Genomic DNA, 57671 nt, shown 5'->3' with positions numbered 1-57671 from the left:
GCCTAACTGGCCAGTCCTCGGCGATGTCAATCAAGTAACACTTGGGACGGTCTTTATTTCCTCTGCGGCACAATATGTTCAGGGAGGAAGTCTCTCATTGCCGCTCTCGTTTCAGTCAGGCATCATGAGAGGCCGCTTCAGCCCTCATGACGGACAATTGTATGTCTCGGGGCTGCGTGGGTGGGTAAGTACCGCCGTCCAAGACGGCTGCTTACAGCGCGTACGCTATACCGGAAAGAGTTTTCCCTATCCAAATGGAGTGAGAACACTAGCAAATGGCCTGGCAATTTCCTTTGCCATTTCATTGGAAAAAGAGGAAGCCGAGAACCCGGGAAACTACCAACTGCAAAAGTGGAATTACAAGTATTCAGGGAATTACGGCTCTCCCGAATATAAGGTTTCGGATCCACGTTTTGAAGGAAGAGATGAAGTAGAGATCCTCTCTGCATCCCTTCTAGACGATCAGACGGTCTTTCTGGAGATAGCCGATGTCCAACCCGCAATGCAGTTTTCCGTGGGATATGCATTGCGCGGGACTGATGGACAAGCATTGCGCAATGTCTATTATCATACAATCAACTCAGTGCCAGATGTTCGACTTGATCCAGCACATCTGACTCGTTCTGTGCGCGCCAACCAGTTGGCCGTCGATGAAATCAAACAGCTCCAGCCAGGCTTATTGTGGCGATTTGCCCAAAGCAATGGTGAACGAGATGGGCACGATGCCCGAAGTGACCGCGGAGCCGCTTTGTACGTTCCGGAGGGAGCGTGTGTAACTCCATTTCTGCAACCTGGCCCGTTTCAAGCGGTTGCAGAAGGATATCTTCGTGTACGGCTTCCCGGTGTCTATCATTTTTCACTCGTCGGACAAGGCTCCGCTAGAATTAGTCTCAATCATAAGGAGGCCCTATCCGCCGAGGGAGTGGACCTCTCGAAGACTTCGCCTCAGGCAGTGGCATTGAAGGGTGGCTATAACCATTTGAAATTAGAATATGACGCCCCAAATTCAGGAGACGCATCTGTTCGGCTTCTCTGGTCGAGCGACGACTTTGCAAGGGAACTTGTCCCCCCCGACTCTCTTCTGCATCCCTCGCAGGACAAGGCACTCGTGGCAAGTCAGCAGCTACGTGCCGGGAGAACTTTGTTTGCGGAGTTGAGGTGCTTCCGTTGCCATTCCAAGACATACAGTACCAAGGTTGGGGATCATTCAATGCCCGAGCTTGCGATCGATGCGCCGAATCTGACAACCATCGGCGACCGCCTACGGCCTGAGTGGATCGCTCGTTGGCTGTTAGACCCTGCCAGCCAGCAATCCAATGCCAGGATGCCGCGAATGTTTGGAACAAGTAGAACGGATCGGCAACAGGCGCTGGACGTAGCCACCTATCTGGCATCTAAGACCTCAAGCGATGAAATCGAGCTCAATTCCTTTGAAGCTAAGTTGAATGCGGATTCGCTCATTGAAGCTGGGGAAATCGTGTTTACAGATTTGGGGTGTCTTATTTGCCACTGCCTAACTACGGACGATGAGCCAGAAGAATTCGCTCGGATGTCATTGGCCTCAGTACAACAAAAATATCGAAAAGGAGCCTTGGCATCGTTCCTCAAGAAGCCGCACCAACATTATGTGTCTAGCCGGATGCCAGACTTCCAACTCAGCGATGAAGAGGTTGCAGCGCTTGTTGCATTCCTAGAGGACGCGACGACAGATACGATAAACTCCTTTCCTGTCGGAGGAAACGCTGCGCGAGGCCGACAAATCTTTGCAAGTAAAGGGTGCGGAGCCTGTCACCAGCTAGAGGACCCACGACTATCGCCATTTCCCAAAGCACCTGAGATTCGGCGTAGACCTTCATCGCGTGGGTGTCTCGACCATGAATTGAATTCCGAGCATAACGGACCCGTCTATGTGTTGACTAGTGATGAGCGAGATTCTTTGCGGGTTTTTCTCCAGCAGGATCGAGAATCTCTAACACGCTATTCTTCGATTGAAACATCTGAACGGCTCATAAAGCGTTATGACTGTCTCGCCTGTCACGATCGTGATAGTTTTCAAAGCAATCGGGGAATCATCATGGCAGAAGAAGGTCGCGGTCTAGCACCCGAATCGATACCTAGCCTGACATGGACGGGTGAGAAACTGCTGGCCCCTTGGACCGCCAAGTTTCTTGCTGGCCAACGTGATCGCTCCCTGCGACCTTGGTTGAGAACTCGCATGCCTTGCGTTCCACAGTTTGCCGACGTGTTGGCAGAAGGTTTTGCGCATCAACATGGAATCCCTACCACATCACCTAAAAAGCCGAACTACGACGCCAAACTGGCGGAAATAGGGCGACAACTAACACTCCAGACAGCACTCGATTGCCGCCAATGCCATGGTATTGGCAAACTCAATCCGCGTGGCGACGATCACACCAAGCTAGCGCCGGGAATCAACTTCACAACCGTCCGAGAGCGGCTGCATCAAGATTATTATATGCGGTTTGTGCTGAATCCTCCCCGTTTCGATTTTTCGACAAAGATGCCTCAACTGGCAAGAGATGGGAGGACCACAGCCGCAATCCGTTTCTATGACGGGGACGCCGAGAAACAATTCCACGCTGTCTGGCACTACTTACAACACTACAACAAACACGCAAATTCAGCAGACTCTCAGGAGTACAATCGAACAGACTACAACACTTTAAGGAGCGAATGATGGATATCTCACGATTTTCACGAACACTAACTTGGTTTGTGGTGACTCTGTTTGCAGTAGGTTTGATACACAGCTTTAGCAATGCATCACCCGCAGAAAACGAAAAATCTATCAATTTCTCACCTGAGAATCTTGTCGCTTGGTGTATCGTGCCATTCGATGCGAAGCACCGTAGTCCAGCGGAACGTGCCGCTATGTTGAATCGACTTGGTCTCAATCGTGTTGCCTACGACTGGCGAGCAGAACACGTCCCGACTTTCGAGAAAGAAATACTTGAGTATAAGAAACATGGCATTGATTTCTTCGCTTTTTGGGATTGGCATCCTGAGATGGTAGAGCTTGTCAAGAAGCATGGCATCCACCCGCAATTCTGGGTGATGATGCCAAACCCTGAAACAGGAACCCAAGAAGAAAAAGTGGAAGCAGCAGCCAAACAGCTTATGCCCAAAGTAAACGAGGCCCGACAATTGGGATGCCAGCTTGGACTATACAATCATGGAGGTTGGGCCGGCGAACCGCTGAACTTGGTGGCCGTATGTCGTTGGCTCCGCGATCACGCAGATGCCAAGCATGTGGGCATCGTTTACAACTTTCATCATGCGCATGAACATATCGACGATTTCGCTGATGTATTTGCCTCGCTCAAGTCGTACTTGCTCTGCCTGAACCTCAATGGCATGAATCGTGATGCTAATCCAAAGATACTTCCAATTGGTCAAGGAGAGTTCGAGAAAGAAATGATTGAGATCGTTCAGCACACCGGCTATGACGGTCCGATCGGGATACTCGATCACAGGGAAGATACCGATTCGGAAGTTAGCCTTCGTGAGAATCTCGACGGACTGGCCCGATTGCAGAACGAAATTGAATAGGACCTGTCACTACGACATAAACTGCCGTTATGGGGTCAGTTCGGGAAGGAGAGCGAGGTCTTCCTGGCTCAGATCCACACGGGCACCAGATGGATGAATCTCTACGTGAGCACTCCACAAGATCGCGTTGACGATCATGCGGCGGAAATCAACTCTTTGGAAGTTTTCATAAAAGTGACCTAGCGTCGTTGCAAACGAACGTCCACCGTCGGGGCGATCGTACGCCCAGCCGACAACGACTGGTTTCTCATTGGAAGTAGCCTGCAATAGCGGTGTCGCCTCGTCAGTAATAGTGGGATTCAGATAAAACTCGTCGTGAATCCAGTACTCCTTCCAACCGCGAGATATTGGATGATCCGGCTGGAGTTGCACCAGGGCAGACTCCCCCAATTCTAGGCCCACATTGCTAATCCATGTCCCACCCAGGTAGCTGAGCCACTTCGGACCGAGCCGATCAAAATCCTCCTGCTTCACGGACGAGGCCCAATGGATAGTCACCAGACCGACACCCGCATTGATAAGAACGTCAACTTGGTTGCGCTGCGGACCGTCTAGCAGCAGCTCGGCTGCCGGGCTGGAATAGACAACTATCGCATCGACGCGTTCTAACATCTTCTCATTCTTGGGCCACGAGTCTGAAACAACGCTCTCTATCTTTCCATTGAGTGCCAGGCACTTTGCTAGCACCTCATTCGTGTGCATATACATATGTGTGCCATAGGGATGATCGGGCTCTTGACCAACGAGCAACACCTTGGTTTGTGCATGGGCAATGGAAATTACGAGCATAGAACAGACGCAAAAGATAGCCACCCGTTTCTGTATCATGATTTTCTTTTCTTTCTGGTAAAATGAATAAATAGCTAACGTACACAAGCCCTAGATGTTTAGAAGTTCCAAATCAAAGACCTTTGCAATAAGGCGAATATTTTCGATGTGATTGCCGACCAGCAACAAGTAGTGATGTGATGCAACTGAATCCATGAGCCGGCGTCCATCATTCACTTTGATCACGCCACCATTTAAACAGTCAGAACCGGGGAATTGAGCATATCCTTTCAATTGTCCTTCTGACACGGTCAGCTTGTCCATCAAGGGATGGAGCTTGGCGAGAGTAACATCTCCAGTGGGAATCCTCGCATCAATAGCCGAAGCGTTGTCGTCCACAATAGCAAGTACCTTCTTATCCAGCTTCCACTCCGTAGCAAACGACTGGGGAATAACTCCCATGTAACCACAGTGGGCTACCAAGACATGGTTCTCTGGCTCGGAATCCACTTCTGGAAAAGCATCGATCCGTTCGTGCTTCAGGGCTGCATCGCCAAGCAGAAATGGATAGAGATTGGTCATCAAGATAGGCGCATCGAGAGACTTGTGCAGCAGATATTTGGTGACCATTGACATGGTATCGGCCTCACATCCCCAGATAAGTCCCGTCTCTTGATAGAGTAGATTCCAAGCGAGGCAAGGAGTCGTATCAGAAAAATGAGACTCGTTTAGGCAGTTAATTCCAGCGGCACCAAATGCGTTGTCTTCCACCAATCGTCGCTTCAGTGCCATGTATAGCTTCACTGCACTGCGGTAACCTTGTTCACCAAGATCGAGATGAGGAACAGTGAACTGCCGGCCCACTTCATTGGCCTCGTCGTTAGAAATCGCTTTGGCCTCTGCCCCAAGTTCGCGGAAGCTACGCTTTACGATCTCAATGCCAAATTTTGACATCAATCGCTGAGTACATTCTTCTTCCCACCAATAAAATCGCTTAAAGATACTCGCCTGCTGTCCCTCACCTGGATCATCCTGAAAAACCAAAAACTTGGTTTCCCGTAACGCACGCTTGACTCCTAGAGCCTTCAACACTTGCTCTGTTTGCTGCTGGCTATAAGGAGCAATAGATTGGACACCATTGGATCTGAGGTACTCGACAATCTCCCAATCCCACATCGCCAAAGTGCCAAATTCACTCGTAACGATAAGAATTGGTAGTGTGATCGACTTGAAAGCGGCAAGCTGCTGGAATGCTTGACCAAGTATTTGCGGAAAGATGACAGCTTCTGCCTCGGGCAGCGCTGTCCCTAATGACACTGGTTCAAGCAAATCTACTTGCTCCCCAAACAGCCTGCCGATGGCGGTTAATTGCGAGTCAAAATTTTCGTCTCGACCAGGATCGAAGTACAGTGGTACAACTCGGGCTTTCATCTCTATTACTTCCAGTACAGCGTGCGAATTGTCAACATGGGTTCGATTCCCCCTCAAGCACGTTCCAATTCGAAGTATTTCGATCGAACTGGCAAGATACTAGCGAGCGTTCCAGGCCCCTACGGTTAGATCCTCTGGATTACTCACGACGATCTCCTTGGACTCACCAGCTTCCAGCCAAAAATAATTATCGCTTACCGTGAAAGTATCCAGGTGCCCTGGGTGCAATACATGGGCTCCGATGGCTGGGACATCGCCTGAATTTGTGACCGTAGCTACATTTCCTGCAACTTTCATCTCCAGCCTAGTCGGGGCGAGTTTCAACATACTATCCGGTTCTGCTTCAAATTGAGACCAATAGTAGTTTCGATGGGCAAGAGTTCCATCCTTGATCAACTCGACTACGAACAACAAGGGCGAAGTGTCCGTTTGTTCTGCTTGAAGAGTAAACTTGCCTACGGATACAACTCGTTCGTCAGCCTGTTGTCCGCTATATTCTTGCTCTTTAATTATCTGCAGTCGTTGGTCATAGGCACGAACCAGAACTTGCCACGTTGTCCCTGCTAGTTCTTCTACGTCGTCGACGACGTAGACCGGCATCTCGATGGCCTTCCCCTTCGTTTGAAAACTTGGCAAACTAACAGTTGCCATCAAGGGAGCCATTGCATCCTGCACAATGTAATAGGCAATCTTTGGGGCACCATACCAATCCACCGTAGCCCATGAGGCAGCCGGATAATTGTCGTTCAACTTATAGTGAAGTACCCCAGTTGATTCGGGCCAGTTTGCTCTGTTTAGCTCTATCGTGCTCCTCAATACGGTCGCTTGGGCAAGCTGGGACCCGAAGATGAATTCCTCCATCGTATCGCCATCGACGAAGTATTGTGAGAACTGCTGCAATCGTTCTAGGCCCCCCTTAGTGTTGAAAACGGGCGTATGTAAAGCAAAAGTGCCATCTGGCGTAGGAGGCCATGCTTTCTGTTCCTCCTCAGGGAGGTATCGCATAACGGAATCATAGTTGGGTACACTATTCATGCCGAATTCGCCAATGAACATTTGCTTATAAGTCAGATTGTGATCCATGGGTTTGGCACCCCAATCGCTGGTGTAATCGTGCGCACTTCCTCCCCAAGGTTCTCCCCGATGAAAAGGGCGCGTTCCGTCGAGTTCATGGGCATAACGTCCCATCATATCAATGGCCTTCCCAAAGGGCTTGTCGGATTCGTTTCCGCCACCCCACATGGCAAGCGAGGGGTGATTTCGCAAGCGTAAAGTGTTCCGTGCTACCGTATCTTCGAGTACATCATACGGCTGTGAGTTGTGGCTATTCCAGGCTGTGGGCCATTCCTGCATGACCATGATTCCATAGCGATCACACAAATCATAAAAGGCATCCGTTTCGGGCATACCACTTCCCCAAGCCCGGAGCATCTGGACATGCTGGTCCTGCGCCAGACTAATCAAACGCTCGTAGCGGGCGCGCGAGAAGTCCAAAAGTGGATCCATAGTACACCAGCCTGTACCTTTCACAAACGTAGGACGACCATTAATGATGAATGTCCAATTGTAATGATCTTTGTTGGCCTCACCATTAGCTGGCCCCATCTCTATCGTGCGGATTCCGAACACAATCGAATCAGAGTCAATCTCCGGGTCTGGGCCTTTGGGTACAAACGTGATTTCCAAGCGGTATAGATTCGCTTTGCCCAAATCGACGGGCCACCACAAATGCGGATTGGGAATTTTCAAGCCTGCATGAAAGGACTCGTCTGACTTCACGGAAGAAAAGTCGTACTCAAAGTAATAAGATTCTCCTGAGAAATTCTCAGGCCGGATGCAGCCTTGGAGCTTTCCAGACCATCCAGCCTCTGGACCCTTAAAATCTGCTGAGATTTCTATGGTTCCTTCACTGGCATCAACCGTTCTGACAAAGGGAGTCGTCATTCTTACTCTCGGTTGCCGAACGATCCGAACGGGTTGCCAGATTCCTAGAGAAGGGATACTACAGTAATGCCAACCCCACACATTGTTGAAAGTGACCGTCTGTGCCCAGCCAACATTCATGTTTTCAAAAAACGAATTGAGTGGTCCTGGGCCTGGTAAGTGTGGCGCTGGATCGATTCGCACGATGAGCGAGTTCTCATCCTCAAGCAAGTTTGTGATGTCAAAGTCTGGGCCTCCAAACATCCCCTCGTGCGAACCAAGTTCACGCCCATTGAGCCAAACGGTACACTTGATCCCCACGCCAGCGAAATGCAGCTCTGCGGAACCTTTTCCCGGAGGTCGATCAAATGTTCGCTTGAACCACCATGTCTTATGGCTTTGTTTCCGTGCGATAGGTTCATTTTTCCGTGTGTACGGATCCGGAATCTTATTGGCTTTTAGCAAGCCACCATGTACACTCCCTGGTACCTCTACTGGTATCGAATCTTTCCAGGCTCCATTGAGTCTCTGTTCAGAGTTTCCTCCTTCAGCCATCTCCCATTCACCATCGAGCGACATCACGGGTGCCCCATGAGGAATATCGACTGAGCCAGGAAGCAAATCCAAGTTCTCTGCTTCCGAATCCCAAGGAGATGGGCCGGGCTGAAACTCGAAGGCATCTCGCTCATCGAGACTCTTAAACTCCGGAGGATTCATAATGGGATTATCGAAACTTGAGTAATCTAACGCCAACGAATCCTTATCCAACTCGTCAAAGTGCCACAACCCTATCGTGTCATTATCTGCCTCAAATGGTTTGGTGGGCACAGTAGAAATGTCTCGTAACACAGAGGAAAGACGCACTTCATCGATTCGGCCATTGCAACCAAGACTATGATCCCGCGCGATGGCGTGACCAATCATCAGCGCACCAGGGATGATCTCTTTCCGATCATTGCGAATCACAGACTGCTGGAGTACTAATTTTGCGTCAACAAACAGTACTACCTCATGTCCATCAAACGTCATGACCACATAATGCCAATTACCATCAGTGACAACATGATCAGAACGAAGATCGTGCGGTGTGTAACCTGAGAGTAGAGCGCATAGTTTCCCCGTTCCTGCTGCCGTGTAGAGTTCCCAATGAGTAGCCGATTCTTTCATTTCATTGGCTATCAAGATATTATAGTTACTCTTGTCATCAACCTTCGCCCATAGCTCAATTGTAAGTGGTGGCACCTTATAAGCCTCATGCTCCTCCACGGTCTGTGTCATCATTCGCGGCCGAGTTGCATTTCCAAATCGCCCTTGCTCAAGCTTACCAATAGGTGATGCTGCACCCGTAGGCGTTATCGTCAGGGGGAGCATGAGGAGGGCATAAGCCAGAGAGAGAGGGGCAAAATAGCTCCGACGAAGGGGGATAAGTTTCGTATGCATCGGATATTCTCCTAGTGATAAACGATATGCAAAGGTGGAAATCTCGTTGCTCGGACTTGAGAAGAGCTCTCTAGAGCTAAGAGATACACAGTAGAACACAATAATATCAGTATGTAACTTTAATCTATTGTACTGTCATTGCATAGTCATTTACTAAGGTGTTTTTTGGAGTATACTGCTAGAATAGTGATTCCTCTTAGGTTTAATTCAGAGTGATAGGACCGTAACTCAAGACAGTGCTATTAGAATAGAGGAGGAAGAATGGTAAATTCAGCAATCGAATATCGTGTGTTGACTCTTTTCCTAGGGATTGCAAGTTTGACCTTTCAGGCTAGCTTGGCTCAACAACCCAGCCTACTGTCTGAGGAGAGTATTGTTGAGCTTCAGCATGGATCCCAGGTATTACGTCTGGAAGCGACCGACGATCTAGAGCATCGACTCATGGTGCTGGTACAGCAAGGTGACATAAGAAAGGTTGTGTTTGACGGGACAAAGTCCCTCATACAAGGGGTAAACTTTAATCTCTCACCTACTTGGGTACGTATTGAACAAGATAAACCCGATTGCAAATCCGTACTAATTGGTGGTCATCAATCAACAGCGGACTATGATTGGACTCTTAGAATCGAAGCAAAAACAGGTATCGAGCCTGTCCGTTTTGATTTGGTCTGCCATTTCAAAAAGCCGATACAACTACAAGGTCTAGAGCCCGCATTTTTATTTACGACGCCCGCTCGGCCAGATACGTGGATTGAGCTTAGCCAAGGGCCGGGCAACATCTACCAAGGCGATCCAGAACTAGGTGGGGGCAACACTTTCCCAGCAGCCTACCTCTGGATGGACGGCATTGGGACCGCAATATTTCTAGATGGCGGTTCCATCCAATGGCCCGTATCAAGTGGCTTTTTTAGATTTCTGGATTACCGCGTACAAACGGTCCTAGGAGAAAAATCTTTCAGCCTTGGCTTCAAGCCAATCAAACACAATTATCCAAGCCTGGAACCGGGTGACCTGGAGTTGAGTTTCTACCTCTATGCCAACCCTAGTGAAATGCCTTTGGATCGCCTAGAGGCCCTGGATCGACTTATCTCCATATGCACACCACTCCATCCAGACCGTGCAAAGCAACCAAAAGCTCCGGCTACAGATGGACCGGCGAATTGGAAAGACCTTGCATCAGGAGTAGCACGTGATCTCTCAAACCACACTATTTGTTGGGGAGAATATGATCTCCAAGAGGTACAAAACACAAGCAATTCATCTTTATTAGATGACTCCCCCGTTAAATCAATGCCAGTTAGCCCGGCATACGCGGTGAATTCCGCTTGTATCGAAAGCCTCAACATACAAGGAACAACTACGGCTTGGGATTTTTCCACTTGCAATAACTATTTGTCCGGCTGGATCGGATGGTTGCAACTCCATCCGAATCGAGAGCAACAGGATCTAGTACTCAACAAAGCACAGGCATTGCCTCTATTTTTCGACCCTGAGACTCAGATGATTCGTCACGGCGTCCGCCGAGCAAATCGTGTAGGACCATGGGGTATGTGTTGGCAGAACTTCATGTTTCACCTTGAAATGCTGCGAGTCCATCGCATGACTCCCTCCGCAGATTTTGATCCGGCAGTTGGAGGCAGTTGTCTAATGAGTCTTCCAGCTTTGATCGAACTTGCCCATCACGAGGATTATGTCTTCCCGCAGTGGTTTGATCCTAAACAGCGAACCGCCACAGATCAAAAAGACTTACCAGAACTTGGAATGGTGAAAGAGCCTTGGCAGTTGGGGACCTATGCATGGATCATGTGTCGCGCCCATGAAATCACAGGCGATGATATATACTTGCAAGAGGCCAAGGCCGGTGTGGAAACTCTATTCACCAGTATGCAGTTTACTGTTAATAACGAGAGGTATGATATCACCTATGACGATCCAGCGGACTTTCCAGTCACTGAGATATTCGGGAACTCTTGGGGAGCGCCCGCTTCCCTATATGTTTTTAACGCGACCGGTGATCCGCGGTTTGAAAAATGGGCCAGGGATTTCCGTAATGTTCTGTTACGAATGACCTACTGGTACGAGAGCAAGCTTCAATCAAACCCAAGAGACATTGCCCTCCAAAATCTGGCATTGTTTCGCAATCATGGAGGTGCGCACACAGGCTCACCTTGGGAAACAAGTGAGGCGTATCTTGCCCTTACTGAATATCTACGCTTATCTTGTGAACCAGATGAATTGATCCTCAAACTCTTGAATATTTACCGAACAACGGGCTTTTCTTATTTTCCCGTTCTTTGTGACGAGTTTCTCTTGCCTTGTGCTCGTTTTTGTGAAAGTCCAGCAAAGTTCTTGCCAGTGGAAGATTTTTATATGCTCGAACATGGAAACTATGGACTCATGGGACGATCCATCTATATGGCTGGTGCAGCGTTCTGGAATCATTTATTGTTTGAAGCATTTGCAGATATAGATGATTCCGAAGTCCTCGTCTTGAACTTGAATTGCATCGAAGGGTTTCATCAATCGATTCAGGGAAAAATCCAAGAATTCCTCATTTACAATCCCACTCGCCAAGACCGAAAGGTCAAAATTCACTTCCGTCGAATTACCCCTGGGCAATACAACCTTAAGAGAAGTACGATCGACGGACTTATCGGAGAGCAGGAATACTCAGCTGCCAAACTTGAAGCAGGAATAGACATTGATTTATCTTCTTCCAATCCGCAACGAATTACTGTTGAAGCTGTAGGAGACGACGGAAAAGATTGTTTCAAAGACACTGAAGCTCGCAATTTACTAGCAACTGTCTATGCCAAAATTCAGAATGTAGTAAGAGATCAAGGACTGAATGCCAATCTGAACGATATAAATGCCCAATTAAGTGATGCTTCTATGAAGTTTCGTTCTGGAGAAGTGTTATTAGCAAACAAGCAGTGCCATGATATATTAGTTAAGCTAGAGGCGATGGTCCCGAAAGCTGCATCGGACGCACCCTAAGACTGGAGACATCGATTAAGTGGCGAATCCAAGAAACAATCTACTGTTCAAGCCTACAGAACGTCTATTTCTCGACGAACGTTCGCCTGTACCCCTGTATCATCAGTTGGAGATGATTATTCTTGACCGGATAGTGAAGCAAAAGGCTTCAGGGAGAATGCTCCCCCCCGAAAAGGACATTATAGAAATATTCAATGTCAGTCGCGCCACAGTGAAGAAGTCTCTCGATAATCTTGCAAGCAAGGGGGTAATCGAACGAAAACGGGCCGTTGGAACCACAGTGATCCGACATCATATTACCGAAGATCTAGGGCGTTTGAAAAGCTATACAGAAGAGATGGAAGAGCAAGGATTGAGTGTTGAAACACAAGTCCTGGAAGTTGGAACACATATTCCTGACGAAGCTGTCCGACAAAGGCTTCAACTTAAGGAAGGAGAAGAAACCCTCTTCATACGCAGATTGCGAGGAACCAATGAGTTTTTCCCTGTTGTCTTGTTGCAATCTGAAATACCTACGAGCTATGGGATCGACCCAAATGACGATTTTGAAAATTCTCTCTACGCCCTATTGGAAGGCAAGTATCAAATTCAAATTGAGTGGGCAGAAGAAGAAATATACACTGGCTCTGCTTCCAAAGCAGAAGCGAAACTTCTAAACCTGAAGAGCGACAAAGAAGTGCTGGTCATGAACAGGCTTTCCTATGCCCGCGATTCATCTCCCCTGGAATCAGTTAGAGCAGTTTATAGACCAGATCAATATCGCTTTTCAATCCAATTGAGGCGTTAACTCAAATTGCTAGAGCGCATAAATACGGTTCATCTGCCTGAAGCGTACTTAGAGTTGTGGATAGCAAGGATTTTGTGTATGAAGAATTCTTGGTCGAAAAAGCCTTAGGCTTATCCTTTGATCGTTTTGGTCTTGTTTTTGGTTCCTTCCGGTGGTCCGGGAGCAACTGTCAATTGTTGTGTTTTGAGGAATTTTCTAAGCGGCAGATTCCTGCATGATTCCGTCTTTGAAGGACCGTCCTTCGATGACGAGTGTGATCTTCTCGTAGCTGCGTAGTCGTCTCCATTTCTTCTCGGCCTTGCGGTCACTGGATTTTGAATCCGATTTCAAGTTGTGGGAAGCAAATTGGAAACATGCTAAGTTTGCGTTGGAAGTGGTTGCTCTCGCAGAAGTTGGACTCGTTTTAACGTTGCAAGTACATTGTAATGCGTTTGGGCTTACATTGGCAATATTGCCCCCAATTTGCCCCCAGTTTTCGACTACAATTTGTCATCTCGTCGAACCTAACAGATATTTAGATTGCCGCCAATCCAGTGGTGCAAGTAGATTGTCACTTTCCAATTACTGTTTGAGCAACCAAGAGTTTTTCCATGACTGGCTGGTTTTCGCCTTTTCTCTTCTATCTGGCAAGGTGTACAGAAAATGAATTGCACAGGCAGATCGAATTCCTGAAAGCAGAGAATGAGATGCTCCGCAAGCGTGTTCCTAAACAACGGATCTTTCTCAAGCGCGTGGAGAAAGAACGGCTGCTGAAACTGGGGACTGCCATTAGTCCTGGAGCCAACAAGCTCATTTCGATTGTTCATCCGAGAACTTTTCAGAGATGGGTACGGGAGAAACACTCCGGTAAACCTGCGAAAAAGTTGGGGAGGCCACGAAAGTCTGTATCCGTCCGTGAGATAGTGATACGGCTGGCCCGCGAGACTGGTTGGGGATATCGTCGGATTTTGGGAGAATTGAAGAAGCTGCGAATGCACTCGGTTTCTCGATCGACCATTAAGAAAATCCTCCAGGAAGAGGGAATCAATCCGAGTCCCCAACGGGGTAGTGGTACCTAGGATGAGTTCCTCAACTTCCACGTCGATACGCTTTGGCAAGCCGTTTTCTTAGCAAAATGATTTGGACACCAACTGGCCTGCGGCAGGCATTTGTCTTAGCATTCATCCATGTTGATAGTCGACGAGTGATCTCTTCGCCCTGTAGTTTCAAACAGGACGCCAAGTGGTTGGTTAGCCAAGCTCACGCGTTCATCGAGCAGGTCCGAGAAGCTGATCTGAGGATGGAGTATCTCGTTCGAGATCGTGATGGCATGTACGTTCAAGAATTCGATCAGGTTTTCCAAGATATTGGCTGCCGAGTGATGCAAACCGCTCCGCAGGCGCCCAATCAAAACGCTTTTATCGAGCGATGGATGAAGTCGATAAAATTCGAGACTTTGAACTATTTCTCGGTCTTCGGTAAGAAGCACCTCGACTACCTCGTCTCTTCTTACCTTGAGTACTACAACGAAGTTCGCCCTCACCATGCCTTGGACAACCGGCCTCTCACCGGGGTATGGCCTGAGATCGACAATCCTCTCACTGCAGGTGAAAAGATTGGCTGTCATGAAACACTTGGTGGCTTGTTACGACACTATGAACGTGTCGCTGCTTGAGAAGGTGCTCTCTTCACAAGGCAAATGTCGATTACCTGTTGATCGCCATTCGTGGCTGCGCGGTTGGTCAGAATTCATTCGTGTTGGTTGGTTGAAGGCAACCATCGTTCTCTCAAGGTGACAATTGTGTGGGCTCAATTTGTGATGTATCTCCTGTTACTCTTTCACTTTTCTAGTGACGCGACTTTTTACATCCTACGGGTCAGCACCTGTTCGTCGCTCTTCGGGGGCACAATTCACATGGCCGCACATCGCCTGATCGATCGTCGCTGAACGGAACGGGAGCGATGGTTGCGATCCGTACGCTCCCACTCCCCCTGCCAGCCAGATATCGGTCGTATCGTTGGCTCGGATGGCCGGTGTGACAAGACTCTTCTCGAAGATGCGTTTTTCGATGCTCAAACGAGCGCTCGTATTGACGCTCATCAGCATGATATCGACGAGTCCCTGGTCAACGATCTCACAGATCGTTCCGTGGAATTCCGCAAGTGGACGATATTCCGTCTCGCCATTCGAAGGATTGCGACGACGGCCAGGCGCGGCGATTCCAAATGCCATATCCGCATCCTTGGCATCCGCCAGAATAAAATCCTTGCAGGATCGGTCTTCTAAGATGCGAGAGAGTTTCTCATCGAGGGGTTTTTTATCATAAAACGGCAGTGAGAGGAATGATGCGAGAGAGAGGCATATTCATAGCTCCAGTAAGAATCCTTAGCATCTTGAAAATGTTGGAGAACGACTTGGCTCCGGATTAGTACAAGACCGCTGCTGGAGACTTGCTAGCAAGTTCGCTATCTCGGCCGTAACTTCTTCGACTGTGCCCATGCTAGAGACTTCCAGGAGTTTGCCTTTCTCTCGATAGTATTCCAAGAGAGGCGCAGTGAAGCCATCGAAATGTCTCAATCGTTCTCGAACGATCTCTTCGGTGTCGTCCGTGCGGAGTTCACGTTGGCGTCTGTGAAAGATTCGCTTCACCACTTCTTCAGAGTCAATTGAAAAAGAGAGGCAACAATCCAGGGCAGTGTCTCTTTGTTCGAGGAAGCGTTCCAAGTTTTCGGCTTGAGGGAGTGTTCTGGGAAATCCATCCAAGACGAACCCTTTTTGGCAATCACGTTTCTAGGTGCGGCCGTCAGGCCGTCCTACTCGACGCAAGGTGACCGACGAAGTCGGTCCATCCCTTACGGTTTCAGGGTGCGAATCTAGAAGATCCCCTTACCGTGAAACGGTTGCTTGTCCCCAGTACGTAACGGCTATCGCCGCCGACGTACGCATTTCGGCATCGACCCTCTCGAAGCTGACCGGCAAGCCCTCACGGGCCTTTCATAGTTGAGCTATTCGTCGCTAGCTTCCGCTAGACGCCGGGCGCGTCACCGCCCGATTCCGCTTGTCGCCAAGTCGGAAACTCCCCACGCCGGCCGAGGTCATACAGTCTCCCGCTGGAGGTCCGTGTCCCCTGGGTGGATTACGCCTTCCTGTAACTGGAATGGCATCACCAACTTTGAAATTGACAGCTTGCGATAGAACTCCATCGCAAGGTTTTCCGCATCGCCCCCCTTCGGAGCGAAAAGAGAATAGGTCTATAGGATAGAGATCCAGGATTACTCTCTTGTTGTGTGAACTGCAATACAAAAGCAGTTCGGTCCGAAAGGATTACTCTGGAAAGCCTCCTTCGAACCGGACAAGCACGTTTCCGCGCATCCGGCTCTACCGGCAAGCGATCGTGACGGGCGGTAAACTCCGTCCCCTTTCGCATGGCTGGCGGCCATGCTCCTCGGGCGATCACTCCCAAACGGATGGAATTGTCAAAGCGTTTTACGATCATCGACAGTCGAAGGGCCTATCCTGTGCCCTCCTGAATGAAATCTATAACATGGTTTGGAATAAGAAATCAATGAAAAGATCGATTACAACACGGAACCTCTTGGCATGACCCAGCCAGCCGACGTCGTCGGTTAATTCGCAGACGCACCTGCTTTGACCTCCAGGAAACGGCGGACATACTCCTGACGAATCCGCCGTGACTGAAGGAGGGGCGTTCCATTAGATCGCTCCTCCTGCACGATGCGACGTTCGAAGTCTGAACCAAATCCGATCTCCAGTGCCGTTGTTTCACCGGCCAAGAGTTCGTCTTCCTGTTGACTTGCGAGCCAGGACTTGAATTGATCATTCGTCGATTCTATCGTCACAGCGGACTTTCTACTTTGCTTCGGCAGGCGTGGCTCAATGCGTTTGCGAAAGAAGATCATGGCTGTGCCCTTTTCGGTTCCATACCACATCTCTTGGAGATAGTCACAATCGCACAGCCATTTGGCGGCCCGATCCAGGACGCGGGCCATTTGACTTGGGCTGTAAGTCGGACAGAGTCCCAGCGTACCCACAGCCAGCCGGCGCAGATCAAATTTGGCGACGGGATTGTGATGAAACCGTTTGTCAAGGATGCGAAACAGCCGAAGGGGGACTTCGCGCCGACGCCCTTGGCCGATTCTGCGAAACAGTTCCATGTTGAGAGTCTTGATAAATCCGTCCTGAAAACTCTTCCAAATGACTTCGGTCCATACGAAGGAACAGAGTCGCTGCTCAGCGGAGCCGCTAACGGCACGTGCCCGGTCGAGCCGGTCCCGAGAGCAGAGGTTGACCTCTTCAATCAAATGGAAGGTTTTGGATTTCCATTCCTGCTCTCCTTTGTCCCACCAGGCGTTCTTGAACTTGAGCGTCGTGCCGGCAATTCGATCAAAAGACTCCTCCAGCCGACGATAGGCTCTGCCATCGGGTGGCCAGCCGATTGATTTGCACAGATAGTAGCGACTGAAATCAACTGTACGGGACCGATAGCCCGTTTCGTGCGTCAATAACTTCATTCCCACGAGGACTTGATCGTCAATCGGTCGTGGCAGTCCAAAAGCGTCCGAACCGGTAATCAGCATTTTTCGCACGACCGGTCGTTTGAGCATGCGGTCAAACGTTTCATGCTCTACTTCCATCGTTTTGACACGGGTGTTACTGATGGGGCCGAACGGAAACTCGACGAGATTCATCTCATCCTTTCCGAAAAGCGGTATTACCTTATCTTCAATCTGCTTGCTTCTAATTCGTATCACTTTCCTCCTCGATTATTCTCGAAAAAAGTCCATAAACGTTCTTTATGTTCATTTAGTTCATAAGTCCGCTCCTGCCAACTTCCTGAATTCACTCACGAAATGACCACCGAACTTGTCTGGCGACACGACAGTTCTTGTCTGAGAACACGTGACAAAATGTCTCAGGACACGTGAGAACCTTGTCTCGCAACACGAGTAATGCTTGTCCGGCGACACATGAGCCTGTCCGGCAACACGTTACAATTTCGAGCGAGATCTTCGATACTACTCAAGTTACATACATCGAGTACGTCTCATCGAGCAAGCTATTATCTGTGTGGGAATTGTGACTCCGACTTAGGAGCAATCAAGCTTACGAACGATGAACTGGCAAAACGAGATCTTCTGCCAGCGCCCACGTTCGTGCCGAGGCGAAAAAGAGATACCTCACGATAACGGTTAAACGGCTTTGCGATGAAGGCACCCATGGTTCGTTCCATCGCGGGAGCGACCGCACGTACGTTCGCGCGGTCGCACGACCGGACGGGTAAACGCCCAAAAAACCTCTTGTGAGATCCGACATAAATGTGCCAGGGTGGGATCTATGAACATTACCTTCGCACATTCTAAGGGTGGAGTCACCAAATCGGCACTCGCCAGCAATTTATGTGTCTGGCTGCATCGAAAGGGGCATGAGGTAGCCGCCATCGATCTGGATGCCGGGGCCTATGGCAATAAATCCCTAACGACGAGCGTGGGACAGGCAGTCCCAGAAATCCCCATCTATCAACCAGCAGACTCCAAGGAACTACGAGTCTTGCTACCAAAACTGGCAGAACAATTTCAGTTTACGGTGGCCGATGCACCCGGAGGATTCCAGAGTACAGCACAAACCAATATCGAACTACTCAAGCACAGCGATTTTGTACTCATTCCAGTGAAACCCGAGTTCGATGCCATTGAGCCGCTCTCTGTTGTCCAGCAGATTATTGAAGAAGCCCGGCTCGAGAATCCACTTCTTGAAGCACGGGTCATCATCAATTGTCTGGATGGTCGAACCAAGACTGGCCGTGACCCACAAAGCATTGTCGAACTGATTCATGCGATTTGTCCTAAATTGCAGCTAATGAATCAGAAGGTTCGCATCGATAGTTCGGCTTTTCAAACTGCCAGGATTAATGGTTCCGTGGTCGTTGAGGGGGGAAGGTCACACGCTCATGAAGACTTGAATGCACTCTTTGCCGAGCTCTTGACGGACATGGTCGTCACCATTGGCGGGCACAGTCAACGGCTGGAACAAGCTGGCAACAGCTAAATGAGAAGAATATGAAACAAAAGCGATCGATCAATGAGGCACTCATGGCTGCCAAAGAGTTGCGAAAGAATCTCGTTCCTCTTGAGACAATGCCCCTGTCAGACGCCGAAACGGACTTGAAAGTAGTTCAACCGGCTCTACGGCTAGAAAAAGTAAAACAACTCCCCGATAAAACTGTTCTTCTCACTGAGAATGTTAGCCCGCCTACTATTCTAGCCACGAATCTGAAACCGATCTGGGTACGGCACACTGTTGGGCTCCGCGATACGACGAGCCTTAATTTACGAGACGCCGCCGATGGCCAGAAACGTAAAGAACGGCGTGGACAGCTGGAATTGGGCGAGCCAGCCAACGAACAAGAAATTGCCGACCTGGGCATCAATTTGGCGCTCAAGCAGCTGGGATTCCTCAGTTCAGAATGACATAATTCTGCTTAGGTTTATGCTTTGGACACCAGAGTCTTCAGCCGCTTGGCGTAATTGAAGTAGGTTGCTCGGCAGCCACCTCCCTGGGCCTTGAAACTTTGGGCCCTTGATTCTTGGGTCGAATAGGAATCGTCCACCAACAATTCTAAGGCTAGGCGAGTTCGATGGCTCCCTGCCGATTCAGGAACCACCCGCGTCCAATCGAGCCCGGCTTTTTTAAAGCTCCCGAGCCCGGTAGTAGAGTCGCATTGATGGGGCAGGGATTTGATCGAGTCGCTCACCAACAAAATCGTAGATTTCCGATTCATCAAACCATTCTCCGGCCTTACGATGGACTTCTAATGCGGTTGGCTGAAACACCAGTACTTGGCCGCGAGGGGCCTCTTCGGAATCTACGAACGAAAGCACTATCGAGGATTCTTGCTGCAATTCTGGGGGTTGGGCGAATTTGCTTTCTTAGCTTCAACTACATGGCCTCTATACACAGGGGAAGAGAGTAGAGCGGACCCACTCGCCGTGCCTCGTCGCTCAAATCAACCAGTTGCCCTTGCTGTCGAGCCTTCTCCAAATCCTGCCTCATGCTTCGTTCCGTGCCAACAAACATCTCCCTCTGACGCCACGCAGTTTTCTAGGTAAGTCCGATTCTTTACTTGATAAGGAGGCCACTAATTCTAGATCGTCTTCTGTCTTATTGTCGATCAAGCAATGAATACAAGAGTTGGTTCGATAACCCAACTATATCCCAACAGTTTAATAGAATACAATTACCTGAGTACCTTTCTTTATGGCCACTTATTTATGGCCACTTATAGTTTAACAAACACATTTTCCCGAAGCTGAGATGCAATGAGATATTCGTGGCAACTTGCAGTTTGCTTGCTTCTATCTTGGAGCTTTGTGATACCTGTTCAGGTGGAGATGGTAAGTGCCGAGGAAACTGAAGAACGGAACATCTTCGAAGTACTATTAAGATCTGAGTGGACATGTGCTTTTTTCGATTCAAGCTGTGATGATTGGAAACTACGATGGTTTCTCGATGGTGAGAAGGCAGAGGTCACCAACGATGTCGAGGGGATCACAATTGATGCTACCGATGGTTATGCGGTTCTGTGGACGAAGGCGAGCTTCGAGGGAGACCTTCGCATCGAGTATGATTTTAAACGTATTGATTCCCACAATATTGGAGTGAATATCGTCTATATTCAGGCCACTGGTGATGGTCAAAACGGTCATGCAGTTGATATTTCCAAGTGGTCTGATCGGAGAACTAAGGCTGCGATGAGCGATTATTTTCTCAACATGAATACTTACCATATTAGCTACGCTGCTTACCCAAACGACTATATCCGCGGGCGCCGCTACCTTCCATTAAAGAATGAGGGACTTAAAGGAACAGAACTATCTGGCGAAATCGAAGGGACAAGAGTTTTCGAAAATCACGAATGGATCCATATCACCATTATTAAACGGTACAAGGATTTGTTCATCGAATTTCGACACCCGTCAAAGGTGCTACTATGCCATTTTGTGAACCAAGATAAACCTGGGATTGACCAGGGGCATGTTGGGTTGCGGCTGATGCCAGGACGCATCTCGCGATTCAAGAACTTCCGTATCAGTAAATCATCGAATTAGCGGTTTATGCTCTGCAGCTGATCCTACTCGTTTGTTTAGATCATTCTGTTTGCGGGGATAGCGTTTTCTAAGTGTTGACATTTGTTGTGGACAATCATAGCTCAGCAAAACAAATGACATCAAAACCGTACCCAATCCGTTCCTCCATAAAACGAGGCTGGGAGTTTGGGACCTATCGAAGAGATAAACAATTTAGAGGGAGAAAGCATAGCAAAAAGGCCCGGGTGAAACACCCGAGCCTTAAAACCAAGCTCTTGCAAGATCGAATCAGGTTAGGATCGACGATGTCGATTCATGCCGACTGCTAACACAGAACCGAGTGCAAGCAAGCAGAAAGTCGATCCTTCTGGAACGGTTGTGACCTCGATGCTATTTACACGGATTCGTGCTCGCGCTGTCGAGGCAGCCGCCAACTGGCCCTCGAAGAAGAAACCAACTTCTTCAATATCATTTAGGGCGGAATTGGGAATATTGTATGTCAGCCCAGTACCAGTCATCAAGCTAGTCGAACCAGCTGTAGAGGCCGTCATGGCGGCCCAATCGGCGCCGGTGTACGAAAGGATATGGCCATCGAGGTCTTCACCAGACAAATTGTCATCACTCACATACCACGTCCCACCACTCTTCACAGCCAAGCGAGTGGTAGCGGTGTCGCTTGTGCGCTGGTCGAATATATCGATAACCATGCTGCTGATTGTATCTCCTGGGCTAACACCACCGGCTAGAAAATCCGCGGCCTGAATGGAGAGAATCCCAGCAATTGCATTCGCACCAGGTACTGCGTTGACAGTACCATTGATTCCAAACCAGATTTGCCCAATAAGGCCAGCATTGTTCCCATCTCCTCTGATCAGGTCGCCGGCAGTATCAAGACCTGAAAGAGCGGTTTCACCTTTAGTCTGAATGATACCGTAGAGAGGCTTGTTCGAGTATACAGCGCCGCCACCGGCAGCAATGGTAGCGTCCATAATTGCTGAACCGGGATTCCAGTTTTGGATAAAACCACTAGGGTTGCTGGCGGCGCCAATCACAAAGTGTGAATCGGTTGCCAAAGGATCATTTAATGGGGCGTTTGCAGTGTAGTTCGCTTTGTCCCAATCAACAATCAAACCAGCACTGGCGGGCAGTACGAGCCCCAGGCTGAGCAAAACTGCTGCTGCAAAGCGCATTCCCAGAGTTATTGTTCTCATAGTCTTCTTCATTAGATCTTCCCTCGTTAAAAAGTGTAACAATCGTAAGAACGTGTCTTCAGATTGCTTGGCTAGAAACACCGCCTTCTCAACCCGTTCTCCAATCTCAGGTCAAGCAGTATGGAACCTAAACGGTAGAAGGATACGAGTAAATCAGCGATGTCACGAACTGAAAAACGAAAAGTTAAGTAATCCGACAGCAGCTGGTGCGACGGATATAACCGACGTCAACCGCTCTGCCTCTCTGAAAGGAGCAGAAGCGGAGCTACGACCCAGGCAAGTCAATCGTTAACGCTGGTGGCTAGCGATGCGACTAGAGCGGCCGATACATTTTTGGTCTAATTAGTTTCCTCCAATCAGTTTCTCTAAGTTGCTAAGCAAAACAAAGTACATACGAAAATCAACGTCTCGAATCGGCGAAATCGCCAGGATGCTCACAGGTGAAAGGCCTAGGCATCACGCCACGGTTGCTGTTACCTTTCTCCCCAGACGGACAAGCCCAATTGGACGTAGCTTCGCTTCGCAGGGGCAACGCCACAGAGCTACGAGGCATACCGTGGCGATTAGTAGCGTCCCCATTTATGTATTGTTGCCAAGGGAGCAAAATTTACCGAAAAAAGCAAAAAAGGGTTCGAAACACGTATCCGTACATTAGCAGTAACGGAAAACAACTATTTATTTTGATTATTCAGGGATTTTAGAGGCGAAAGATAGTGTTCATCTGTATCGTAATAAATCCCTGCTCAGGCTTTATAAGGTGCCGTGCCTTGCGCCTTTGCGATCTTTGCCTGCGCCCCAAAGTGGTACCACACGCAATGAGATTAGGGGTTGGTTTACTCTGCTGTAGTTTTGGAGTGATAGGGTGTCCCACGGATGTGCAGAACAGGGCAATTTCATATCGGGAAGGCGATTTATTGAAACATTGAATATCCGAATATCCAAGAGTTCTTTCGATCATCCAAATCTAACGACTAACCGATTCTCCAATTCTGAGCACTACCCACTGCGTTTCAAATCACCTAAGCCATTCAGGCGGTCCGCCTGTCTCTGACCACTCTTGAATCGTTTGCTCGAGGGAATCACCCTTCCACGAAACCATCCCCGCAGGCAGTACTTCGGTCTTTGGCAGCCAACGGCGATGTTCTTCGATTATCTCTTCGTATTGTTGATCACCCGCCAGATTGTAGTGCTCCGCCGAATCGTTACTATGGTCGTACAACTCCTCACCGCCGTCGCGATAAAGGGTGTATCTCCATCGCTGACTGCGAACCGAGTGATTTTTGTAGTGCCAGGTCATTACCGCGGGTTGGTTCCAAGGAAGCTCGGGGTTGTTAATCAGTGGCACAAGGCTGACACCCTCGACACCTTTTACTTGAGGCAATTTACATAGTTCAACTAGTGTGGAATACAGATCTATTAAGCTTACTGTTCGGGGGCAAGTGCGACCGTTGGAAGTTGTATCCGGCAAGCGAATTGCTAACGGGATGCGTGTCGCTTCTTCCCACAGACACTGCTTCCGCCAATGTCTCTTTTCGCCTAGGCTCTGCCCGTGATCTGAACAGAATACGACCAGCGTGTTATCGGCGTGGGGTGAATTCTCAAGAGCTGAAAGCACCTTGCCAACCTGGTCGTCAACAAAAGAGACACAGGCCAAGTACGCCAGGACGAGTTCACGCCTGAAGTCGGGGCCGATATCAACAACATTCTGGTCATCGCCACCAGGTAGCATTCCAAGGGCCATCGCTTTGCCGTAAACAGGGATATCTTGCATTTCGTCATTAGGGACCTCGGGTAGTTCGAGAAAGGCTTCCCTGTAAAGTTCAAAATACTTATTGGGTGCAGTAAAGGGAACGTGTGGCCGACGGAAACCGACAGCAAAGAAGAACGGTTGGTCAAACGTCCGTTGCAACTGTTCTGAAGCCCAGCCCGCCAGCTCTTCGTCAGGCATGACGCCGCGTGGGATATCGATAGAATCGAGTGCTCCCCAACACAACGATTGCCCGCGTACTCTTTTGCCATAGTGCTGATATATCTGGCCGCCGTCACGGGGAAACGGATAGAAGTAATCACCACCATAGCCATGTCCAAACTCTCGGAATTCTTGTGGCAAGTTATAAACTGGCTTAGTTTCGTTCCACAACTCATCACGTGCAAAGTCCGCAACGCCATTGTGATAGATCTTACCACCTGCCAATGTGAAGTAGCCGTTATTGCGAAAATGCACCGGCAAGGGTGGCACCTTGCCAAGCACCTGCCGATACGTATCGCGAATAGTCTTGGTATTGTCGTACCATCCGGTCGTCGAAGGGCGCAAGCCACTGAGCATAGAATTTCGCGAGGCGGCACATACCGGCGCATTACAGTGGGCGTTGGAAAAGCATACACTTTCAGAAAGTAGTCGATCCAAATTCGGTGTGATAGCCTGTCGGTGACCGCCCATCTCCCCGATCCAATCATTCAAATCATCGACAATAATAAGCAAGACATTTGGCCGCTCGATAGTAGTATGCTGTGGCGGTTCCGTCGGAGGGACGAGACTCTGTGCAGGAGCCGCAGCTATCTGTGATAGATTGAGACAAAGTACCGCCAAAGCCAAACGATACAAGAGGCTTGGGAGCTCACTTTGAATTCTGAGAAGTCTTGCCATAGTTGCTGTGCCATAGGGGAACGCTAAGCTCCGACTCCCAACTTTTCAGTTTACCCAAAAGTCGTGTTACGACTTCAGGATACTCTGACGAGACGTCATTCTCTTCACCAACGTCGGTTGCCAAGTTATATAGCTGGGGGGTTGCGTGAGGAGAATTCCTCAAGATGATTAGCTTCCAATCTTGATCGCGAATGGCAATGGGACCGTCAGGGCCGTTTCTTCGCCAGTACAAAGTGCGGTCTGATAGTTTCGCATTCGAGTCCCTTAGCAAGGGGAGCAGGCTAAGGCCATCTAGCTTCCACGCAGGATCAACCGATTCCCCGGTCAATTCGATAAGGGTCGGCAGAATGTCAAGCGTAATTACCGGCTGATCGACCACGGAACCGGGTTGGATGACACCCGGAAAACGCATAGCCCAAGGTACTCGAATACCACCCTCGTCAAGGTGCCCCTTGTACCCCTTCAAGGGGAAATTGTTAGCTCCTGTCTTGTCTGGTCCTGGTCCGCCATTATCGTTCGTGAAGATAACCAAAGTATCGTCTTCTAATCCACACTTCTCAAGAGTTGATAGAATTTTACCGACGTTGTCATCCAGGGCAGCGATCAGGGCCGCATATTTTCGGCGATGGGCATTTTGAATGTGGCTAACGCGCTTCTCGTCAGCAGCACCCTTGCGCGGCTCGAGTGGGCCATGCGGCGCCGTAAAGGAAACAAACAGAAAAAAAGGCTCCTCCTTATGGCTCTCAATGTATTCGCATGCGGCGTCTCCGAGTCGGTCTGTGATATAGCCTTCCTCGGGAGTTGCGATGTCGTTGCGGAGAATCACGCGATCCATTGTTGGATCATCGTACGGATAGTAGCTGCGCGAGCCTTGTAAGAGACCGTAAAAATACTCGAAACCACGTTGGTTTGGTTGATACTCCTCTGGATATCCAAGATGCCATTTTCCTATTAGACACGTGTGATAACCAATCTGTCGGAGACGCTCTGCCCCAAAAGTTTCAAAAAGTGGTAGCCCCCCTGGAAACAAGGGTGGTAGATTTGCGTCATGTCCAAATCGTTGTTGGTAACGGCCGGTCATCAATCCAGCACGTGAGGGAGAACAAACGCACGCAGTAACATAGGCTTGCGTAAACCGTGCTCCGGCAGCTGCAATACTGTCGATATGCGGGGTCATTTTAGCCATGTCAGGCTTTACATCAGGCTGAAACCCGAAGTCGGCATAGCCTCCGTCGTCAGCAAAAAGGATCAGGATATTAGGTTTTTCATTGCCAAGACTGTTGCTAGGACTGATAAAAGAAATCCCGAGCAAGTAAAATGCAACTAAATACTTTGATGCCATGATAAGTCCCTTGATTTGTTGAGGCATTGCCGTGACTCAACCAATGGTTCGTTTGCCTGAAGCCGCTTGAGATTGGTTCTTGACGTTTTGCATCTGGAGATAGGGCGGGCAGTCGAGTCTCTTCCCATCAGGAAATTGAAGAAAATCGTGATTGGCTCTTCCGCAAAAAGGAACGCTTTAAAGAGCTCACCTTATGAACCAGGAATTTGATTTCTTCGGTAATTTGTAGTCAGTACGAAAATCCACCCGGCGGCTCTTCTCGACTAACGGTACCCATGGCTTCATAAACAAATCCATCGATGTCTGGCTGAATGGAAGTGACGCTGCCATCGCAACGCGCGAAGTTGATGCCCCCACCTGTGTGAAAGCTGCCAAATGCTCGTTTACAGTCGAATATCGCACCGGCACCTCCCAGCGCCTTTTCACACGCAGCGTAATCCGCGATACGTAATGCACTATCGGGAGACATTAGACTCAAGTTAAAGTTTCTAAATGAAATTCCCCAAGCTGGTCGCCTAAAATCCAAGTTGCTTCCATCGCTCGTTAACGTCATGTATTCGCCAGCGAGCATAGTATTCGTAGTACCATCGGTAATACGCGCAAAAGTTTCGGCTTTCACCTTGCCATCCACATCAACAGCGTGAAGTGGCCCCCTGAGATCAAACGCGTTTCCTTTTGTGAAAGTATCCCACCTACCAGAGTCCCACCAAATGATTGTGCCATTCACTATACCCGGTATCCCTGCAACACCTTTGTAGGATCCTGGCGCATATTTGAAGCCTCCTCCAGCTCCACCTGTAAAAGTTTCCCGCAGCTCGCCTGCTGTCATATCAGAAGGACAGATATATGCGGCGACAAACGTCTGCAAGACGTCTTGATTATTAATGTCAAAGGGTCCGCCATTTTCCGGTATGTATCTGTCGTAAATATTTTTCTGCTCGAGATATGGCAGGATTTCGACCGCCCAACTAGTTTGAGAGTTCCCCTCGTCTCCTCTATTCGTGTCTTTAGTCAAGACCCCCGGTGGCAACGACCCATGTGAATCATAATAGTTATGGCATGCCAGTCCTATTTGCTTGAGGTTATTAACGCATTGCATACGCCGTGCGGCCTCCCGGGCAGCTTGAACGGCCGGCAACAGTAAGGCCACCAAAACGCCGATAATAGCAATCACTACCAGCAGCTCTACAAGAGTGAAAGCTTTGCGGGAAGTTGTTTGACCTCTGCTCGTAAAGCAGAGAGTTTCGGAATTGAGCTTCATTTGGTTTAACATCCTTATGGCTAAAATCATAACCCGTAGCGAATCTTATTGAATGCCAGAACTGGACGAGACTGCCCCGTCCCGCCCAGCCTCTAACGTCCAACGAAATGCAGATATTATATATACAAGACTTAAAGTTTATCTCTTGCTTCGACCCGAAACAAAAGTGCAAAGCAGGGCACTACAAGCCAGGAGCAGGCATGTACCAGGCTCAGGTACGGCACTTGCAGATACCAAAGGGCCGGCACCATATTGAGATTGCCATAAGCCTATTAACGAAGGATCCGTACGCTGGATCTCGAGGAAATCCGCTCCATCGACATCGCCATCGTGGTCGACATCAGCCGAGGGACCGGATGTGACCGCTTCGTAATTGGCTAACACTTCGGCTGGGGTCAAAACCTGATCGAAGTAGTAACGGACGATTGCGATATCCCCGTCGAGGGCTTCCCTATTGGGGTCCGTAGCTGCCCCCCCCCCCGTGAGCGGTCCTAGTTCAGCCCTTTCGGCGGCCATCGGTTGATTGGAGACCCCAATCTCGCCAACGCCCCAGGCATTGCCGCCAGACCATCGATCGATCGACACAGGTGTAGCGGAGGTATCAGCAATGAAACCCCCATCAACATACAATGAGATATAATCGTCCCCGACAGCAGATCTCGTATCGAAATCTACGTTGTGATAAATACCTACTACCTGATGCCAACCGGCGGTAGTCAGTGTGGTACTCAACCCGATATTGTTGGAGTCGTTGGCATTGCCATTGACATAGAAAGAAAGAGAATCGTTTACCAAGCTAAAGTAGGCACCTCTGCTTCCTCCACCCCACTCGGCGATTACCTGATCTCCACCAGTCAAGCTATTATTCTTGAACCAGATCTCGAACGTGCCTTCAGTGTCCCTCGGGGCCACAGGATCGCCAGGTGCCAGAAACCAGCCAACTGGATTGTCTGTATCACCTGGCCCGTCTTGAGCACCTACATGGCGGGCACGTCCTGATCCACCTTTACTGTAACTCCCTGTAATCCCTGGAAACGCAGAATCACTGACCGTGCTGAAGCTTTGGGTTTGGTTAAAGAAGACATATTCACGAGGAATGGAAAGATTACCGGGATCTTCAACCGAGGCCAAGAACGGCATAGTATCGATGTTCGGATACCACAAATCAGTGCCATCAACGGGGTTGAGTGCAGCATTAAACTCGAGATCTGCGCCAGGAGTTACCTGGCCCTGAGCGGCTGAAAAACCCAGCACTAAGCAAGCACTAGTACATGTGAACCAAAAAACACTTGCTCGCAGAATGCGATTTTGCGTAATAGATGAGTATGACATTTGTCACTTTCCTTTGAAATATAAACCAGTGAGCGAGAAGGCAGAGTCGGTAGACAAGTAACATCTACTTTGCGTGGCGGTTAATCAAAATTTGAGGTCGAAAAGAAATTCAAAAAAAGTCACTTTATAGGCCAACAGCTGCCACATGGGCCGAAGGCTAGGCATGCTGCTTCATCTCATGCGTCAATGTGCTGGCCAGCATGTACCAATAGCCTCATATAAGTATTGTAGTTGCCAGCGGATACTTACCGAAAATCTTCAGAAAATTCCCGTTAGAGTCTTATTGATACCTATTCCAAGAGGTTGGGCATTGGATGAAGCGTTCAGCAGCCTATTTCAATGTGGGGCTCCAGAGGTCGGCGATTTTAATAGGCAGAAGCGGATCAATGAAACATACTAAAAGAATTATTGGTAAGTCTAGCAATGGCAAACAATTACATACAGCAGAATCTCACGACTTGCGATCTCGTAGCCGAAGATTATATTGCTGGCTAGGTAGATGAGGAGACTTTTACCTCTGTATTTTAACTTGCGAATGCTCAATACTTATGCATAGAGCCACCGACTTTCGAAGCTCAGGAGATATTGCCATTCACTGCCACAAGACTTTTACACTTACTTGAACTCCCATGCCACTTATGATTCTAGGCAGACTGACGGCGATTTTGTTCACAGCGTATTTTTTCAAAAGTAGCGTGTTCGAATACTCTCAATTCTGTGTCATTCTCAAATACTCCCTAAAGAAAGTGCCGAACTCAAGTGAACGTTAAAATACACACTCCGATTGTTATCGCTTTCCTCATAGTTGTTAGCGGTTGTAGCGAGGATCGATTCACCATCGTACCAGTATCGGGACTGGTTACTTTAAATGGTGAGCCTCTAGAGGATGCATACGTTACTTTTGATCCCCGTTCTAGTAGCGAAGATGGAATTGCTGGGCCAGGTTCCTTTGGACGGACTGACTTGCAAGGGCGCTATGAACTAACGACTTTTGATGACCGTAAGGGTGCCGTACAAGCTTCTCACAGAGTTGCTATCCGCACGATGATTGCAGAGGAAGACTCCAATGAACGCGTGAAGATAGTGCGCAAAGAATTGCTTCCCGATGAATATCATCGGCGCTCAATTCTGACATTTCAAGTGCCACAGGGCGGCACTGATCAAGCTAACTTCGAATTAACAAGCACAAAAAAGAAACGATAACACAGAAATAGCTTGTTACTTTACTTGGCTTAAGTTTCGATGTGTGTTGTCTCGAAGAAAATCTCTGATTAACGATTGTCGCGAGGGAGTACGCCCGAAGTTTAATCAACTGGCCGAAGAGATGTAAATGGAACCCTGAGCGTTTCTGGGCTGCTTGCTGTCTAAAGTTTAATTTTCATGAAGCTTCCATGCAGTGGAATAGATGACCTGGCTTACCTTGTCTGGAGTCTTATCATCAAGTTTCGCAATACGGAGGATCTCCGTTTCAAAAAGAGTTGATTCATTATCTTGCTATAGTGCGAAATACACACCCAACCCTAACTCTCGCTGTTTAGTGACAATATTGAGATCACCAAGAAATACATCGAACCACTGGAAGTTCTACAAAAGATCACAATCAAGTTTGTCAATGGCTCTGGGCATCGGCTCCGACGACTAATGCAACTTTCAGTTCTGCTTTGAGTTGTTCGATCAGTTCTGGTCTAGATGAGGCAAGGTTGTTCTTCTCATAGGGATCGTTGGCAAGGTCATAGAGTTCGATTGGCAGGCTGTCGAGCTTGGGCGTGTCGGCCTTCCATTTGACCGGCTTCCTTGTCAACAGTTTCCAACTGCCCGATATCACCGCAAGCCGCCCATTGGGTGCGTTCAAGATCGTCGTGCGCCTCTGTCCGTTTTCATTCTCGCCAAGTAAGACTGCACTTTGATCGATCGAATCTTCCCCACATTTTTCAGGGTTATCAGCGACAAGGTTCGCGATAGTCGCAAACAGGTCGACAAGCGAGAACGCCGCTTCAGTCTCAATTCCTGCTTTGATCCCCGCGGGCCAACGGGCAATGCAAGGCACGCGAAAACCTCCCTCGTGGATACCGCCCTTATAACCACGCAGAGGGCCATTGGTCTTGTGACCGTACTTCGTGCGTGCGATGCGTTTCGCGGTCCGAGCCTTGAGGGCGACTTCGCCCGTTTCGTCGGCGAGAGTGAGGCTGCTCCCAGCCTCCTTGACGTCGTTTTCTTGCCCACCGTTGTCGCTAGTAAAGATAATGAGAGTCTCTTCGGTGACGCCCTGTTGCTCGAGCTGATCGATGATTTCGCCGACGTGGTGATCGAGTTCCATCATGTAGTCGCCTAGCTGCCCAATGCGGCTCCGACCACGAAAGTCAGCCCGCGGCGTAATGTGCGTGTGGGTCGCACAGTAAGCAAGATACAAGAAGAACGGTCGCTCGGCCGAATTGTCGATGAATTCGCATGCTCGTGCGGTCAACGTGGTGTCGACTAGGTCGTCTATGCGCTCGACTGACTCTGCAGGTCGTGTTGGGTCGTCCACACGGGCCGGGCCCGGCTCTACGGAAAGGGGACGGTAAATACTGTCACCGATGACGAATCGCTCGAAGCGGTCGTTGTGATTTCCAGGGACTCCGAAGTGTACATCGAAGCCTATGTCGACCGGTCCTGGCGTCATCACGCCCTCATAGTCGGCTTCAGTCTCCCCGTAGCCGAGGTGCCACTTTCCAATCGCAGCAGTATGGAATCCCCGTTCTCGCATGAAGCGAGGGAGTGTCGGCAGGTCAAGAGGGATCGACAATGGGAATTTCCCTTTGTCAAAACTCTTCGCAAAATTAGGATCTCGAAAAGGGCTGCGAAAAGGCAAACGACCAGTCATGATCGAGTAGCGTGTCGGGTTGCAGACTGAACAGGTCGTGTAAGCAGCCCGCATCAAGAGCCCCTCGTCCGCCAGCCGGTCGATATTCGGCGTGTCGATCGTCTCGGATCCGTAGCACTTCACGTCTCCCGTGCCCACATCATCCGCGACAATAATCACGACATTTTTGGGCGTGATGGCCTTAGGCGCCGCATTGAGAGTCTTAGGGACCGCTGCCGAGAAAAGAAGTACGATGAATGCTAAACTTACTACCTGGAGTTTCATCGTATGCTCTCGCTCAATTTAGAATTGATTTGTAATTCGATCGTGGGAGATTCTTGTTGAATCCACTAGCATTCCCCGATTTTAGTTAAACAAGCTTGCAAGACAAGCAGTTGAATGCGTAATGAGTTACCTATCATTCAATAGCGGTTATCTCACTGTCCGAAAGTCTTGGGCTATCGCTTGCTTCCTCTGGCAAAGCAGACAAACAGGGGCAATACATACTTACCCGAGTCGTTAGTGAACAGATTGGCGTGCTTGTCGGACAACACCGTATTCGCATCACGACTGTACTGCCAGGTGCCCTGAAGGACGAACGCTCTCCACTGCCGAAGGATCGGATACCACAACGGTATCACCGTGAACCCCTGACAATCGAAATTACGCCAGAACGGGTACCGCGAACTTAGACCTCGTCTTAGATAACAATAAACTCAGTAGTTCCCAATACGCAAGATTTCTATAGGTGAACGCAAGGTCCCTCAGGACAATGGTTTTTGTCAAATCAAATCATTCTCCAAGGAGGGAGCCATGCGTTCACAACAGGATTATATCGTTACCAAGAATGAAGTACACGGCTATGCCAACGATTGGCTGGCTAGGTCTTTGAAGTTGGAGTACGAAGGGACTAAATGCACTGCCAGCACGTTATTCGAGATTCTGTTGATCGCAGCGGCGCGGATGACCAGCGTTTTCGCTGTGTGTCGCGACTTGGCCGATGCACCGTGCGACCAAACGATTCGCAATGCGCTCGACTCATCGCTCCCCGATATCTCCGAACTGGAGCGTCGACTGAATCGCTCGCTGGTAACCGAACTTCCCAAAGCCCTGTTTCGCAAGCGGCGGAGAATAGCCGTCGATCTAACGTTGATTCCCTATCACGGTCAGCCACTGGAGCACGAAAAGGAAATCTATCGCAGCGCACCCAAGAGTGGCACAACACACTTTCATGCCTACGCGACCGTGGCGGTGGTCCACAAAGGCCATCGTTATACACTCGCTTTGACCCCTGTGGAGCATGGCGAGAAGCTCAAGGCAGTGCTCCAGCGGCTGCTGGTCATCGTTCGTCGTCGGCAGGTGAAAATACGATTTCTCCTGCTAGACAAGGAGTTTTTCAACGTCGAGGTGATGTCTTACTTGAAGCGTGCTGGGCACGGTTTCATTATTCCAGCGGTCGTGCGGGGTCGCAAACCGAAGCGTGGCAAGCAGGCGACGGGTCTGCGTGCAATCCAAAAGAAGAAGAACGGTTACTATCGTTATCGTCATCAAGGCAAGATCGACGGCAAAACTCGCCGTACCCAGCTCACGATCTGCGTTGCCAGCAAGAGGTATACGCACAAGAAGTCCGGCAAGCGTCGCACCAAGAAGCTGATGTACGCGGTTTGGAAAGTTCGCCTGACCCCCAAACAGATTCGCGAAACCTACCGCACTCGCTTTGGCATCGAGACCAGCTATCGCCAGATGAACGAAGCGCGGATCAAGACCTGTACCCGGGACCCCGCCTTGCGGCTGCTTTTTGTTGGCATCGCCTTGGTGCTGCGAAACGTTTGGGTCTGGCTGCATTTCAAGATGGCCAAAGGAAAATGGAGCGACCAACCGCAACTATTCCTAAAGTTACTCCGCTTCCGAGAAATGCTGCTCTGGATCAGCCAAGTCGTTGGAAAGCACCTCGGAGCCGACCGCAAGCAAGGCATCGAATATGAAGCCTATCAAAGACTTACAGAAAACTACTGAAGCATGTAGTATTGGGAACTACTGAAACTGCAAAAACCGCTTCTTTTTGGCAGTAAGCATGATTTTTCCGGTAAGTTCCTAGACCTGAGCACAATACTCCTTTAGAGGCATATATGCGCTGCCTTTGCAGGTGCAAAGTCTCTCGGGTAGGGACTTCTTCGTCTGCTATTAGCATCACTGATCGCGTTGTGTGGGGAGTACTTTTCAATGAGGAAGCATGTAAGACTTTTGTTTACCTGTGCATTCGCCGCCGCCTTGGGAGGCGGACTATTTAGCACCACCTCTGTGAGGGCCACACTTTTTACCGGGGCTGACGATTCCGTCATAAACAATGAGTTAAACTGGGACGATGGGCTCCCAGATAATTTTGGGAACGACGGGACTGTTCCTTCAGGATTTGACACCACCCACAGTGACGTAAACGCCCTCGACAACGCCAACATTACCTTCTTGGGGAATTCTTCGCTTACCGGTAGTGCTCAAGTCAGGGTCGAGAATAGCACGTTGACGTTCAAGGACTCAAGCTCCTGGTCGCTAATAGGGACTATTGCGCTTGGGCGTGATGCTGCTCCTGTTGGTGATTCGATCTTAAACATCCAAGACAACGCCTCCGTGAGCATGACTGCTTGCTTCAAAGTCGCTCGCGCACAGAACGCGTTTGTAAATCAATCGGGGGGTACTGTGCTCCTTCCCAGCGATACGCTCGATCTAGGCAATAGCAATGGTGGAGTGGGTACGTACACTCTGTCGGCTGGGACAGTGACTGCCAGCGGAATGAATATCTATGACGACGGAAGTAGTAAATTCAATTTCACACTTGGCAGCACGGGCGTACTGACGGTCCTCAACGGTGGTGTGGACTACACGGCTGGATTCGAAGGTTTCATCACGGATGGCGATATAACGCTAGGAGGTGCTTCGGCTGGTTCAGGCGATTTCCTTATCGCTTACGACAACGGGAGTACCTCGATTCAGCAGTCCTAGGTTCCGGAAGCCAGTGCGTTCTTGGCATGGGGGATTGGAACTTGCTTGATGTGTTCAATGCGTCGCAGAGTGTAGAGACTAAGAAATTCATTTTTCAGCGTTTGGATTTTTTTGAATGTATAGGCTGCGGAACAACAGCGTTTATTCATCTCGCTGTTGCTCCGCAGTTTTTTTGCTGTCCGGCCATTTCTATTTAGTAGCAGATGTTTTTTGGCAATTATCGAGCCATTCCATACAGCAATCACTGGATTTCCTGTATATAGTAAAGAGAGTTGCCAACGGGATGTGTATGACGGTCTCCGATTAATATCCAAGGCAACACAAGGCATTGTGGGTGGCTAAGTTCAGGAGTACTGGCAATGTTGCCCTCTTCCATCGAAACGAGCAAACCGTGATTTGTTCGGACCAAAAATCTCACCAAGGGACATAGAGCCATGAAAAGTATTCCCTCCTTTTTATCTTATTTGACGACTAGCCTTCCCTTGTTTTTCTTGTTCACTTGCTTACTCTGCTTCGCCAAGGAGGTCAATGCGGCGACCACTTTCAACGATGCCGATGGAGCTAATAGTGAGGTCGACAACGCTGGGAACTGGGATTTTGGTGTGCCTGATAACGTAGGTAATGCTGGGACTGTTCCTACGGGTTTCAACGTGACCTATGACGCCGCCCTCGACCTCAATGGAAAAGACATCACTTTCGAGGGGACTTCGACGCTTACCGGGCCAAACTCTCAGATCGATGATGCTACGCTTACATTCAAGGGGTCCAGTTCCTATACGTCTACAGGCGCGATTGCTCCAGCGCGTAACGATAATGGGGTCACTACAACGATTAACATCCTTGATTCTGCTGTCCTAAGTATAGCTTCCCAATTCAAAGTAGCCCGTGCAGGCATCGGAATAGTTAATCAATCTGGCGGAACCGTTACTGCAGTCACAGACTTTGAACTAGGGAATCTCGCCAAAGGGGGAACGGCTACGTATACATTGTCAGCAGGAACTATAAGTGCCAATGGTTTTAGTATCGAGAATGGAAGCGTCCTTAATTTCACCGTGGGCAGTACCGGAGTGCTTTCAATTCTTAACGGTGGCTTGGACTTTACGAGTAACTTCGAAGACTTCATAAATAATGGAGGCATCACTCTCGGAGGAGCAGCCGCGTTAGTCTCTGATTTCGACATCAACTGGGACGGGACAACGAAGACAACCATTGGACTTGTAGGTGGGGTGCCTCAACCGTTGGGACTTGTCGTCAACACAACTACAGGTTTAGTGACGTTGAACAACCCAAACGCAGCGCCCATAGCTATAGACTACTACGAAATTCGCAGTTCCTCGGGTGATCTGATCCCAGGGTTTGACGCTGACTTTCAGCCCGATGGTGATGTCGACAGCACTGACCTCAGTACATGGCAGAGCGCATATGGTGCAACTGCGGACGGTGATGCTGACAATGATGGCGATTCCGACGGTCGTGACTTCCTCATTTGGCAGCGAGAAGTTGGCTCCAGTGCAGTTACTAGTGGCTGGGTTAGCCTGGAAGACCAGCATTTTGACGGCAATGGCTGGGAGGAGGGAGATACGGTTTCAGATACACTTTTATTTGAGACCCACTTGACGGGCAGTTCAAATATCACATCCAGCGCTCCCGTCGGCTTGGGCAAGCTTTTCACGCCCGGTGGATCTGAAATTCTCTCATTCGAGTACCATGTCGCTGGAGCTGGTAGTAATGATTTTGTGACTGGCGATGTGAGTTACGTAACATCACTGAGTGCCGTTGGAGCTGTACCCGAACCTAATTCATTCGTTCTGCTGGCAACTTGCAGTCTGGCATATGCAGCCGTTGCTCTTTCGAGACGGAGGGCAGACGTTTTACAATACGAGGGGTTGGACTGCAAATCCCAATCCCAGCTTCAACATCCCTAGCAACTCCATCTGTTTACCTAATTGCCAAATACCAGCAATGAAGGAATTCAGGATTTTGATGTGAGTGATACGCGCTCCGTTCGTGACTCGAATTGATCTAGTAACTTGAGAAAAGGATCGTCAAAAAATGGTACCAAGTGGTTGCTTTGAGCCGAATCGAAGTATTCGCTGTGATCGATTGGCGATTGTGCATTGCCTGCTCGTCCTTTTCTGGGCAAACGGATTTACCCCAAGGGGCCATGCTGCCGGCGGTCCTAACATAGTGGTTCTCTTGGCTGACGACGCGGGTTACGCCGACTTTGGATTTCAAGATTCCCTTACGGGACAGACCACAGAGTTTAAAACTCCCAATCTCGACTCATTGGCCCAGCAAGGCATTCGCTTCTCGAATGGCTATGTAAGCGCATCTACTTGTAGTCCCTCGCGAGCTGGATTATTGACGGGCCAATATCAGCAGCGCTTTGGTTATGAATTCAATATTTCCAATATCGATGACTCCAATGATGGAATGCCGACCAACCAGGTGATGATGACCGAGAGATTCCAGCAGCTTGGTTACACTACAGGCGTGGTAGGCAAATGGCATCTCGGTCTTGAGCTGGCTAAACAACCTCAGAACCAAGGAGTCGATGAGTTTTACGGGATGTGGGAAGGTTCGCGAGGCTATTTTGGTACCGAAACAACTGCTGGCAAACAAATCCGCGATGGGAATGGTGTGCGTAACTGGACAAGTGAAGCCTCGTTTAACAACATTCCCTTGGACTCGGCCGGCAAGGGTCGCCATGTGACCGACGCGTTTGGCGACGAGGCTTCCAAGTTTATCGCCAACCATGCGGGAGATCCCGATCCTTTTTTTCTCTATCTGCCGTTTTCGTCGCCACATAGCCCTCTGACCCTAGCGAAACAGCAGGATATTGATGAATTCAATGGCACATCCTTGAGCGCTAGTGAAAGGAAAATTGCTGCCCTTGTTTTTGCCATGGATCGAGCCGTCGGAAATGTGCTTGATCGCATCAATGATCCCAATGGCGATGGGGATACGAGCGATTCTGTTGCTGATAAAACTATCATTGTCTTTGCCAACGATAACGGTGGAACCCCCAGCCACGACAACGGCCCCCTGCGGGGAAATAAAGGGGAGTCGTTTGAGGGAGGAATTCGGGTTCCGTTCCTCATGCGCATGCCTGACCCCAACAATCCTGGCCAGTTCCTGATAGGCGATTTTGATAGTCCGGTGACCACACGCGATCTGTTTCCCACCTTCATCAGCGCCGCCGGAGAGACCATGTCCACGCCTACTGATGGCGTGGACTTAACACCATTTTTGACGGGACAACTGACTGGCGATCCCCATGAAATGCTCGCTTGGCGGAAAGGGGGGGATGACTGGGCCATCCGAAAGGGGGACTGGAAGCTATTGTCAGGTAACAATGGTGCACCCATTCAGTTGGTGCAGCTGGCTGCTAATGGTTCGGGTGAGTTCGTCGATCTGAGTGCACAAAATCCGGAGAAATTCCAGGAACTTCTCGTGGACTTCACTGCTTGGGAAGCTGAAATGAGTAAGCAAAGTCAAGATAGTGGCAGAGTCTCAAATCGATTCGACCACTTTGTCTACCGCGAGAATCAAACCACCAGTGGGAATTGGAGCAATACTAACATTTGGCAAGAAGCAGGCACAAGTAACAACAGCACAATGCAGCCGAATGACGCTTACCCAAATGCTATCTTAGAGTTTCGACCCCGCAACGACACGAGCTACATAGCAACGAACAATATGACTCGCTCAACAACGCTCACCTACATGCTGAACGAACTCAGGTTCGACGGAACTTTCTCGGGAGGTGTCAATCGGTCTGGCACCATTAATGGTAATGACGTGCTGCTAGTCGACAACTTGCAAGGTCAAGGCCCCACGATTCAACTTAACAGCACCAAGGCGAGCGGCGCGGAATTCACCTTTAACATCGATACGGACTTGATTCTTTTCGACGATTTGACGATCACAGGAAATAGTGGCCTGACGTTTAATATCAACGGCGATATCACGGCTTTTTCTGAGGATCGTAGTATTACAAAAATAGGCACCAGTAGCGTCACTCTGACGGGCAATAACACTTTTGGTGGTACTCTAGATGTCCAGCAAGGTGCCATAGTGATGGCTGCCGGTTCTCTTGCTGTTAGTGAACTCAACATCGCAGCCGGTGGAATCTTTCAATTCAATGGCGGAACACTCAAGACACCGAGTGTCGTAGGTAGTCTGGTGAACAATGGCGGGACATTCGCGCCAGGCAATTCTCCCGCCGTCACAGCCATTGCCGGTGACTACACACAGAACGTCGGTGTGCTCGAAATCGAGATAGAGGGTCTCATAGCAGGTGCTGAATTCGATGTTGTCCAGATTGCTGGAAACCTGACCGCTGGAGGTACGTTGAAGGTCGTGATAGGAGGTTCTTACTCGCCGCAAGTCGGTCAAGTGTTCGAAATAATCACTGCGAATTCCATGTACGGCACGTTCCTGCTCGATTCTCCGAAAGACCTTGATGGAAATGACATCTTCTCTATCCAGCACAACGTTGGTTCGATTGAGTTAGAGGTACTCTCCAGCTTTTTCCTTGTGGACGGCGATTTCACTTTCGACGGTGTGGTCAATGCAGCCGACTGGAAAATACTGCAGTCTAATCTTTACTCCTACATGTCGCATGTGTCACTAAGCCAAGCCCGACAATATGGAGATCTAAACGGAGATCTAATCATTGATCGTCGAGATTTTGTGCTCTTTAAAGAGTTTTTCACTGCCGCAAACGGAGCAGGGGCATTCGCAGCCATGTTGCAAGGTGTTCCTGAGCCGTCGTCTTTGTTATTAGTAGCTGTTGGCAGTATTTCACTTTCGGTAAGCCGATTGCGGAGAAGCTAACGTTTTGATCGAAAACACCAACGAAATGATGCAGCATTAGCTTTCCAATGGAGCCGACTTCGCACTGATCAGCTAGCACAGAGTTGCTCTAGTAGAGACAGTATCTAATTCACACTCCCGTCGCCTCGGATATCAATTACATCCCTAGTTAGTCGACAATGCAGCCTCTTTCAAGCACCTATATACCAATGCTTAACTCGATGCAATTGTCGCTTCTGTTTAACATGTTGGTTCAGATTTCTTTTGGAATTGAATCAGCAAGCTGTTCAGAGCAGAGTACTGAAAGAAGAGAGCTACTGGCAAGAGGCTATCAGTCTCAACAATTCAGCGCCGCGCAGCTTAAGAAATGGCAGATAGTGGGTAGTGGGCGATTGACGATTGATCATGACCAGCTGGTGATGTCAGAGGTTGAAGATTCTAAAGGATTCATGTTGGTGAGTCCCGAGATCTACGGAAGGAATGTTGTAGTCGGTTACGATGTGATGGTATTGCGCCCAGCAACGGTATTGATTACCAATCTGGCGGCCAGCAATCGTCCGGACGGAGCACTAACTTTCCCGAAAGATTATGATGGAAATGCAAAAGTCATGTTCGAAACATTGAACATGTACATGATGGTTGCTCATAATGCGGCCCATAATAAACCAGGACCTTTCATTCGCCGTTATCCTTTGCCAGGAAACTCAGCGCTAGTAACATCGCAGAAAAATATTATGCGAACAGGACAATACTATCATGTGGAAGCGGGCAAAGAGGGCGATCAGCTGTGGTACAAAATCAACGGAAAAGCAATCGTCTGCGTGAAAGATCCTGATCCTCACGACAAGGGTAAAGTTATTCTTCGGATTCGGGGAACAGGACATGAGATTGCCTCAATATTGTTGAAAAACGTGATAATACTCCGAAAGTAAATCTCGGCGTTTATCGCTTGCAGGCCCGGTAGCCCACACCTCCTTTTAAGCCACTTGCAGAGTGTTGGCTCGGCCCCAGTTCTTCCCGCTCTAGAAGCAGAATTTCCCAAGGAAAACGGCTTTTTAAGCCAGCAAGCAGGAATTGTTCCGGTAAAATCTCAGATCCGGGCACAATATCTTATTAGAGGGACGACTGTACCGCCTTTGCAGGGCCAACGTCTTCCTGGAAGGAGCTTGTGCATCTGCTTTTCACGCCGCTTTCCGTTTTTGATGAGGGGGGACTTGTCTGGTGAGGAGCCGTGTAATAGTGCCGTTTATTTGTGCCTTTGCCATCATCTTGTGTAGCGGATTGCTTAATAGTATTAGCAGCAGGAATTACTGTGTTTACAACAGTCCGGCGTAGTCGCTTGGTTTAGTTTAGCAGTGCGGTCCCCGTGGGGCAGCGGGGCTGCCTGTAATGCAGGTTGAAAATCTAGAAGGAACAAAGGATGTCGAAGAGTTCTGGTTTGGTTGCTGCCATACTTCTGGCAGTAGCTTTAGCAGGTTGCGGCCGCGGTTTGACTGTGTCGGGGGTGGTCGAATACAGCGGGAAGCGAGTTGAAAAAGGTTACGTCCAGTTTCAGCCTCGTGAAGGCAGTGCGGTGGCTGTCGAATTGAATAATGGCGAATACACCGTTTCTGAGACCAAAGATCTGCTTCCGGGGGAGTATACGGTTAGAATATTTGGTGAGAAGGAGACGGGACGATTTGTTAAAAGTCCTGACACCCAAGGACCAGGAAATGACAGGCAGGTAAAGGAGATCGTTGAGTACCTTCCGCCAAAATATAACTACGAAACCAAGCTAACGGTTGCACTCGTTGAAGGTGAGAATAAACACGATTTCTTGCTGGAGAAGTAGTAGCTCAAACGCCTATTGAGTCTTTGTGGCATTATAGACTACTTAGAAGAGTTGGCTCTAATATGAGGGGAAACAAATTGCGAAAGGATATAGTAGTCAGAGCGCCCGGGTTCAGTATGACCTGCAGATGGTTATGCCTTTGCAAGCATAGAACAATCAGGCACTCAGGTTTTACGCTAGTCGAACTTTTGGTCGTGATTGCGATCATCGGCGTATTAGTCGGATTGCTGCTACCGGCAGTGCAATCTGCTCGAGAGGCCGCGCGGCGCATGCAATGCGTCAATCAAATGAGGCAGTGTTCTATAGCCCTGATGAACCACCACGATGCAATCGGCTATTTCCCAGGTGGTTCCGTCCGAGGACTCGACACTAATGGCGACAGCAACTACTACGGGCCCAATACGAGTTGGTTGGCCCATCTACTGCCGTATTACGAACAAGGAGTCATCGCCCAATTTGTTGAATTCGGCGAAGATTATGCGGCGCGAAACAATGCAGTTATTCGCAAAACGCCACTCGATATCGTCTTGTGTCCAAGCGACTCGGGAAGGGCCGATCGCACCTGGAAGGGTGCCCCAGCGAGCTGGCAGTGGGATAACGAGCCCACGAATTTCGTCGCCTGCTACGGATCGAGTACTCTTGATAATGGCACTATTAACATCAATAAAATGGGCTCAGCCTACCCCGATTCAAAACCGGATGGATTATTCTTTATCGACAGCAAGACAGAAATCCGCAATGTTGCAGATGGCACTAGCAACACGGTGGCTATTTCAGAGTGTCTCATAGGTCGACCCGACGTGCGTCAGGTAGGTGCCGGGGCTGGTTACAATCTTTGCCGGCAAGGGTTGGCACCTCCGACTTTTGGATCGCCGTTTAATCCTCGTGGTGAATCTTGGTTTTACGGAGTCAACACTCAGACCTGGGGATTTTCTACCGCCATGGTACCTAATCTTCCGACTGAAATCGAATGTGGAGTCTGGAGCGGAACAGGAAATTACGCCGCACGAAGTGAGCATCCTGGTGGCGTAAATATGATGTTGTGCGACGCTTCTGGGCACTTCGTCAATGATGACATTGACCCGTTGGTCTGGCAGGCCTTGGGTACAATCAACCGTGGAGAGGCAATCACTTCTGATTATTGAAATCAAGATTTGAACTCGAATTGTAAATCACTGAATCAGAATAAGTAGTCTTACTTTATGAGGTATTGGCGTGAGTCTATCAACTTGTTTTTGGAATGCGAGGGAATTTTCTATGTCTAGTCTAAAGAACCTGTTGCTTATTTGTTCTGTCTGCTGTGCGGCATTGAATGGACTGCAAACTTACGGGCAAACAGCAACCACTCAAATCGTAGATTTTGTTGTAACTGACGGGACCTGGGAGAGAGACCCCCTCTCGGCTGATCCGGACAGAGGGCCCAAATTGGAAACCTTTTCCGTTGGCACTCGCACAATCGCCGCCTTTGATGGGACGGATTTAGAAGGTCTGGCAACAACATTCACTGGATTGTCTGCCGAGGCCAATGGGATCGTCGAAGGTTGGAGAAATGAGAACGTCGATCCATTGTTCTTACAACAAGATAGAGACTTTGCGGTAGAATCTTTTTCAAATAGCACACGTATTACGAATTTCAGTCGATTTGCAACTACAAGTGACCCGGGCATGGATGGATTTTTTGAATATACAGGAAATAACCAAAGCCGTGCGGGTGCTATCCAGTGGAATTTTGATCTCACAATCTTGGGTAATTATCTCTCTAACAACGGATTGCAGCTCGACGCTCTGGAAGCAAATTTAAATATTGATTGGCCAACCGGCCATGATCGTACCTACGATGTGCTCCTGTCTTACACGAACGCTGCTGAAAATATAAATCTCGGTAATATCTCAACGGTAATCGATGACGACCGAACAGGGAGCACCGACAATGCCCAAATCCTTTTCGGGCCAAGTCGTAACGGTACTGTAGGTAGCCTTATTGGAGACGATCCGAGGACTGGCTTTACAGGCATTGGGGACTTCAACGCTGACGACAGGGTCGACGGGGCTGACTTTTTGGTGTGGCAGCGAGGAAACTCACCTACCGGCCCGCTTGATGCAAACGATCTTGCTGACTGGACCGCCAACTACGGTTCCTCCTCCGAGGATATCATTATTGAACCGAATACTCACAAAGTGATTGCACAGAACGTTAATGGTGGCCTCTTTCCGACAGCTAATAATCTTACTACGGTAGATTTTTTGGCACTTTATAACGCTGGGGTGCGGGAGTTCAATCTTGTCGTCCTTGCAGGGGCATTTGCACCGAATCGCCACTTTTCGATCAAAGGTCCTGACGAATTTGACCCCAATAATCTGGGCAACCCACTCACTTTTGGCAGTGGCATATACATGAATACCTCGGCATTGCCGCTGAGTGCCGTTTCTGCCGTGCCCGAGCCGGGGGCGGCGGTACTCTTTGTTCTGGGTTTAGCAGCGTTTGCAGCTCGGCGAAGAGTTCGGTAAACGATACCTAGATTCGAGAATGATCGACACAGCGTGATTGACTTCTTGTCGATCACGCTGTGTATGTATTAAGGGATTCGAGAGCGAGCGAAGAAAGTGAATAGCATCCTGAAGATCGCTGGTATACTGATGTTTGCCTTTGCTGGGCAACCGGCCTGCCTGTGCGCACAAACTAGCCAGTGGGCTAACTATGGTCAAAGTGGACGGCTAGTCTATCAGATGGATCATCGGGGTGATCGTATCTTGGACTACTCCATGGCAGGATACAAGATGGGTGCGCCAATTCCGAACCCTGAGAATATTGTTAACCCTCTTCAGTTCGTTCATGTCGCCCCGATAGCTGGTGATAATCGTGCCCAGATACAAGCTGCGATTAATCAAGTCTCGTCCATGCCGTTGAACGTGAATGGCTATCGTGGAGTAGTTCAGCTCGCGGCGGGACAATACGACATCAGCGATACCCTGCAGATCGGCGCGAGCGGAGTTATCTTGAGAGGTGTGGGCGATGGCAGTTCTGCCGCATCAAACACAATCTTGCGCTCCATTTCTACCAATCAAATCGATATGATTGAGGTGGGTAACTTTACCCAATATGCGAACGATCTTTTCCGCTCGGGTTCCGCAGTCAATATTATAGAGAAAGTGGTTCCTGCCGGAGTCACAAGCTTCCGAGTGAGCAACACTAATGGCTTTAAGGTTGGTGATTGGATTAACGTGAAGCGCACACCGACTCAGGCCTGGTTTGATTTCATGACTGAACACTTTCCAGATGATCCATCTGGAGAGAACTATGGCTGGAACACTTCGGGGGATCGCTTTACTTTCCAGCACGAGCGCCAAATCACTCGGATTGAGGGCAATCGAGTCTTCATTAACGCTCCGCTGTCACACAGTATCGATCCGTTGAGCAACGGGACCATCGAGCATTATACTGACAAACGTGTGTCCAATGTGGGTATTCAGGGGATTCGCGGCACAAGCATCTTCGATGCCAGCGAGACGGGCGTTTACGACGGGAGGACTCAATTTGACGATGAGGATCACGCATCGAACTTTGTGCAGTTTTCACACGCGGAAGATTCTTGGGCCACCGACATCACCGGCGAGCATCTCAGTGGCTCGGCAGTAGCAATCGGCATCGTGTCGCGATCGATAACAGTTCAGGATGCAAAGTACTTAAGCCCCGTATCAGAAATCACTGGCGGTAGGCGCTACGCATTTAATATCAACGGTTCACTTAGTCTGATGCAGAATCTCGAAGTCGACTCGGCTCGGCGGGCTTTCATCAATAACTCCACGTTTAACGGCTTCAATCGTGGCCCTAATGTTTTCTTTAACGGCGTTTCTACAGATGGCTTTGTGCGTAGCGGTCCCCATGCCAACTATTCGACCGGTGCTCTGTACGACAACTTGCACGACGATAGCGGATTCGAGGCACGCCGTGCTTCCGATCCGATTAGCCATGGCTGGCGAGGCGGACATACTGTTATCTGGAATTCCGAATCTCCTGAATTTCAGATCACAAGCCCACCCGGGTCGAACAATTATCTGATTGGGGCCACCGGCGACAGCAGTTCCCCTGATCCCAATGGCGCGGTGATTGATTCATTTGGCCAGCGGATCGAGTTCAACGATCTAGAGAATCCGTTGGACAGCCTTTACTTTGCCCAGCGACTGGAGAACGAACGGTTTCCATTTGAGCAGTCACGTGAGTACTGGGTCGGGGATTTCGACGAGCTGGAATCTGGGGATGCGGAGGATCAGGTTTATGTCGATCCCGCTTGGCTTACGGCGATCGATTCCTTGAGCAGTCCGTTTCACTCTAGTCAACCCATTACGCAGTTTGATGATGACGTTTTTGGCCGACGTGTACCGTTTACGCTTGAATATGATTTGGCCTCAACGGAAGTTGTGACGTCAGCTGTCCTAACTATCGGAATGAAGCGTCGCGGCGGCGCAAGCAGTGACGACGATTTGCTCTGGCTCGACTCGACTTCGAGTGCTCTTGGTTTTACCACGGAGGGTTGGGGACCTATCTTTGAAAATGGATTGCAGGTACTGACTTTAGAACTTCTCGGAGATCTGACGTACTTGCAAGCTGGTCAGCTCAATGGAGTCCTGTCAAACAACCGCGCCATCGATTGGGTTCATCTATTGGTCAATGTTGTTGACGAATCTTTACTGCCTGACGACGCCGACTTTAACGGAGACGGCTTTGTCGACGGAGCGGATTTTCTCGCCTGGCAAAGAGGATTTGGACAAGGCACTACATTCAGTAACGGCGATGCAGACCACGATGGAGACGTCGATTCCTTTGACCTTGCTATATGGCAATCCCAATACGGTGGCACAACCGTATTGGCTGCTACTAGTGCTGCTGTGCCGGAACCGAATGCATTGACGCTAGTCCTGATTATAAGTTTGCTAGGGAATTCTCTTTTCAAGCGCTGCTAAGCGTGCCATATATTAGATACCTAAGATCTTCGCATGAATCACTATTCCCGTACAAATTGCCACTGGTTTCGACTTGGCATCTTGTTATTGTGCTCTGCGCCAAGCGGAATAGGCTTCGGCAACGATAAAATAGTTGACTGGGAGAACCCAAGCGTTATTGGCATCAACAAACTCCCGCCGCGGGCCAGCGGGTGGTCATCTCCAGATATTGAGACCGCAATGAAGGTCGATTATCGTGGCGCCGAATTATCACCTTGGGTGCGATCACTAAATGGAGAATGGAGTTTTCATTGGTCACCGCGTCCGGAGATTCGACCGAAGGACTTCTTTCGCACGGATTACGACGTAACAGCATGGGATAAGATCGCGGTACCAGGCACATGGCAAACTCAGGGTTATGGCACGCCGATCTATCGGAATTATGGGTACGTTTTCAAAGTTGATCCGCCTCGAGTCACGAGTGAGCCTGACCAAAGATATACCGCTTACGAGTTGCGAAATCCTGTCGGTTCGTATCGTACGGAATTTGTGCTACCAGACGATTGGTCTGAGCGAAAGATATTCTTGCACTTTGCAGGTGCCAAGTCTGCGATGTACCTATGGGTAAACGGTAAACGCGTCGGGTACAGCCAAGGTTCGCGTTGTCCGGCGGATTTCGACGTGACCACGTTTGTTCGCCCAGGAAACAATGTGCTCGCGTGCGAGGTCTATCGTTGGTGCGATGGCTCTTATCTCGAAGACCAAGATATGTGGCGGCTCAGCGGCATCTTTCGTGATGTATTCTTGTTTTGTAAACCACAGACTCATCTGTGGGACGTCTATCTTGCGACCGACCTAGACGACGAGTATCGGGATGGCACAATTCGCTTGAACAGCACTATTCATAATAGTTTTGACGATACCGTTCCAAATATATCTCTTTCAGTGAAGCTATTCGATTCGAACAACAGACCTGTAGGCAAAACAGCTGAAATCTATTGCCACAGCGTTGAAGAAATGGGCCCAGACGATCAACTGGAGATCGTTTCGCCACCAATCGGAATAGCGACTCCCCAGAAATGGTCGCATGAGACACCGATTCTATATACGGCGATTGTCGAATTAAAAGCGGGGGACCAAACGCTTGAAGTACAGAGTGCGAAAGTCGGCTTCAGAAAAGTTGAAGTCGATCACCAAGGATTTCGGCTGAATGGCCAGGAAGTGAAACTCAAAGGAGTGAACCGGCACGAACATCATCCAGACTTTGGCGGATATATTCCACTCGAATCGATGGTAGATGATATTCGACTCATGAAGCAGGCGAACATAAATCTGGTGCGGACTAGTCACTATCCCGATGACCCCTCTTGGTACGAACTGTGCGATGAGTATGGATTGATGTTGCTGGACGAAGCAAATGTTGAATCACACGGTTTAAGTTACCATAAGAATGTCCTCCCCGGCGATCTGCCTGAATGGCGAGAACCAGTAGTAGATCGAATGCGCCGGATGGTTGTAAGAGACCGAGGACATGCATCGGTTGTTATGTGGTCATTGGGAAATGAGGCAGGGTACGGCAGTGCATTCATCAAGATGGCGGATACCTGCCGTCAACTCGACCCGGAGCAACGCCCGATCCAATACGCCGACATGAATCTGCCGTGCGATGTGGACAGCCAGACTTATCCCACGATCGATTGGCTCACCAAGCACCTGAAAGGTGAAGCGATTCGAAAAGGCGAAGATGGCCAACTCTCAAGTAGTGAGGCTCACGGTATTTACCCTTCAGGCAAACCGTTTTTCATGAATGAATATGCACATGCGATGGGAAACAGTGTTGGCAACCTTCAAGATTATTGGGACTTGATTGACAGTGAGCACCTGCTGATTGGCGGATGTATTTGGGATTGGGTAGACCAGGGTTTACGTCGAATTGATTCAGACGGTAGAGATTACATTGCCTATGGAGGCGAATTTGGCGACTTCCCTCACAACAGTAATTTCTGCATGAATGGCTTAGTCGATGCGGACAGAAACCCTCACCCCCATTATTACGAAGTCAAGAAGGTCTACCAATCGGTCGAAGTCCGAGCGAGTGGCCTCACTACCGGCGAATTTGAAATACTTAACAAGCACGCATTTTTAGATTTAGACTATTTAGATTTGTGTTGGGAACTGATGCGAGAAGGTGTTGTCGTCTCACATGGACGTGTATCCAACTTGCATGTACCGGCCGGGGGTGCGCGTATTATCTCCGCACCCTACGATCCTCTACCGGCTAACGATAACTCCGACTACCTTATCAAGTTTGAGTTTCGACTTCGGTATGCCACTGCATGGGCTAAAGCAGGCTTCTGCGTTGGATGGTCTCAAATCGTGTTAAGCGAGTATCACGGTGTTAGGAACCTTATCAGGCTGGATGGAATTGCATCATCTATAGATTTGCAGGAATCACCGGCCGGTTATCGCCTAACGGCGATAAACAACACGGGGGTACAAGTAGAGTATCTTATTGGCAAAAGCGATGGCATGCTCTGGACTGCGAAATACGAGAACAATAATCTCTTGTCCGGTCCAATGGCTTTGAGTTTTTGGCGAGCTCCTACCGACAATGACCTAGGCTGGGAGCTTCCAAAGCAACTAGGACTGTGGGAACGCGCAGCCTCAACTGCAGTCTGTCAATCAGTCACCGCGAAGCAAGAGAAGAATCGGTCTGCATCGGTTGAGGCCACGATCGAATTGCCTGAGATCGGAGGACGAATTCATCTAAGGTACCTTCTGTCGCCCTCATGTCAGCTACTCGTCACTTATCGTCTGGAGTTGCCGCACAAGATACCTTCGCCGCCGCGAATTGGCGTGACATTCCGAATCCCGCGCGACTTTCAATATGTCTCTTGGTACGGACGTGGCCCACACGAGAGTTATCAAGACCGTCTGACGAGTGCCGCTGTGGGCGTCTATGGAGCACAAGTTGATTCTTGGGCTCATCAATATCCACGACCTCAGGAATCTGGCAATCGAGCTGATGTTCGTTGGATAACACTGACTAACGAGGCGGGAGAAGGGTTGCGCATCTCGGCACGTCAACGACTCCTGAACGTGAGTGCTTGGCCCTATCAACTCGAAGATTTAACGTCCAACAAGTATTCTTACCGAATCACTCGTTCAGGATTTAACACGCTTAATATCGACTATTCTCAAATGGGTGTCGGCGGCGACAACAGTTGGGGTCTACCGGTTCATGAGGAATATCTCATTCCTTCGGAGGGGGAATATGAGTATGCATTTGTGATCGACTGTGTTCCACAAAACTTAAAGCAATCGTCTAAGAAATCAGACACAACCATGAAGAAATCAAGCGATCAGCAGAAGATACTTGATGTCTCAACAGGGCTGGACATTCGGAACTCTTTACAGAAACAGTATGATTTCGATAACGATACAATTCCAACAGAAGAGTCTTTTTTAATGAAGTGGAAGAGCAGAAAGTAGCTGGGAAGTACACGTGCGACACTATGGCTTGACATCGAAGTACGGCAAACTCTCGGCGATCATGATTTGTGCTTACGTTTCTTGTATGCCCGAATTGTGCCGTGCCGTCGTGATTAATGTTCCGCCCATGACGGCTCCGGGGTTTATCGATTCGAATACGGAGCTCAATCTGTTCGGGGCAGGTACCATTCCCGACGACTTTGTCGCGGGCAGCTTTGCTGGAAGCAGCACCAATATTAATGTGAATATAAATGGCGGTGTAACAGGCGAGAACTTTAGTGCCAACGCAGGTACGACCGTCACTGTTACCGGGGGCACTGTCGGAGATTTCTTTGACGCGTTTGATGACAGCGTCATCAACATCAACGGGGGAACAATTGGTAGTTTTTTTGACGCTAACGGTGGCAGCCAAATTAATATCACGGGCGGATCGATAGGACAAGGATTTGATGCTTTGAACGGAAGTGTTGTGAACTTCCGCGGAGGAACGTTTTTAGGGGAGTTCGATGCTGCAGGAGGCAGCACGGTTAATCTGTTGGGTTCTTCCTTCGTACTCAATGGTTCTCTACTATCCCTTTTGCCAGGCGTGACATTTCCGGTCAGCAGTCGCAACATAATGCTTTCTGGAATTCTTCTTGATGGCTCTTCCTTTCAATTTGATTTGAATAGCACTAACGCTGCATTCCAGGATTACTTTTCAGACTCGGCAGCTCTGACGGTCACAATTCCGGCAGCTGCAGATTTCGATTTAGATTTAGATGTCGACAACGAAGATCTGGTTATATGGATAACTGACTACGGTTCAACTGGCACAGTCATTGCGGATGCCGATGGAGACGGAGATTCCGACGGTGCGGACTTTCTCATTTGGCAGCGTGAGTTCACTGGAGGCCCGCTCAATTACGCAGAAATAGCGACTGTGCCAGAACCAGGTGCTGCAGTACCAATATGCTTGTGCGTTGGTTGGGGAATGTCCCGGACTACCAGAAACTTTTTATTTCGGAGAGCTTTGAATCGTGTTTAATCGATCACATAAATCGACTCGACGCTCTACCCCAGCTTCTGGCTATATGACTCGCTTGGGATGCGAAAAACTAGAGCAGAGATACATGCTTAGTAGTATGCCCTTGTTTGCGGTGAACGTCGGCGGTCCGACGATCAGCGATGGTGAGGTCACTTGGCTCTCAGACGACACTTCTGGAGCTGGCTTCACGGCAAACTTTGCTGCTGCATTCGCTATCGACACCGATTCATCGACGAATGTGTCTAATACGAACGATCCTTCTGTAAACTTCACAGGTCGCTCTGACAATCTTTTGGACCAAGCAATGCTGACGCTCGATCCGAAAGATTACACAGTACCTGACGCAGTGTTCGACAGCTGGCGTTATGATCACAACGGTGGCGAGAACCTGGAATATCTATTCAACGTGACTCCTGGCAAGTACCGGGTGGATCTCTATTTTTCCGAGCCGACAAAAGATGCGGCAGGTAAACGCGTATTTGATGTGCAAATCGAAGGTACTACCGTACTTGATAATTTTGATATCTTCGCCGAGACGGGCGGGCAAAGTGTGGCCGTAGGACGCTCATTTGTTGTCGATTCAAACAATTCAGTGCTTGATCTCAAGTTGATCAATCAAACAAGTATTGCGGTTCTGCAGGGCATTCGTATCGCTGAGGCAAACACCGACGTTGATCGGTCATTTAATCCTTCGACGTTCACTGCAACAAGTATCACTCAAATCAAGAAGGGAGATGTGGTAGAGCTGCAGCCTGGAATCTACAAACTCTCCACGGCAGAGCTTGATGCCTTACTAGACAACTCCACTAACCAACGAACCAACATGACACTCCGCGGGGTGCCAGGGCAAACGATCTTGGACTTCACCGATCAGTCCGACGTTGAATGGATTCAATTCGACAAGTGGGTGCAGGGGCATAACAACCATTACACGGGTATGACGTTTGACGGGCTAACATTCCTCAATGCTGGCGTAAATATCAATCGTGGCACCGGATTCACGATCCAAAACTCCATTTTTGATGGCTACGAAGGAAAAACGTATAGCAGCAGCGACCGAGTACTTGCGATTTGGGTGACCGATAATGCGACCGTAAAGAACAACTACATCCGTTGGAATAATACCAGCGAAAATATTAACGCGGTAGGAATGGGTCAAGGTATCAGTAACATTTTCAGCTCCAACAAAGTTGAAGGTTTACTGAAGAAGGCGCTAGAGTTCTGGAAAGCCAATGGAGGACTTATTGAACATAACGACATTGAACGTTGGTCTATTACAACCGGCAACGAAGACCACGGCTACTACCTCCATGACGACAGCAACGTACAGGTACTCTCGAACACCGCACGCGGCTGGTCTGACTCAGCCTCTGGCAACTCGGTGAAGATCAAGAATGTTGATCATGTCGAGGTCGCCTACAATGACTTTCATACCTCAGGCATCATTGGCCGAGTCGAGACAAACGTTGACCCACATCTTTTCGAACATGTGTGGATACACGATAACAACATTCACGAAGGATCCATCGATATCTGGACTCCCACCGTCAATCCAACTGCCGTCCGTATCGAGAGCAATACAGTTCCTAACGGTAGGATAAATGCGGTGCGAGATGTCATTCCTGGCCTTTTCAATCAAACAGTAAATCTCAACGGCGGAATGCCTGGAGGCATCTACAACAACATCGCCGCAAGCTTTAACTTCACCATAGGGATTAACGCGTCAGGGAATACAACTGTTTCCACTGCCGCTCTTGAGTCTCCAACGGTAAGCCTGCTTTCCTTAGGCGGCGGTAATGCTCTCAGTATCTTCGAGGACAGCGTCGCTGAAACGAGTGCCATTCGAATGTCGAATGTGTTTTCCAATGAGAATATACTTGGTGCCCAATCAGAACGTGTAGACTGTGAACGCTCGTATAAAATGACGAATAGTATAGTAGGAGTTCATGTCGATGAGCGAGAGTCGCGTCCCGAATACGAGCGCAACTTCACTTTGTGGAACATCCGCGACGTTCATTCACCTTCCGTTTCACGATTTCGTCGAGTAGTCGACGACTTAGGGTTCGATTTAACTGCGTTCTAAAACAACTTGAGCAAGCAGGCTGAACTAGTAATGCTCTTAGCAACCGATCAGGACTAGAAAATGTATTTGAATACCGTAATGAATTTAGCAAGACAGAGAGGATTAATGGGTTTTCGAATTCTCGCTGCTGTGTTCCTGCTCATTCTTAGCAGTGCACAGCCCATCTCTGCGAAAGCGGATCCGGATCAAATACTTGGAATTGCTGCTCGCTATCCAGCAGATCGTGGTATTGCTGCCGACGAGGACGTCGTCGTCGCCTTTGATTTTGAGGGGGATCAATGGACAGACGATCTCGAAGTTCACGCGCCAAGCGACGCGATCTCTCTAGTCGAGGCAAACACTGACATAGCGTCTTTCAAGCCACTTAATGGGCGTGCTATCTCCATGGAGGTTAAGAGCGGGGACTTTTACGGAGGTTCGCTCGAATACTTTTTTGCAAAGCACAATGAAGGTATTGAGCCGGAAGCTATTTACTTTCGCTACTATTTGCGGTTTGGTGAAGATTGGGATGGACTGGGAGGTAAGCTCCCAGGGTTTGGCGGCACCTACAATCGCGCAGGCTGGGGAGGCAAACCATCCAATGGGTACAACGGATGGTCTGCCCGGGGATCCTTCGGCCGTATCAAGAATGACAAAGTGCCCATCGGCACGTATTGCTACCATGCGGATATGACTTCTCAATACGGCTCCGCATGGCACTGGGACTTAGGGAATCGAGGTTTGCTAGAGAAGAATCGGTGGTACTGTATTGAGCAATTCCTTCATCTCAACTCACCAGACGCAAGTAATGGAATTATTCGGGCGTGGGTGGACGGGAAAATTGCCTTTGAAAAAACAGATATCAAGTTTCGAAAAACTGACAAACTGAGGATCGAGAAGGCGTGGTTTAATGTCTATCATGGCGGAAAAACTCGTGCGACATCTGAAGATCATCTTTTCATTGACAACATTGTAATCGCACGACGGTACATTGGTCCTTTGCAACCAGATTAGAAATCATAGTTGTAGATTTGGCCACTGGCGAGTCTGGCCGTATGTTCTGGAAGGTTTATCGCGAAGCTGACGAGTGAAACGCCGCTATCCACAGTGTTTTGTGTTAGGCGGCAATTGACCAATTTGGATAAGGATATTGTTTAGATGAGCAAAATGACCATTTCTGCTGCTTGTAATGCTTTCGCACATGCAACGAGTAGGTGTTTCCTATTGTTTTTGCTGATTTCTGTGCTCGAATCCCTTCAGTCCATGCAGTGTCATGCCGCGCCGCGACCTAACATTCTTATTCTCTTAGCCGACGATTTGGGCTGGGGGGACGTTGGGTTTCACGGCAGCGAGATTCGCACGCCAAATATTGATTCGTTGGCCGAGCGAGGATATGTGCTTGATAACTTCTATGTCCAGCCTACCTGCACGCCAACCCGCATCGCTTTGATGACGGGACGCTACCCGTTTCGATGTGGAGGCCAGATCTGTGTTCTGCGTCCGCACCACAAACACGGAGCTCCACTGGACGAGCCGTTTCTTTCCAATGCCCTAAAGAATGCAGGCTATAAGACAGCAATCACTGGAAAGTGGCATCTCGGACTGGCTCGCAGAGCCTACTGGCCTACTTCACGCGGGTTTGACTTACAGTATGGCCTCCTGGGCGGGAGTATCGATTATTTCTCGCATGTAGGCTATGAAACTCTTGACTGGAACGACAACGATCATGTTCCGCTCCACGAGGAAGGATACTCGACGGATCTGATAGGATCTCGTGCCGTCAGTATCGTCCTAGACCATGACTTTAACAGCCAGCCACTTTTCTTGTACGTGCCATTTAATGCGCCACACGTGCCAATCCAAGCCAAAACAGAAGATTTAGAATCTTACTCTGCAATCCAAGACAAGCAACGGCAGACTTATGCCGCCATGGTGACAGCAATGGATAAGCAGATTGGCAGTATATTGAAGGCGTTTGATGAAAAGGGAGTGGCGGACAATACCCTCGTAATTTTCGCCTCGGATAATGGTGGTCATACCGACGGCGCAAGCAATGTTCCTCTCAGGGGAAACAAGGGGAAGCTGTACGAAGGTGGAATCAGGGTCCCGGCATGTCTGTTGTGGCCCAACGAACTAAAAGGGGCACGGACAATTTCACAGCCAATCCACATTGTTGATTTTTTCCCTACACTAGTAAAACTTGCCGGAGGAACGGTAAATTCCAAGAAACCAATGGACGGCCTTGACGTCTGGCCGGCGATTGCTGATGACAAACCACTTCCCAGCCGAGAAATCGTGCATAACGTTTTTGATTCAAACGGCCGGGGAGCCATCCGCAAGGATCAATGGAAACTAATCGTTTATCCCAGGCGGTTAGCACCTACTGGTGTTCCCCTTGGGGTGGCGGACTTATTCGCTCAATTGTTCGATATTGATTCGGATCCATATGAAATAAACAATTTGGCAGAGCGATATCCCAATATAGTTGAGTCACTCTGGAAACGGCTGAGAGAACATGGGAAAAGTGTGGGGGACTCTCGACCCTACTGCGCGCCGGCGTCACCTGACTGGGAGCCGCCAGCCGATTGGTCTGTGATTCCGGAATAGACTACTAAGACCTAGCCTCTTCAACCGATTCCACGTCCTGAGCGAGAGCGAGCACAATACTAAAAGTTCTCGTAAGCACTGGACCATAAAGTGAGAAAAGCTCAGAAGCAGTGGGAACAGGTGGTTTTAATTGCGCAGGCTAATCAACAGTAGCTTGTCTGCCTAGACAACAAAGAGGCCCTTGGCATATCAGGCAACCGCAATTCCAGCACAGATTAGATATTATTCTTCCTTTCAAGCTCAAAGTTTTAGCAAATGTCCGAACAGCCAAACTATAAATCATCCTTCACCATTGCCTTGCTGTTCGCAGTATGTTCTGCAGCAAGTTCCAGTCAAGCAGATGAGACCCTCACCGAGTTTCAAACCTTTGAGGGTAAAACCGCGGTCAACGCAGATGAAGCGACCATCGAAGCATGGCGAAACATGCGATTTGGGATGTTTATTCATTGGGGACCTTCTGCCGATCGCAATCTTCCTCATAGCCATGCTCGGCGTTCCCGCTTTAAGACCACAGGAGAAGTTGAAGCAGAAGTTTACGACCAATTCTATAAAGAATTCAACCCTACCAAATACGACCCCATCAAGTGGGTCGAGCTAGCGCAAAAGGCGGGGATGCGATATCTCGTGTTCACAGCCAAGCATCATGATGGCTTCTCTATGTTCGATAGCGCTGTTACCGATTATGACATTATGAGCACACCCTATAAAAAGGATGTTTGTGCAATGCTGGCCGACGCTTGCCAACAGAAAGGATTAGCACTTGGATGGTATTAGTCTCCCCGAGACTGGTACCATCCTGCTTTTGATACCGACAACCATAACGAATACAACACCTTCTACGAAATGCAAATGCTTGAGCTCGCTGAGAATTATGGTCCGCTTAGTGTCCACTGGTTTGACGGAATAGGGCCTGCCTCAGCTCAAAAGTGGAAAGGCACGCCAAAGCGTGTAGCAACCTTGTTGCGCAAAAAGCATCCGCACATAATGCTGAACCCTCGGGGTGGCTTTCCTGGTGATTTTAAAACAACAGAGAAACGCGTTGGTGCCTTTAATCGCGATCAACCTTGGGAGACCTGCGCGACAATCACCACTGCCGGCTGGATTTACCGAGATGAAGAAATAGTAGTCCGACCCTTTCGGGAACTACTCGAGCAACTCATCTACTCTATTGGCCGTGACGGCAACTACTTGCTAAACATTGGGCCACGTGCTGACGGCACGATTGACCCGAAGCACGCCGAACGCCTATTAGAAATTGGAGGTTGGTTGAAAGAGAATGGCGAAGCAGTCTACGGAACACGAGGCGGCCCCTACACTGCAGCGCCTTGGGGAGCTTCGACTTGCAAAGACAAAACCTTTTACGCCTTCATTACCGATCCAAGCATTGGTGAACTTAGCCTGCCTCCAATTGATACTAAAGTACAAGGGGTGCGAATGTTAGCAGGCGGAAAAGCACGATTTAAGCAAGATTCCGACGGGATTCATCTTTCAATTTCCAAAGAACAGAACAGAAAAGCGGCGACCGTCATCGCGATTGCCATCGACCTCCCTGCTCTCGAATTACCACTTGTAGCTGGCCAGATATCACTAGCATTGAACAAGACCGTTACAGCCTCAAGTACCTTGAAAGAAGACGAAGAGGAATATGGGCCAGTTAAGGCTATTGATTCCGATCCCAATAGCTACTGGGAAGCAGACCAAAGCGAGAAAGAATGTTGGATCGAGATTGATCTCGGTCAACCTAAATGGGTCGGTCATGCCATGCTCGCCCAGTCTTCTGAGTGGTGCCCGCTAAACTCTTTCGAGATTCTTTACAAGAAGGATGGTCAGTGGGTTAGTGCGATTAAGCGAGTCGGAAAGGCACCTGGCGATCCTGCAGTCCTGTCATTTACGCCATTCCAGTCCCGATACGTGAAAGTCTTATTCAGCAAGCGAGCAGTTCGACTTAACTTATGTGACTTGCAGCTCTTTGCACCACATACTCAAAAGTAAACAACGGGTATGTTATTTCGTAAACTTGTCCTAGCTGCTGATAGAATGTCCTATGCGCAATTCCTTGTGCCTTATATTGCCATTTTTGGCCTCATTGCTATTAGGCGATGCATTCTATTCACCGAACGCCTACTCGCAGAAAACAGATGATAACGTCCTAATAGTTGCGCAGATTTGTTTAGCTTGAAACGGGCAGTCCCTGTTTGGTAGGAATTGATTTGTGTTAATTCGACCCCTACCAAGGACAGGAGACTGCCACGATGGCAAG

37 protein-coding genes and 2 pseudogenes (1 of these 39 running past the window's edge) are annotated in these 57671 nt (G+C 49.1%); 26 read left to right on the top strand and 13 right to left on the bottom strand.

Annotated features, from left to right (window positions below; translation table 11 throughout):
- Positions 1–2698, top strand: partial view of a DUF6797 domain-containing protein gene (locus Pla144_RS21875; protein WP_197530925.1) — the 3' portion only. 1730 nt of this gene lie to the left of the window's left edge; 2698 of the gene's 4428 nt are visible here — the last part of the coding sequence; its start codon lies off the left edge, out of view; it ends in the stop codon at positions 2696–2698.
- Positions 2695–3570 (top strand): sugar phosphate isomerase/epimerase family protein, encoded by an 876-nt coding sequence (locus Pla144_RS21870; protein WP_197530924.1) that lies wholly within the window; start codon positions 2695–2697, stop codon positions 3568–3570. Before Pla144_RS21875 ends, Pla144_RS21870 begins: the two co-directional genes overlap by 4 nt.
- A 27-nt stretch (positions 3571–3597) precedes the next feature.
- Here the strand turns inward: Pla144_RS21870 and Pla144_RS21865 are convergent, their stop codons facing one another.
- The 3 genes from Pla144_RS21865 to Pla144_RS21855 form a co-directional block, all read right to left on the bottom strand.
- Positions 3598–4398 carry a ThuA domain-containing protein gene (locus tag Pla144_RS21865; RefSeq protein ID WP_146452835.1) on the bottom strand — a complete coding sequence of 267 codons (801 nt, stop codon included), beginning with the start codon at positions 4396–4398 and terminating at the stop codon, positions 3598–3600.
- 51 nt (positions 4399–4449) lie between these two features.
- The gene (locus tag Pla144_RS21860; protein WP_197530923.1) at positions 4450–5769 is read right to left on the bottom strand and encodes a hypothetical protein; all 1320 of its coding nucleotides are present in this window, start codon (positions 5767–5769) and stop codon (positions 4450–4452) included.
- Between the two features lie 99 nt (positions 5770–5868).
- Positions 5869–9132, bottom strand: coding sequence for a glycosyl hydrolase 2 galactose-binding domain-containing protein (locus tag Pla144_RS21855; protein ID WP_146452834.1), 3264 nt, complete (start codon positions 9130–9132; stop codon positions 5869–5871).
- Positions 9133–9393: 261 nt separating this feature from the next.
- Between Pla144_RS21855 and Pla144_RS21850 the strand changes: the two genes are divergently transcribed.
- The 4 genes from Pla144_RS21850 to Pla144_RS21835 all read left to right on the top strand — a co-directional run bounded on the left by Pla144_RS21850 (position 9394) and on the right by Pla144_RS21835 (position 14570).
- Positions 9394–12129, top strand: coding sequence for a hypothetical protein (locus Pla144_RS21850; protein WP_146452833.1), 2736 nt, complete (start codon positions 9394–9396; stop codon positions 12127–12129).
- A 19-nt stretch (positions 12130–12148) separates the two neighbouring features.
- A complete protein-coding gene (locus tag Pla144_RS21845) occupies positions 12149–12916 on the top strand; it encodes a GntR family transcriptional regulator (RefSeq protein WP_146452832.1) in 768 nt (255 codons plus the stop codon).
- A gap of 590 nt (positions 12917–13506) precedes the next feature.
- The gene (locus Pla144_RS21840; protein ID WP_146452831.1) at positions 13507–13974 is read left to right on the top strand and encodes a helix-turn-helix domain-containing protein; all 468 of its coding nucleotides are present in this window, start codon (positions 13507–13509) and stop codon (positions 13972–13974) included.
- A gap of 56 nt (positions 13975–14030) precedes the next feature.
- Positions 14031–14570: an integrase core domain-containing protein gene (locus tag Pla144_RS21835; RefSeq protein ID WP_146452830.1), complete on the top strand. Its 540-nt coding sequence runs from the start codon at positions 14031–14033 to the stop codon at positions 14568–14570.
- A gap of 195 nt (positions 14571–14765) precedes the next feature.
- Here the strand turns inward: Pla144_RS21835 and Pla144_RS21830 are convergent, their stop codons facing one another.
- The 3 genes and pseudogenes from Pla144_RS21830 to Pla144_RS21820 all read right to left on the bottom strand — a co-directional run bounded on the left by Pla144_RS21830 (position 14766) and on the right by Pla144_RS21820 (position 17668).
- Positions 14766–15128, bottom strand: coding sequence for a hypothetical protein (locus tag Pla144_RS21830; RefSeq protein ID WP_146452829.1), 363 nt, complete (start codon positions 15126–15128; stop codon positions 14766–14768).
- Between the two features lie 153 nt (positions 15129–15281).
- A pseudogene (locus Pla144_RS25630) lies at positions 15282–15671 on the bottom strand (adenylate kinase family protein); the annotation flags it as partial.
- An 851-nt stretch (positions 15672–16522) separates the two neighbouring features.
- Positions 16523–17668 (bottom strand): replication initiator protein A, encoded by a 1146-nt coding sequence (locus Pla144_RS21820; RefSeq protein ID WP_146452827.1) that lies wholly within the window; start codon positions 17666–17668, stop codon positions 16523–16525.
- Between the two features lie 583 nt (positions 17669–18251).
- Here Pla144_RS21820 and Pla144_RS21815 point away from each other — a divergent pair.
- Positions 18252–18962: a ParA family protein gene (locus tag Pla144_RS21815; protein ID WP_146452826.1), complete on the top strand. Its 711-nt coding sequence runs from the start codon at positions 18252–18254 to the stop codon at positions 18960–18962.
- An 11-nt stretch (positions 18963–18973) separates the two neighbouring features.
- Positions 18974–19384, top strand: a complete 411-nt coding sequence (locus Pla144_RS21810) for a hypothetical protein (protein WP_146452825.1) — start codon at positions 18974–18976, stop codon at positions 19382–19384.
- A gap of 219 nt (positions 19385–19603) precedes the next feature.
- Here Pla144_RS21810 and Pla144_RS21805 read toward each other — a convergent pair whose 3' ends face one another.
- A complete protein-coding gene (locus Pla144_RS21805) occupies positions 19604–19795 on the bottom strand; it encodes a hypothetical protein (RefSeq protein ID WP_146452824.1) in 192 nt (63 codons plus the stop codon).
- A 489-nt stretch (positions 19796–20284) separates the two neighbouring features.
- Here Pla144_RS21805 and Pla144_RS21800 point away from each other — a divergent pair, with 489 nt between their 5' ends.
- Positions 20285–21022: a hypothetical protein gene (locus Pla144_RS21800; protein WP_146452823.1), complete on the top strand. Its 738-nt coding sequence runs from the start codon at positions 20285–20287 to the stop codon at positions 21020–21022.
- 272 nt (positions 21023–21294) lie between these two features.
- Here Pla144_RS21800 and Pla144_RS21795 read toward each other — a convergent pair whose 3' ends face one another.
- The 5 genes from Pla144_RS21795 to Pla144_RS21775 form a co-directional block, all read right to left on the bottom strand.
- Positions 21295–22212, bottom strand: coding sequence for a hypothetical protein (locus tag Pla144_RS21795; protein ID WP_146452822.1), 918 nt, complete (start codon positions 22210–22212; stop codon positions 21295–21297).
- A gap of 1015 nt (positions 22213–23227) precedes the next feature.
- Positions 23228–24859, bottom strand: a complete 1632-nt coding sequence (locus Pla144_RS21790; RefSeq protein WP_146452821.1) for a sulfatase — start codon at positions 24857–24859, stop codon at positions 23228–23230.
- Positions 24831–26228, bottom strand: a complete 1398-nt coding sequence (locus Pla144_RS21785; protein ID WP_146452820.1) for a sulfatase-like hydrolase/transferase — start codon at positions 26226–26228, stop codon at positions 24831–24833. Before Pla144_RS21785 ends, Pla144_RS21790 begins: the two co-directional genes overlap by 29 nt.
- A gap of 202 nt (positions 26229–26430) precedes the next feature.
- Positions 26431–27462 (bottom strand): DUF1559 domain-containing protein, encoded by a 1032-nt coding sequence (locus Pla144_RS21780; RefSeq protein ID WP_197530922.1) that lies wholly within the window; start codon positions 27460–27462, stop codon positions 26431–26433.
- Positions 27463–27600: 138 nt separating this feature from the next.
- On the bottom strand, positions 27601–28794 hold the full coding sequence (locus Pla144_RS21775; RefSeq protein WP_146452818.1) for a LamG domain-containing protein: 1194 nt from the start codon (positions 28792–28794) through the stop codon (positions 27601–27603).
- Between the two features lie 759 nt (positions 28795–29553).
- Between Pla144_RS21775 and Pla144_RS21770 the strand changes: the two genes are divergently transcribed.
- Entirely contained in the window at positions 29554–29997 is a 444-nt protein-coding gene (locus Pla144_RS21770) for a hypothetical protein (RefSeq protein ID WP_146452817.1), read from the top strand.
- Between the two features lie 406 nt (positions 29998–30403).
- Here the strand turns inward: Pla144_RS21770 and Pla144_RS21765 are convergent, their stop codons facing one another.
- Positions 30404–31921, bottom strand: coding sequence for a sulfatase family protein (locus Pla144_RS21765; RefSeq protein WP_146452816.1), 1518 nt, complete (start codon positions 31919–31921; stop codon positions 30404–30406).
- Positions 31922–32449: 528 nt separating this feature from the next.
- On the opposite strand from Pla144_RS21765, the gene Pla144_RS21760 reads away from it, so the two are divergent.
- The 16 genes and pseudogenes from Pla144_RS21760 (at position 32450) to Pla144_RS25210 (ending at position 57403) form a co-directional block, all read left to right on the top strand.
- Positions 32450–33652 carry an ISH3 family transposase gene (locus tag Pla144_RS21760; protein WP_146452815.1) on the top strand — a complete coding sequence of 401 codons (1203 nt, stop codon included), beginning with the start codon at positions 32450–32452 and terminating at the stop codon, positions 33650–33652.
- 207 nt (positions 33653–33859) lie between these two features.
- Positions 33860–34636 carry a hypothetical protein gene (locus tag Pla144_RS21755; protein ID WP_146452814.1) on the top strand — a complete coding sequence of 259 codons (777 nt, stop codon included), beginning with the start codon at positions 33860–33862 and terminating at the stop codon, positions 34634–34636.
- 434 nt (positions 34637–35070) lie between these two features.
- A complete protein-coding gene (locus tag Pla144_RS21750; RefSeq protein ID WP_146452813.1) occupies positions 35071–36561 on the top strand; it encodes a hypothetical protein in 1491 nt (496 codons plus the stop codon).
- A gap of 127 nt (positions 36562–36688) precedes the next feature.
- On the top strand, positions 36689–39475 hold the full coding sequence (locus Pla144_RS21745; RefSeq protein ID WP_146452812.1) for a sulfatase-like hydrolase/transferase: 2787 nt from the start codon (positions 36689–36691) through the stop codon (positions 39473–39475).
- Positions 39476–39633: 158 nt separating this feature from the next.
- Positions 39634–40386: a hypothetical protein gene (locus Pla144_RS21740; protein ID WP_197530921.1), complete on the top strand. Its 753-nt coding sequence runs from the start codon at positions 39634–39636 to the stop codon at positions 40384–40386.
- Positions 40387–40874: 488 nt separating this feature from the next.
- On the top strand, positions 40875–41285 hold the full coding sequence (locus tag Pla144_RS21735) for a hypothetical protein (RefSeq protein WP_146452810.1): 411 nt from the start codon (positions 40875–40877) through the stop codon (positions 41283–41285).
- A 116-nt stretch (positions 41286–41401) separates the two neighbouring features.
- Entirely contained in the window at positions 41402–42430 is a 1029-nt protein-coding gene (locus Pla144_RS21730; protein WP_261342336.1) for a DUF1559 domain-containing protein, read from the top strand.
- 112 nt (positions 42431–42542) lie between these two features.
- Positions 42543–43793 carry a PEP-CTERM sorting domain-containing protein gene (locus Pla144_RS21725; RefSeq protein WP_146452808.1) on the top strand — a complete coding sequence of 417 codons (1251 nt, stop codon included), beginning with the start codon at positions 42543–42545 and terminating at the stop codon, positions 43791–43793.
- A gap of 96 nt (positions 43794–43889) precedes the next feature.
- The gene (locus Pla144_RS21720) at positions 43890–46247 is read left to right on the top strand and encodes a hypothetical protein (protein WP_146452807.1); all 2358 of its coding nucleotides are present in this window, start codon (positions 43890–43892) and stop codon (positions 46245–46247) included.
- Between the two features lie 33 nt (positions 46248–46280).
- Positions 46281–49718: a glycoside hydrolase family 2 TIM barrel-domain containing protein gene (locus tag Pla144_RS21715; RefSeq protein ID WP_146452806.1), complete on the top strand. Its 3438-nt coding sequence runs from the start codon at positions 46281–46283 to the stop codon at positions 49716–49718.
- 13 nt (positions 49719–49731) lie between these two features.
- Positions 49732–50742 (top strand): hypothetical protein, encoded by a 1011-nt coding sequence (locus tag Pla144_RS21710; protein WP_146452805.1) that lies wholly within the window; start codon positions 49732–49734, stop codon positions 50740–50742.
- An 85-nt stretch (positions 50743–50827) separates the two neighbouring features.
- Complete coding sequence (locus Pla144_RS21705; protein WP_197530919.1) at positions 50828–52825, top strand: malectin domain-containing carbohydrate-binding protein; 1998 nt, start codon at positions 50828–50830, stop codon at positions 52823–52825.
- A gap of 105 nt (positions 52826–52930) precedes the next feature.
- Positions 52931–53818, top strand: a complete 888-nt coding sequence (locus Pla144_RS21700) for a polysaccharide lyase (RefSeq protein WP_146452803.1) — start codon at positions 52931–52933, stop codon at positions 53816–53818.
- Between the two features lie 144 nt (positions 53819–53962).
- On the top strand, positions 53963–55411 hold the full coding sequence (locus tag Pla144_RS21695) for an arylsulfatase B (RefSeq protein WP_146452802.1): 1449 nt from the start codon (positions 53963–53965) through the stop codon (positions 55409–55411).
- 255 nt (positions 55412–55666) lie between these two features.
- Positions 55667–56683, top strand: a pseudogene (locus tag Pla144_RS25215) (alpha-L-fucosidase); the annotation flags it as partial.
- Between the two features lie 162 nt (positions 56684–56845).
- A complete protein-coding gene (locus Pla144_RS25210) occupies positions 56846–57403 on the top strand; it encodes a discoidin domain-containing protein (protein ID WP_231936501.1) in 558 nt (185 codons plus the stop codon).
- Positions 57404–57671: the final 268 nt, after the last annotated feature.

The sequence above is a fragment of the Bythopirellula polymerisocia genome, assembly GCF_007860015.1.
In the GTDB taxonomy this organism is placed as follows: Bacteria; Planctomycetota; Planctomycetia; order Pirellulales; family Lacipirellulaceae; genus Bythopirellula; species Bythopirellula polymerisocia.
This window is presented reverse-complemented; position numbering and strand designations above follow the sequence as displayed.

Coding starts and splice junctions, on each gene's coding strand:
- Pla144_RS21785 (WP_146452820.1), bottom strand. CDS start 26,228: ATGCCTCAACAAATCAAGGGACTTATCATGGCATCAAAGTATTTAGTT.
- Pla144_RS21725 (WP_146452808.1), top strand. CDS start 42,543: ATGTCTAGTCTAAAGAACCTGTTGCTTATTTGTTCTGTCTGCTGTGCG.
- Pla144_RS21760 (WP_146452815.1), top strand. CDS start 32,450: ATGCGTTCACAACAGGATTATATCGTTACCAAGAATGAAGTACACGGC.
- Pla144_RS21870 (WP_197530924.1), top strand. CDS start 2,695: ATGATGGATATCTCACGATTTTCACGAACACTAACTTGGTTTGTGGTG.
- Pla144_RS21865 (WP_146452835.1), bottom strand. CDS start 4,398: ATGATACAGAAACGGGTGGCTATCTTTTGCGTCTGTTCTATGCTCGTA.
- Pla144_RS21730 (WP_261342336.1), top strand. CDS start 41,402: ATGACCTGCAGATGGTTATGCCTTTGCAAGCATAGAACAATCAGGCAC.
- Pla144_RS21810 (WP_146452825.1), top strand. CDS start 18,974: ATGAAACAAAAGCGATCGATCAATGAGGCACTCATGGCTGCCAAAGAG.
- Pla144_RS21715 (WP_146452806.1), top strand. CDS start 46,281: ATGAATCACTATTCCCGTACAAATTGCCACTGGTTTCGACTTGGCATC.
- Pla144_RS21780 (WP_197530922.1), bottom strand. CDS start 27,462: ATGAAGCTCAATTCCGAAACTCTCTGCTTTACGAGCAGAGGTCAAACA.
- Pla144_RS21735 (WP_146452810.1), top strand. CDS start 40,875: ATGTCGAAGAGTTCTGGTTTGGTTGCTGCCATACTTCTGGCAGTAGCT.
- Pla144_RS21775 (WP_146452818.1), bottom strand. CDS start 28,794: ATGTCATACTCATCTATTACGCAAAATCGCATTCTGCGAGCAAGTGTT.
- Pla144_RS21695 (WP_146452802.1), top strand. CDS start 53,963: ATGAGCAAAATGACCATTTCTGCTGCTTGTAATGCTTTCGCACATGCA.
- Pla144_RS21740 (WP_197530921.1), top strand. CDS start 39,634: ATGCAGCCTCTTTCAAGCACCTATATACCAATGCTTAACTCGATGCAA.
- Pla144_RS21835 (WP_146452830.1), top strand. CDS start 14,031: ATGATTTGGACACCAACTGGCCTGCGGCAGGCATTTGTCTTAGCATTC.
- Pla144_RS21790 (WP_146452821.1), bottom strand. CDS start 24,859: ATGGCAAGACTTCTCAGAATTCAAAGTGAGCTCCCAAGCCTCTTGTAT.
- Pla144_RS21840 (WP_146452831.1), top strand. CDS start 13,507: ATGACTGGCTGGTTTTCGCCTTTTCTCTTCTATCTGGCAAGGTGTACA.
- Pla144_RS21700 (WP_146452803.1), top strand. CDS start 52,931: ATGGGTTTTCGAATTCTCGCTGCTGTGTTCCTGCTCATTCTTAGCAGT.
- Pla144_RS21830 (WP_146452829.1), bottom strand. CDS start 15,128: ATGGCATTTGGAATCGCCGCGCCTGGCCGTCGTCGCAATCCTTCGAAT.
- Pla144_RS25210 (WP_231936501.1), top strand. CDS start 56,846: ATGTTAGCAGGCGGAAAAGCACGATTTAAGCAAGATTCCGACGGGATT.
- Pla144_RS21745 (WP_146452812.1), top strand. CDS start 36,689: ATGGTACCAAGTGGTTGCTTTGAGCCGAATCGAAGTATTCGCTGTGAT.
- Pla144_RS21795 (WP_146452822.1), bottom strand. CDS start 22,212: ATGAGAACAATAACTCTGGGAATGCGCTTTGCAGCAGCAGTTTTGCTC.
- Pla144_RS21755 (WP_146452814.1), top strand. CDS start 33,860: ATGAGGAAGCATGTAAGACTTTTGTTTACCTGTGCATTCGCCGCCGCC.
- Pla144_RS21855 (WP_146452834.1), bottom strand. CDS start 9,132: ATGCATACGAAACTTATCCCCCTTCGTCGGAGCTATTTTGCCCCTCTC.
- Pla144_RS21815 (WP_146452826.1), top strand. CDS start 18,252: ATGAACATTACCTTCGCACATTCTAAGGGTGGAGTCACCAAATCGGCA.
- Pla144_RS21765 (WP_146452816.1), bottom strand. CDS start 31,921: ATGAAACTCCAGGTAGTAAGTTTAGCATTCATCGTACTTCTTTTCTCG.
- Pla144_RS21860 (WP_197530923.1), bottom strand. CDS start 5,769: ATGAAAGCCCGAGTTGTACCACTGTACTTCGATCCTGGTCGAGACGAA.
- Pla144_RS21750 (WP_146452813.1), top strand. CDS start 35,071: ATGAAAAGTATTCCCTCCTTTTTATCTTATTTGACGACTAGCCTTCCC.
- Pla144_RS21705 (WP_197530919.1), top strand. CDS start 50,828: ATGCTTAGTAGTATGCCCTTGTTTGCGGTGAACGTCGGCGGTCCGACG.
- Pla144_RS21850 (WP_146452833.1), top strand. CDS start 9,394: ATGGTAAATTCAGCAATCGAATATCGTGTGTTGACTCTTTTCCTAGGG.